Annotated in this window: 64 protein-coding genes and 1 tRNA gene (2 of these 65 running past the window's edge); 36 read left to right on the forward strand and 29 right to left on the reverse strand. The window is 38.8% G+C overall.

Annotated features, from left to right (window positions below; genetic code table 11):
* Positions 1–301 carry the 3' end of a hypothetical protein gene (locus AW165_RS02055; RefSeq protein ID WP_002118650.1) on the forward strand. 491 nt of this gene lie to the left of the window's left edge, so only the last 301 of its 792 coding nucleotides appear in the window; its start codon lies beyond the left edge, outside the window; its stop codon occupies positions 299–301.
* A gap of 175 nt (positions 302–476) precedes the next feature.
* Positions 477–1916 (forward strand): sensor domain-containing diguanylate cyclase, encoded by a 1440-nt coding sequence (locus AW165_RS02060; protein WP_039759574.1) that lies wholly within the window; start codon positions 477–479, stop codon positions 1914–1916.
* A 29-nt stretch (positions 1917–1945) separates the two neighbouring features.
* Here the strand turns inward: AW165_RS02060 and AW165_RS02065 are convergent, their stop codons facing one another.
* Positions 1946–2125 carry a hypothetical protein gene (locus AW165_RS02065; RefSeq protein WP_002118942.1) on the reverse strand — a complete coding sequence of 60 codons (180 nt, stop codon included), beginning with the start codon at positions 2123–2125 and terminating at the stop codon, positions 1946–1948.
* 208 nt (positions 2126–2333) lie between these two features.
* Here AW165_RS02065 and AW165_RS02070 point away from each other — a divergent pair, with 208 nt between their 5' ends.
* Complete coding sequence (locus tag AW165_RS02070) at positions 2334–3569, forward strand: pyridoxal phosphate-dependent aminotransferase (protein WP_060464837.1); 1236 nt, start codon at positions 2334–2336, stop codon at positions 3567–3569.
* A gap of 52 nt (positions 3570–3621) precedes the next feature.
* Here AW165_RS02070 and AW165_RS02075 read toward each other — a convergent pair whose 3' ends face one another.
* Positions 3622–4464, reverse strand: a complete 843-nt coding sequence (locus AW165_RS02075; RefSeq protein ID WP_060464838.1) for a DMT family transporter — start codon at positions 4462–4464, stop codon at positions 3622–3624.
* 239 nt (positions 4465–4703) lie between these two features.
* Between AW165_RS02075 and AW165_RS02080 the strand changes: the two genes are divergently transcribed.
* The gene (locus AW165_RS02080) at positions 4704–5141 is read left to right on the forward strand and encodes a PaaI family thioesterase (RefSeq protein ID WP_002119022.1); all 438 of its coding nucleotides are present in this window, start codon (positions 4704–4706) and stop codon (positions 5139–5141) included.
* 15 nt (positions 5142–5156) lie between these two features.
* Here the strand turns inward: AW165_RS02080 and AW165_RS02085 are convergent, their stop codons facing one another.
* Both AW165_RS02085 and AW165_RS18975 read right to left on the reverse strand, forming a co-directional pair.
* The gene (locus tag AW165_RS02085) at positions 5157–5588 is read right to left on the reverse strand and encodes a hypothetical protein (RefSeq protein ID WP_060464839.1); all 432 of its coding nucleotides are present in this window, start codon (positions 5586–5588) and stop codon (positions 5157–5159) included.
* 41 nt (positions 5589–5629) lie between these two features.
* Positions 5630–5776, reverse strand: a complete 147-nt coding sequence (locus tag AW165_RS18975; RefSeq protein WP_014207362.1) for a hypothetical protein — start codon at positions 5774–5776, stop codon at positions 5630–5632.
* A 46-nt stretch (positions 5777–5822) separates the two neighbouring features.
* On the opposite strand from AW165_RS18975, the gene AW165_RS02090 reads away from it, so the two are divergent.
* A tRNA-Asn gene (locus AW165_RS02090) sits at positions 5823–5898 on the forward strand.
* Between the two features lie 167 nt (positions 5899–6065).
* On the opposite strand, the gene AW165_RS02095 is transcribed toward AW165_RS02090, so the two are convergent.
* The 12 genes from AW165_RS02095 to AW165_RS02150 form a co-directional block, all read right to left on the reverse strand.
* Positions 6066–6824 (reverse strand): SDR family oxidoreductase, encoded by a 759-nt coding sequence (locus tag AW165_RS02095; protein WP_060464840.1) that lies wholly within the window; start codon positions 6822–6824, stop codon positions 6066–6068.
* A gap of 273 nt (positions 6825–7097) precedes the next feature.
* Positions 7098–7742: a tRNA-(ms[2]io[6]A)-hydroxylase gene (locus AW165_RS02100; RefSeq protein WP_032055220.1), complete on the reverse strand. Its 645-nt coding sequence runs from the start codon at positions 7740–7742 to the stop codon at positions 7098–7100.
* Between the two features lie 6 nt (positions 7743–7748).
* Entirely contained in the window at positions 7749–8474 is a 726-nt protein-coding gene (gene pdxJ, locus AW165_RS02105) for a pyridoxine 5'-phosphate synthase (protein WP_002118629.1), read from the reverse strand.
* A 13-nt stretch (positions 8475–8487) separates the two neighbouring features.
* Positions 8488–9201 carry a DNA repair protein RecO gene (gene recO, locus AW165_RS02110; protein ID WP_016140294.1) on the reverse strand — a complete coding sequence of 238 codons (714 nt, stop codon included), beginning with the start codon at positions 9199–9201 and terminating at the stop codon, positions 8488–8490.
* A gap of 9 nt (positions 9202–9210) precedes the next feature.
* Positions 9211–9414 carry an NF038104 family lipoprotein gene (locus tag AW165_RS02115; RefSeq protein WP_005067833.1) on the reverse strand — a complete coding sequence of 68 codons (204 nt, stop codon included), beginning with the start codon at positions 9412–9414 and terminating at the stop codon, positions 9211–9213.
* Positions 9415–9431: 17 nt separating this feature from the next.
* On the reverse strand, positions 9432–10454 hold the full coding sequence (gene era, locus AW165_RS02120) for a GTPase Era (protein ID WP_079381034.1): 1023 nt from the start codon (positions 10452–10454) through the stop codon (positions 9432–9434).
* 11 nt (positions 10455–10465) lie between these two features.
* Positions 10466–11158 carry a ribonuclease III gene (gene rnc, locus AW165_RS02125; protein ID WP_005067830.1) on the reverse strand — a complete coding sequence of 231 codons (693 nt, stop codon included), beginning with the start codon at positions 11156–11158 and terminating at the stop codon, positions 10466–10468.
* Entirely contained in the window at positions 11130–11504 is a 375-nt protein-coding gene (locus AW165_RS02130; RefSeq protein ID WP_060464841.1) for a DUF4845 domain-containing protein, read from the reverse strand. Before AW165_RS02130 ends, rnc begins: the two co-directional genes overlap by 29 nt.
* Positions 11505–11528: 24 nt before the next feature.
* Positions 11529–12356 carry a signal peptidase I gene (gene lepB, locus AW165_RS02135; RefSeq protein ID WP_014207370.1) on the reverse strand — a complete coding sequence of 276 codons (828 nt, stop codon included), beginning with the start codon at positions 12354–12356 and terminating at the stop codon, positions 11529–11531.
* 75 nt (positions 12357–12431) lie between these two features.
* Entirely contained in the window at positions 12432–14249 is a 1818-nt protein-coding gene (gene lepA, locus AW165_RS02140; protein ID WP_002118606.1) for a translation elongation factor 4, read from the reverse strand.
* A 175-nt stretch (positions 14250–14424) separates the two neighbouring features.
* The gene (locus AW165_RS02145; RefSeq protein ID WP_060464842.1) at positions 14425–14877 is read right to left on the reverse strand and encodes an acyl-CoA thioesterase; all 453 of its coding nucleotides are present in this window, start codon (positions 14875–14877) and stop codon (positions 14425–14427) included.
* 122 nt (positions 14878–14999) lie between these two features.
* The gene (locus AW165_RS02150; RefSeq protein ID WP_060464843.1) at positions 15000–16376 is read right to left on the reverse strand and encodes a Do family serine endopeptidase; all 1377 of its coding nucleotides are present in this window, start codon (positions 16374–16376) and stop codon (positions 15000–15002) included.
* Positions 16377–16606: 230 nt separating this feature from the next.
* Between AW165_RS02150 and nadB the strand changes: the two genes are divergently transcribed.
* The gene (gene nadB / locus AW165_RS02155; protein WP_060464844.1) at positions 16607–18250 is read left to right on the forward strand and encodes an L-aspartate oxidase; all 1644 of its coding nucleotides are present in this window, start codon (positions 16607–16609) and stop codon (positions 18248–18250) included.
* 57 nt (positions 18251–18307) lie between these two features.
* Here the strand turns inward: nadB and AW165_RS02160 are convergent, their stop codons facing one another.
* The 4 genes from AW165_RS02160 to pabC form a co-directional block, all read right to left on the reverse strand.
* Complete coding sequence (locus AW165_RS02160; protein WP_000842533.1) at positions 18308–18724, reverse strand: PaaI family thioesterase; 417 nt, start codon at positions 18722–18724, stop codon at positions 18308–18310.
* A gap of 138 nt (positions 18725–18862) precedes the next feature.
* Entirely contained in the window at positions 18863–19462 is a 600-nt protein-coding gene (tmk, locus tag AW165_RS02165; RefSeq protein WP_060464845.1) for a dTMP kinase, read from the reverse strand.
* Positions 19463–19471: 9 nt separating this feature from the next.
* Positions 19472–20542 (reverse strand): endolytic transglycosylase MltG, encoded by a 1071-nt coding sequence (mltG, locus tag AW165_RS02170; RefSeq protein WP_060464846.1) that lies wholly within the window; start codon positions 20540–20542, stop codon positions 19472–19474.
* Position 20543: 1 nt separating this feature from the next.
* Positions 20544–21356, reverse strand: coding sequence for an aminodeoxychorismate lyase (gene pabC, locus AW165_RS02175; RefSeq protein ID WP_060464847.1), 813 nt, complete (start codon positions 21354–21356; stop codon positions 20544–20546).
* Positions 21357–21619: 263 nt separating this feature from the next.
* Between pabC and AW165_RS02180 the strand changes: the two genes are divergently transcribed.
* The 6 genes from AW165_RS02180 (at position 21620) to AW165_RS02205 (ending at position 27129) form a co-directional block, all read left to right on the forward strand.
* Positions 21620–22627 carry a sulfate ABC transporter substrate-binding protein gene (locus AW165_RS02180; RefSeq protein ID WP_001212602.1) on the forward strand — a complete coding sequence of 336 codons (1008 nt, stop codon included), beginning with the start codon at positions 21620–21622 and terminating at the stop codon, positions 22625–22627.
* Positions 22628–22657: 30 nt separating this feature from the next.
* The gene (locus AW165_RS02185; RefSeq protein WP_005073133.1) at positions 22658–23266 is read left to right on the forward strand and encodes an RBBP9/YdeN family alpha/beta hydrolase; all 609 of its coding nucleotides are present in this window, start codon (positions 22658–22660) and stop codon (positions 23264–23266) included.
* 80 nt (positions 23267–23346) lie between these two features.
* Entirely contained in the window at positions 23347–24180 is an 834-nt protein-coding gene (gene cysT, locus AW165_RS02190; RefSeq protein ID WP_060464848.1) for a sulfate ABC transporter permease subunit CysT, read from the forward strand.
* The gene (gene cysW, locus AW165_RS02195; protein ID WP_017386322.1) at positions 24177–25061 is read left to right on the forward strand and encodes a sulfate ABC transporter permease subunit CysW; all 885 of its coding nucleotides are present in this window, start codon (positions 24177–24179) and stop codon (positions 25059–25061) included. The genes cysT and cysW overlap by 4 nt, the downstream gene beginning before the upstream one ends.
* An 11-nt stretch (positions 25062–25072) precedes the next feature.
* Complete coding sequence (locus tag AW165_RS02200; RefSeq protein ID WP_002118816.1) at positions 25073–26134, forward strand: sulfate/molybdate ABC transporter ATP-binding protein; 1062 nt, start codon at positions 25073–25075, stop codon at positions 26132–26134.
* 71 nt (positions 26135–26205) lie between these two features.
* Complete coding sequence (locus tag AW165_RS02205; protein WP_002118601.1) at positions 26206–27129, forward strand: CysB family HTH-type transcriptional regulator; 924 nt, start codon at positions 26206–26208, stop codon at positions 27127–27129.
* Between the two features lie 95 nt (positions 27130–27224).
* Here AW165_RS02205 and carO read toward each other — a convergent pair whose 3' ends face one another.
* Positions 27225–27965: an ornithine uptake porin CarO type 3 gene (gene carO, locus AW165_RS02210; protein ID WP_060464849.1), complete on the reverse strand. Its 741-nt coding sequence runs from the start codon at positions 27963–27965 to the stop codon at positions 27225–27227.
* Positions 27966–28258: 293 nt separating this feature from the next.
* Here carO and dapD point away from each other — a divergent pair, with 293 nt between their 5' ends.
* The 8 genes from dapD to AW165_RS02250 all read left to right on the forward strand — a co-directional run bounded on the left by dapD (position 28259) and on the right by AW165_RS02250 (position 33355).
* Entirely contained in the window at positions 28259–29080 is an 822-nt protein-coding gene (gene dapD / locus AW165_RS02215) for a 2,3,4,5-tetrahydropyridine-2,6-dicarboxylate N-succinyltransferase (RefSeq protein WP_002118664.1), read from the forward strand.
* Positions 29081–29178: 98 nt separating this feature from the next.
* A complete protein-coding gene (gene queE, locus AW165_RS02220; RefSeq protein ID WP_039759610.1) occupies positions 29179–29889 on the forward strand; it encodes a 7-carboxy-7-deazaguanine synthase QueE in 711 nt (236 codons plus the stop codon).
* Between the two features lie 40 nt (positions 29890–29929).
* Positions 29930–30598, forward strand: coding sequence for a 7-cyano-7-deazaguanine synthase QueC (queC, locus tag AW165_RS02225; RefSeq protein ID WP_002118843.1), 669 nt, complete (start codon positions 29930–29932; stop codon positions 30596–30598).
* A 16-nt stretch (positions 30599–30614) separates the two neighbouring features.
* Entirely contained in the window at positions 30615–31031 is a 417-nt protein-coding gene (locus tag AW165_RS02230) for a hypothetical protein (RefSeq protein WP_005073124.1), read from the forward strand.
* A 96-nt stretch (positions 31032–31127) separates the two neighbouring features.
* Positions 31128–31814, forward strand: a complete 687-nt coding sequence (locus AW165_RS02235) for a diphthine--ammonia ligase (protein WP_060464850.1) — start codon at positions 31128–31130, stop codon at positions 31812–31814.
* A gap of 17 nt (positions 31815–31831) precedes the next feature.
* Positions 31832–32293, forward strand: coding sequence for a peroxiredoxin (locus AW165_RS02240; protein WP_060464851.1), 462 nt, complete (start codon positions 31832–31834; stop codon positions 32291–32293).
* Positions 32294–32411: 118 nt separating this feature from the next.
* Positions 32412–32981, forward strand: coding sequence for a CAP domain-containing protein (locus tag AW165_RS02245; RefSeq protein WP_060464852.1), 570 nt, complete (start codon positions 32412–32414; stop codon positions 32979–32981).
* 11 nt (positions 32982–32992) lie between these two features.
* Positions 32993–33355 carry a glyoxalase superfamily protein gene (locus AW165_RS02250; RefSeq protein ID WP_002118499.1) on the forward strand — a complete coding sequence of 121 codons (363 nt, stop codon included), beginning with the start codon at positions 32993–32995 and terminating at the stop codon, positions 33353–33355.
* Positions 33356–33366: 11 nt separating this feature from the next.
* On the opposite strand, the gene AW165_RS02255 is transcribed toward AW165_RS02250, so the two are convergent.
* Positions 33367–33942 carry a nicotinate-nicotinamide nucleotide adenylyltransferase gene (locus AW165_RS02255; protein WP_081410517.1) on the reverse strand — a complete coding sequence of 192 codons (576 nt, stop codon included), beginning with the start codon at positions 33940–33942 and terminating at the stop codon, positions 33367–33369.
* 109 nt (positions 33943–34051) lie between these two features.
* Here AW165_RS02255 and AW165_RS02260 point away from each other — a divergent pair, with 109 nt between their 5' ends.
* Positions 34052–34852, forward strand: a complete 801-nt coding sequence (locus tag AW165_RS02260) for an enoyl-CoA hydratase-related protein (RefSeq protein ID WP_005073113.1) — start codon at positions 34052–34054, stop codon at positions 34850–34852.
* On the opposite strand, the gene AW165_RS02265 is transcribed toward AW165_RS02260, so the two are convergent.
* The 4 genes from AW165_RS02265 to purL all read right to left on the reverse strand — a co-directional run bounded on the left by AW165_RS02265 (position 34849) and on the right by purL (position 40677).
* Positions 34849–35166, reverse strand: a complete 318-nt coding sequence (locus tag AW165_RS02265; protein WP_060464854.1) for a hypothetical protein — start codon at positions 35164–35166, stop codon at positions 34849–34851. The genes AW165_RS02260 and AW165_RS02265 overlap by 4 nt on opposite strands.
* 68 nt (positions 35167–35234) lie before the next feature.
* A complete protein-coding gene (locus AW165_RS20220; RefSeq protein ID WP_002118600.1) occupies positions 35235–35360 on the reverse strand; it encodes a KGW motif small protein in 126 nt (41 codons plus the stop codon).
* Between the two features lie 200 nt (positions 35361–35560).
* Positions 35561–36766 carry a multidrug effflux MFS transporter gene (locus AW165_RS02270; RefSeq protein WP_060464855.1) on the reverse strand — a complete coding sequence of 402 codons (1206 nt, stop codon included), beginning with the start codon at positions 36764–36766 and terminating at the stop codon, positions 35561–35563.
* A gap of 77 nt (positions 36767–36843) precedes the next feature.
* Positions 36844–40677: a phosphoribosylformylglycinamidine synthase gene (gene purL / locus AW165_RS02275; RefSeq protein WP_060464856.1), complete on the reverse strand. Its 3834-nt coding sequence runs from the start codon at positions 40675–40677 to the stop codon at positions 36844–36846.
* A gap of 309 nt (positions 40678–40986) precedes the next feature.
* On the opposite strand from purL, the gene AW165_RS02280 reads away from it, so the two are divergent.
* From AW165_RS02280 to pal, 10 genes are all read left to right on the forward strand, one after another.
* Positions 40987–42327, forward strand: coding sequence for a deoxyguanosinetriphosphate triphosphohydrolase (locus tag AW165_RS02280; protein WP_060464857.1), 1341 nt, complete (start codon positions 40987–40989; stop codon positions 42325–42327).
* Between the two features lie 93 nt (positions 42328–42420).
* Positions 42421–43020 carry a Holliday junction branch migration protein RuvA gene (gene ruvA, locus AW165_RS02285; protein WP_002118762.1) on the forward strand — a complete coding sequence of 200 codons (600 nt, stop codon included), beginning with the start codon at positions 42421–42423 and terminating at the stop codon, positions 43018–43020.
* Between the two features lie 7 nt (positions 43021–43027).
* Positions 43028–44032, forward strand: a complete 1005-nt coding sequence (ruvB, locus tag AW165_RS02290; RefSeq protein ID WP_002052424.1) for a Holliday junction branch migration DNA helicase RuvB — start codon at positions 43028–43030, stop codon at positions 44030–44032.
* Between the two features lie 205 nt (positions 44033–44237).
* Positions 44238–45572, forward strand: a complete 1335-nt coding sequence (locus AW165_RS02295; RefSeq protein ID WP_060464858.1) for a M20 family metallopeptidase — start codon at positions 44238–44240, stop codon at positions 45570–45572.
* Between the two features lie 212 nt (positions 45573–45784).
* Entirely contained in the window at positions 45785–46192 is a 408-nt protein-coding gene (ybgC, locus tag AW165_RS02300; RefSeq protein ID WP_004699892.1) for a tol-pal system-associated acyl-CoA thioesterase, read from the forward strand.
* Positions 46193–46216: 24 nt separating this feature from the next.
* Entirely contained in the window at positions 46217–46915 is a 699-nt protein-coding gene (gene tolQ, locus AW165_RS02305; RefSeq protein WP_016140259.1) for a protein TolQ, read from the forward strand.
* The gene (gene tolR, locus AW165_RS02310; protein ID WP_005067772.1) at positions 46915–47367 is read left to right on the forward strand and encodes a protein TolR; all 453 of its coding nucleotides are present in this window, start codon (positions 46915–46917) and stop codon (positions 47365–47367) included. Before tolQ ends, tolR begins: the two co-directional genes overlap by 1 nt.
* A gap of 3 nt (positions 47368–47370) precedes the next feature.
* Positions 47371–48771, forward strand: a complete 1401-nt coding sequence (gene tolA / locus AW165_RS02315) for a cell envelope integrity protein TolA (protein ID WP_060464859.1) — start codon at positions 47371–47373, stop codon at positions 48769–48771.
* Between the two features lie 93 nt (positions 48772–48864).
* Positions 48865–50145: a Tol-Pal system beta propeller repeat protein TolB gene (tolB, locus tag AW165_RS02320; protein ID WP_005067768.1), complete on the forward strand. Its 1281-nt coding sequence runs from the start codon at positions 48865–48867 to the stop codon at positions 50143–50145.
* 27 nt (positions 50146–50172) lie between these two features.
* A complete protein-coding gene (pal, locus tag AW165_RS02325) occupies positions 50173–50733 on the forward strand; it encodes a peptidoglycan-associated lipoprotein Pal (RefSeq protein ID WP_002118513.1) in 561 nt (186 codons plus the stop codon).
* Between the two features lie 50 nt (positions 50734–50783).
* Here pal and AW165_RS02330 read toward each other — a convergent pair whose 3' ends face one another.
* Positions 50784–50969 (reverse strand): NF038105 family protein, encoded by a 186-nt coding sequence (locus AW165_RS02330; RefSeq protein WP_005067763.1) that lies wholly within the window; start codon positions 50967–50969, stop codon positions 50784–50786.
* 219 nt (positions 50970–51188) lie between these two features.
* Here AW165_RS02330 and AW165_RS02335 point away from each other — a divergent pair, with 219 nt between their 5' ends.
* The 5 genes from AW165_RS02335 (at position 51189) to AW165_RS02355 (ending at position 54459) form a co-directional block, all read left to right on the forward strand.
* Positions 51189–52160 (forward strand): class 1 fructose-bisphosphatase, encoded by a 972-nt coding sequence (locus tag AW165_RS02335; protein ID WP_017399238.1) that lies wholly within the window; start codon positions 51189–51191, stop codon positions 52158–52160.
* 59 nt (positions 52161–52219) lie between these two features.
* Positions 52220–52996 carry a TrmH family RNA methyltransferase gene (locus AW165_RS02340; protein WP_002118372.1) on the forward strand — a complete coding sequence of 259 codons (777 nt, stop codon included), beginning with the start codon at positions 52220–52222 and terminating at the stop codon, positions 52994–52996.
* Between the two features lie 159 nt (positions 52997–53155).
* Entirely contained in the window at positions 53156–53770 is a 615-nt protein-coding gene (locus AW165_RS02345; protein WP_060464860.1) for an RNA polymerase sigma factor, read from the forward strand.
* A complete protein-coding gene (locus AW165_RS02350; protein ID WP_002118556.1) occupies positions 53760–54080 on the forward strand; it encodes a hypothetical protein in 321 nt (106 codons plus the stop codon). The genes AW165_RS02345 and AW165_RS02350 overlap by 11 nt, the downstream gene beginning before the upstream one ends.
* Positions 54070–54459: a DUF3106 domain-containing protein gene (locus AW165_RS02355; protein ID WP_002118619.1), complete on the forward strand. Its 390-nt coding sequence runs from the start codon at positions 54070–54072 to the stop codon at positions 54457–54459. Before AW165_RS02350 ends, AW165_RS02355 begins: the two co-directional genes overlap by 11 nt.
* Before the next feature lie 102 nt (positions 54460–54561).
* On the opposite strand, the gene AW165_RS02360 is transcribed toward AW165_RS02355, so the two are convergent.
* Together AW165_RS02360 and rbtA are read right to left on the reverse strand one after the other, a co-directional pair.
* Positions 54562–57003 (reverse strand): CSLREA domain-containing protein, encoded by a 2442-nt coding sequence (locus tag AW165_RS02360; protein WP_060464861.1) that lies wholly within the window; start codon positions 57001–57003, stop codon positions 54562–54564.
* Positions 57004–57018: 15 nt separating this feature from the next.
* On the reverse strand, positions 57019–57671 hold the 3' portion of the coding sequence (gene rbtA / locus AW165_RS02365) for a rhombotarget A (protein WP_060464862.1). It continues 1201 nt past the right edge of the window; only the last 653 of its 1854 coding nucleotides appear in the window; its start codon lies off the right edge, out of view; the stop codon is at positions 57019–57021.

Below are 57671 nucleotides of genomic sequence, written 5' to 3' on the forward strand. Positions count from 1 at the left end.
ATCATTTGAAGAAGCTTTAGATAAAACTGATTTATCAGATGCTGAAAAAGCAATAGCTCTTATTGTCTTAAATGAAGAGTTGTATCCACGAGATCGTTATGGACGAGGCCGTGATCATGAGCTTAGTGATATTTTAGGGAAGTTAAACGGTAAAATTTTCAATCTTCATGGAAACTCTGAAGGTGCCATGATTTTTGTGAGTGCTGTTGTTGCACTGATGGAACTTTACGATTTTGATGAGCAAGATTTTATTAAGTTATGGCGTGGTGAAAAAAACATTGATCACCCGATTAATCGTTAAGTTTTCTTATGAATTTATGAGTTAAGCAGATAATCTCTGCTTTCTCATTATTTTATTTTTCCTTACATTTAATCCTTTTATTTTTAATTATTCTAATATATTTAAACTCTTTATCCTCCCAAATCTTAATTTTTCTCATTATACTTTAAGGCAAACTGAATACTTAAAGAAACATATGGAAACTTTAGATTCTTCGATTTTTGACCTTAGCCCAATTCCAATGTGGATTGAGGATTTCAGTGAAGTTAAACAACAATTTGATTTATGGAGAAAGCAAGGAATTGAAAACCTCCATGAATTTTTAAATCAAAATAAACACTTAGTTATTGAATGTGCTCATAAAATTAAAATTATTCGTGTTAACCAAAAAACTTTAGAACTTTTTGAAGCAACAACGCGCGAGGAACTATATTCAAATTTGAATCTTATTTTTAAAAAGGAAATGTTCGAATCACATATTTATGAACTTGAAGCGTTATGGAATGGCAAAACCCATTTTTCAAGCACTACAGTGAATTACACCTTATCAGGCAAACGTATTGATGTTCAGTTAAGAGGGTCTATTTTACCTGGTTCTGAATCTACTTTTGAGCGGGTATTAATTACTACCGAAGATATTACCCCTTATCAAAATGCACTCCGTCAGGAAGAAAAAAACCGTCGACTGGCTGAATCTATGTTTATCTACTCGCCTACTTCGCTGTGGGTCGAGGATTTCAGCCGTATAAAAAATAGAATTGATCAACTTAGGCTATTGGGAATTGAAGACTTCAGAACTTTTCTAGATGTTCATCCTGAGTTTGTCCGCCAGTGTGTAGAAGATATTTTAATTTTAGATGTTAATCAGGCCACGATAGATTTATTTAAAGCTCCTGATAAGTCGACACTTTTAAGGAATACACATAAGATTTTTGCTGAAGAAATGGTTGAAACCTTTCGAGAACAACTCATCGAGTTATGGCAAGGTAATATCCATCATAAACGTGAAGCCGTTAACTACGCTTTAGATGGCCAAATAAGAAATGTCTTGCTTCAATTTACCGTTTTTCCGGGATATGAAGAGACTTGGGGATTAGTGCAAGTTGCGCTGACAGATATTACTGCCCGGAAAAAAGCGGAAAACTATCTTGAATATTTAGGGCAACACGATGTTCTTACTAAACTATATAACCGTGCTTTTTTTACAGAGGAACTTAATCGCTTAAACCGAAGTATTATTCGACCAGTTTCTTCAATTTTTTTAGATATGAATGGATTAAAAGAAACCAATGACCAGTTTGGGCATGATATTGGAGATGGTTTATTACGCCGTGTTGGAAATATTTTAAGTCAGGCTATTTCAAATACAGCATATACTGCATCCAGAATCGGTGGTGATGAATTCGTGATCTTAATGCCAGGCGCAGATGAAGCGAACGTTCAAATTATGCTTCAAACGATTCAGGAGCTTTTTAATATCGACAATCAATACTATTCAAGCCATCCAGTAAGTATTGCAATTGGACATGCAACCACTCAAACAAATGAACAAATTGAGGACATGTTAAAACGAGCAGACCATCACATGTACCAAAAGAAAAAAAGTTATTATCAAGAAATTTTATTCAATCAATAAAAAACAGGCATATTGCCTGTTTTTCAAAATTAGCGTTTTCCCATAGAACGACGCGTACCACGTGGAGGCATCCATGTTCTATCCGCGTATTGCTCTGGTTTTGGACGCACTTGGTTGTGTACCGCATCATCTGCTTGATTGCTTTCATTCGGCATTGGGAATGGCAATTTCACCAAAGCCTTTTTCTGTTTTGGCTGTTGCTCAGTCATGATTCATTCTCGAAATTTCGATTGCGACCTATTATAAATGATTTTTATCATTTCTTTTCAAAAAAGCTTCAATTGAGTAAAACAGCAACAAGAACCTTCTTAAATTAAACTTTTTTACATCTAAAAATACCCGTATCCGCAAATTGCTTAATTTTTGCGATAAGATAGTATGCTTTTTATTTTTTAATCCCATAAGAGGAATATTGCCGTGGACGTACGTCTTTCTGATCGTGTCAATGCTATCAAACCGTCCCCTACACTTGCTGTAACAAACAAAGCTGCTGAACTTAAAGCTGCTGGCAAGAACGTGATTGGTTTAGGTGCTGGCGAGCCAGATTTTGATACCCCTCAACACATCAAAGATGCTGCAATCGAAGCGATTAATAATGGTTTCACCAAATATACGGCTGTAGATGGTACTCCTGGGTTAAAAAAAGCAATTATTGCTAAGTTCAAGCGTGATAATAATCTTGATTATCAAGCGAACCAGATTTTGGTTTCTTGTGGTGGTAAGCAAAGCTTCTTTAACTTGGCACTTGCTCTATTAAACAAAGGCGATGAAGTTATCATTCCAGCACCTTTCTGGGTAAGCTATCCAGATATGGTCATTATTGCTGAAGGTACTCCAGTCATTGTGAAATGTGGCGAAGACCAACGCTTCAAAATCACTCCTGAACAATTAGAAGCTGCTATTACACCTAAGACTCGTTTAGTTGTATTAAACAGCCCATCTAACCCAACAGGCATGATTTATAGCAAAGCTGAATTAGAAGCTTTAGCTGAAGTTTTACGTCGTCATCCACAAGTATTTGTTGCATCTGACGATATGTATGAACCGATTCGTTGGGAAGACGAGTTCTACAACATCGCAACTGTTGCTCCAGATTTATATGATCGCACAATCGTTTTAAACGGTGTTTCTAAAGCATATGCAATGACAGGTTGGCGTATTGGCTATGCAGCTGGTCCAGCAAAAATCATTGGTGCAATGAAAAAGATCCAATCACAGTCAACTTCTAACCCAACTTCTATTTCGCAAGTTGCTGCTGAAGCTGCATTGAATGGTCCACAAGACGTTTTACAACCTATGATTGAAGCGTTTAAACGCCGTCATGACTTAGTTGTAAATGGCTTAAATGATATTAAAGGTATCTCTTGCTTACCTGCTGATGGCGCTTTCTATGCCTATGCAAACATTCGTCCTCTTATTCGTGCAAAAGGCTTAAAATCTTGCACAGAGTTCTCTGAATGGTTACTAGAAGAAACTGGCGTAGCAGTTGTTCCTGGTGATGCATTTGGTTTAGGCGGTTTTATGCGTATTTCATATGCAACAGCTGACGAAGTACTCGTTGATGCGTTAGCACGTATCAAAAAAGCTGCTGACTCAATTGAAGGTGTAGACGCTGCTATCGCTTCAATTGAAGCTGAAAAAGCTGCGAAATAATCTGCATTTTGCATAAAAAGGGTTCTCTTGAGAGAACCCTTTTTTAATTCACTTATGCATTTTTGGCTTTTTGAGGTCTTATATAAATGACTAATAAAATTCCAAATAAAACCATAAAACTCGATAAAATCACTCGCCCTGTCACACTCTCATTTACAAATAGGCTTCCACCTATAATCGCCAAACATGGCACACTTAGCTGTACTGTACTCGCTGTCACTCGATCAATATGCTTCAAAATCGCATACCAGAGTACATAAGCCCCGCTTGAAGTGACACCACCCGACAAAATCGCTAAGACCCATCCTTGCATGTCAATGTAGCGATCTTGGGCAAGTAATACATTCGCCAACAAAACCATTGGCACAGCTAGGGTAAAATTTGCCAACGTACTACCAATCGGTTGTGTCATATTACGACCAGCAATGTTGTATCCTGCCCATGCCAACCCAGATATCACCATAATTAGAGCATATCCCCAATCAGGCGCATGAGTATCAGGTAATAACAAAACAATGATTCCAGCCAAAGCAATACATAAGCCTATACCACGGTATATGCCAATCTGTTCACCCTGCCAATAGCCATAAAGCACCATAGTCAGCTGTACAACCCCAAACAATAACAGAGCACCAATACCAGCGTCGATTTGAAGATAAGCATATGAAAATGCCAAAATATAAACCGCTAGAAAAAATGCGTTTTTTAAACTCCATTGGACTTTGGTTTGAGACGATTTTGAATATAAAAACAGTCCAAATAAAACAACCGCACCACTTGCTACTCGTATTAAACTAAAAGTCATTGGATCAATATGTTGGCCTGCCAAAGCCAAACGACACAATACAGAATTTGCTGCAAAAGCCGCCATTATGAGTGCAATTTTAAAAAGCATTGTCCTTATGCTCCTGTTATTTCTTATAGTGTAAAAGAAGTCTTTCTTATCTATCTAATTTGTTATGCAACTCATTTAATTCAATTTTTATAATAAAGGAGTTTTATATTAAATGGACAAGTTTTTAAGATTCAACTTATCAGTTCAATCTTTAACTCTAGAATTGACTTATCGATGACTTAATAATAGGTTAATATCAAGTTCCATTTTAGAACTTAAAGAATTAAAGGACCCGAAAAATGAAAAATCCGATGGAAATGACTGGCCTTGAATTTTTACAAGCAATGATTGAAGGCCATATTCCACCTGCCAGCATTAGTAAAACAATACCTATGCAACCTACTGAAATTTCAGAAGGATCTGTTACCTTTAAAGCCCAAGCAGATCATAACCATTTAAATCCACTCGGTGGCGTACATGGTGGTTTTGCTGCCACAGTTCTAGATTCAGTGACTGGCTGTGCAGTACATACGATGTTACCTGCGGGTGTAGGTTACGGCACAATCGACCTTAACGTAAAAATGTGCCGCCCTATTCCCCAAAATCAGGCTTTAATTGCCACAGGCAAAGTTATTAATTTAAGTAAAAATTTAGGTATTTCTGAAGGCAAGATTATTGATGAGGAAGGTAAGCTGTATGCCTATGCAACAGCAACCTGCATGATTATTCGTCCATAATCGTTAAAGGCAGCCTTAAACCGCTGCCTTTTTTATTAAGTCATCTGAATTATCTGGACGTTCACAAGTTTGTGCAATCACATACGGCGCCCAAATATTTTTAAGTTGGAGTTCTATAATTTCTTGATGCTCTACAGACCAAGCTAAAACTTTATTTTTACCCAACAATAACTCCCCTTCTAATTGAAAAATATATAAAGATTCAGAGGAGTTTAGTAGTTTCGAGCCTTTTAAAATCTTAAGTGAATTATGCACATTCCATTTAGAGCTAAACCAAAGCTGCAATAAATCACCTAAATATAAATCCTGCTTTTTGAAAGGATAAGCATTAATCCATGCACCTTCAACAAGTGTGTAATAAAATTCTGATTGATTTAAGATATTGAGATAATTGTGTTGATAGAAATCAAAATTAGAAAAAATAGAAGCGATCGTAAGCGTTTTCATACTTATCTCCGATTTAGCCATTTTAGTGCTGGCAAGTTGGTTTAAATCCACACTGTTTGGATTTCTCCAAACGCTTGTTCTTTTTTGAATCTAGCAATTGATTTTTTAAAGTGCAAGTAATTTCTTAACTCACCACTCAACTGATCAAATAAAAAGCATACGACACAAAAATGAAGTAAACATGACAATTTAGACTTGACCCTTCTCAAAATCTCCTTATAATCGCATGCAGATTCTCCCATAGCTCAGTCGGTAGAGCGACGGACTGTTAATCCGCAGGTCCCTGGTTCGAGCCCAGGTGGGAGAGCCAAATACTAAAAAGCCCGCAGCATTAAAGCGGGCTTTTTTTTGCCATAAATTTATCAATAACTATAAAAATCCTCTATCAGCAGATAGAGGATTTAATTTTTTATTAGAGTCTTTATTAGGTTTAACGCTCTAACCTAACTCGAAAGAATATATTTTCTTCTTAAATTATTATTCTACTTCAACCACTTTTAAAGGATTAAAAGATTGAGTGGTCGGCATCATTTCAATACGATTAATATTAATGTGTGGAGGTTGTGAAGCAATCCAAGCTACTGTATTTGCAATATCTTCAGGCAAGAGTGGATTCTTTTTATCATATAGACTGTTTACTTTATCCTCATCACCTTTAAAACGCACAAGAGAAAATTCAGTACCTCCACACAACCCTGGTTCAATGTTAGTTACGCGCACACCAGTACCAGCCAAATCAGCACGAAGATTTAGACTAAATTGCTCCACAAATGCTTTGGTTGCCCCATACACATTGCCCCCTGGATATGGGTATGTACCTGCAATAGAACCCATATTAATGATTAAACCTGACTTTTTCTCCACCATGCTCGGCAAAATTAATCGGGTAATCGTAACAAGCCCCTTAACATTGGTATCAATCATCGTATACCAATCATCTAATTCTGCTTTATCTGCGGGTTCCAATCCTAATGCCAATCCAGCATTATTCACCAATAAATCAATTTGACCGATTTGAAATTCGGCTGGTAAATCAACCAATACTTTATTTATATTTTCTGCCGTATCTGTCATGTCAAATACTAATGGGTAGAATTTTTCACCAAGCTCTTGTTTTAGTTCTTCTAGTTTTTCTGCTCGTCTTCCGCAACCAATAACGTTATATCCTAACTCAATCAGTTTTTTTGAAATGCTATAACCAAAGCCCGCTGAGGCACCTGTAACTAATGCTAACATTCTTATATCCTTAGAAATGATCAACTATTTCAGTTGAACTCATGATGAACATATCAGCCTTTATATTTACACAATATTTATTATTAGCCTAAAAAAATAAAAGTTTTTTAAAAAATTTTAAGAGAAATTAAAATCTATAAAAAATATATTTATTAAATAATTATATGCATTAAAAAACTAAAAGTAGAACATGCTTACTACCAAAGGGATAATGCTCACCTAATAAAAAAGTTTACCGTGAAAGGTAAACTTTTTTATTAGAGACGTCCAAGACTAAGCAGGAATACCACTATGAAAACGGAAAGTATTATCTGGGGTTAAAATCAGATTCTTTTCAACTTCACGGATATGATCAATTCGCTGCTGAATATCCTCTTTAGGATCTTTCATTTTTGCAGTTTTTGCCACATCAAGCGCAAGTGCGAGATAGTCTTCAAAATGACGAGACTCTGACTTAAGCAAGTATCGATAATAACGTCCTAACTCATCATCTACACGCGGAGCAAGTGCATAAAAACGCTCACATGAACGAGCCTCTACGAATGCCCCAATCACCAGCACATCAATTAAAGCTTCAGGCTCATACGTACGAATCTCTTTACGCAACCCACCTGCATAACGCCCAGCACTTAAACCAGTCCACTCTTGACCGCGCTTAGCCATAAGCTCAAGTACTTGTTCATAGTGAAGCATTTCTTCTCGTACAAGTTGAGCAAGTTTTACTTGTAAGTCAGGAAAGAAGCTATAGCGGAACATTAAGTTCATTGCTGTACTAGCAGCTTTCTTTTCACAATTAGCATGATCTTGCATCAAGATATCTAAATTATTGATTGCCTCATCCAACCATGCATTTGGTGTTTGACATCCTAAAAAGGCCACCACAGGTTGCATTAATTCATCGTAATTGATACTCGACATAACCAACTATCCTGCTGCCTGAATCGCTGTTTTCATATCTTTAACAGCTTGAACCAGACCTACAAAAACACTTTCAGCAATAATTGAATGACCAATGTTTAATTCATGAATTTGTGGAATAGCTGCAATTGGCGCAATATTTTTAAGGTTAAGGCCATGACCTGCATTTACAACCAAACCTTTTGAAGCTGCATATTCAACACCTTTGATAATACGCTCTAACTCGGCTTGTTGATCTTGCTCTGTTTCCGCATCTGCATATGCACCTGTATGCAACTCAATCGTAGGTGCGCCACACGCAACTGCTGCATCAATTTGGGCTAAATCAGCATCAATAAATAATGATACGTCGCAACCAATGGCCGCTAAAGTTTGAGTTGCAGCTTTAACTTTTTCAAAGTTACCCACTACATCCAAACCGCCTTCAGTTGTTACTTCTTGGCGTCTTTCTGGCACAAAACACACGTGCTGCGGCTGAATTTCTTTCGCAAACTCGACCATTTCATCAGTAACAGCCAACTCTAGATTCATACGTGTTTTTAATAATGGACGCATGCGACGTACATCGTCATCTTGAATATGGCGACGGTCTTCACGCAAATGCAAAGTAATCCCCTCTGCACCCGCTTCTTCACAAATAAGAGCAGCTTCTACAGGGTCTGGATAAGTAGTACCGCGCGCCTGTCTCAAAGTAGCAACATGGTCTATGTTTACACCAAGCAATGCAGCCATAAATAAATCCTAATTACGATTGAGTTTGAGTATTTTGAATCCACAATTGTCGACTTTTTAGGGGACGATCTCCTAAAAGCGATGTAATCATTTGACGGTATAGTTTACCTAATAATTGCAATTGTTCGTGAGAAAAATCCTGGCCTTGCTCATAATCCAGCATAGATAAAATTGCTTTACCTGACAATGAAGAACGACTTGCCTGAACAACAGGCGCAAAACCTTCGGTCACCTGAAATTGATAAAACTGGTGAGCCTGTATTGGCTGTTGTTGAGTATCAATTGAGAAATCAATCGCGTAACCCAGCTCAGGAAGTAAAACATGTTCGAACTGGCGCAAAATCTGTCTCAGAAAAAGATCAGGATTTTCGTGGGAAGATAATTGCTGTAATTGAAGCAAAGTTAACTGATATTGTTCAAAAGTTTGTGGCATTGCCTCTTCTAATGGGCAAAGTCTAAGAACAATTTCATTTAGATAAAAACCAGCAAAAAAAGCATCACCAAAAAAGAAAACAGGCTGATTTAATATTTCCAGCTTAGTAAAATTTTTGAGTTCACTTTTACCTGTGGCTTGCAGTCGAATAGGTTGATATTGAGGGGGCGGAGTCTGTCTTAAAATACCATCGACTCGCCCATATTCCTGAGTAAAAAGATGCACAATATGACTTTTTTCACGGTACTTACGGTGATGAATCATATATCCATGGAGGACTTCATTGCGCATCATAAAAAGAATCTATTCCTCAGATTCTTTTTCTTTTTTATCATCCTCATCATCACCGTCAGGAATAACAGCACCTACAACAGCTGCTGTACCTTTAACTACACCTTTAGTAGTTTTATAGGCGATACCTACTGGTACGGTTACAAGCTTATATACACAACCTTGTAACATCAATGTACATCCAACTATAGCGATTAATGATGTAATTGTTTTCATACCAGCATCCTTATCCTTTAGATATCACTGTATCCTAAGCTTTTGAGAGCACGCTCATCATCAGACCAGCCACCCTTCACTTTCACCCAAAGTGTGAGCATAATTTTTTGCTCAAACATTTTTTCCATGTCTTTACGAGCATCCATACCAATCGTTTTAAGCTTGGCACCTTTTTCACCAATCACAATGGCTTTTTGACCAGCACGGTCTACAAAAATCGTTGCATCGATATAGGTACAAGCGGGTTTTAAACGACCAGTTTTTTCATTAACAGTTGCTTCTTCTGTTTTGAAAGATTCAATTTGTACTGTTAAATCATAAGGAAGCTCTTCACCCAACTGACGCATGATTTTTTCGCGAATAATTTCACTTGCCAAGAAGCGTTCAGAGCGGTCAGTAATCTGATCAAATGAATACAATGGTGGTTGATAAGGAAGGTATTTCTCAATCGTTTCACTCAAGTGTTCTAAGTTTGCACCACGCAAAGCAGAAACAGGAACAATCTCAGCAAAATTCATAAGTTTGGCACGTTCTTGAATGAGAGGAAGAATCTCTCTTTTATCTTCAAAAGTGTCCGCCTTATTAATAACCAAAATAACCGGCATTTCAGCGTTCTTGAGTTTTTCAAGCACTAAATCGTCGTTTTGAGTCCACTTATAAGCATCGATAACGAATAAAACTAAGTTAACGTCACGTAATGCAGAATGAGCAGCACGGTTCATCATTTTATTAATAGCACGCACTTCTTTTTTATGCATACCTGGGGTATCTACATATACCGCCTGCATCTTTTCGCGCGAATCAATACCAATAATTTTATGACGTGTTGTTTGAGGTTTACGCGAAGTAATAGAGAGCTTTTGACCCAATAAATGGTTCATGAGGGTAGATTTACCCACATTTGGACGTCCCACAATCGCCACAAATCCGCTCTTAAAATCCGAAGGGATTGTTACGCCTTTGGAACTAAAAAATTGATCAATCAGATTATTAGGATCTTGGTTTTCATTTGAATCTGGATTGATTTGATCAGAATGCATCGACATGCAGGTTATTGCTCCAATAACTTTAAAATTTCCGCCGCTGCTGCCTGCTCGGCAAAACGACGACTTGAACCCTCACCATAAATCTTCGGTAAACCATCTACCACGCATTCCACTTTAAAGTGCTGATGAGGTGCATCACCCTGAATATCTACAACCTCGTAAACAGGGAGAGGTTTTTTACGTGCTTGTAGATACTCTTGTAAACGTGATTTCGGATCTTTGAGTTGATCCGTAGGTTCTATATGGTCTAAATAGGGTATGTACCATTTTAGCACAATATCTTTAAGTAAGTTGAGATCACCACTATCAAGATAGATTGCACCAATAATCGCTTCTACCGTATCTGCTAATATTGACTCACGATGATGACCACCAGATTTCAACTCGCCTGTACTTAATATTAAACACCGACTAAGTTGCAAATCGGTTGCAATCTTACCTAAGGCTTCTTGGCGAACTAAGGTCGCACGCATACGCGTGAGACGACCTTCATTTTCATTTGGATAAGCATGATATAGATAATTGGCGATTATCATGCCTAATAATGAATCACCGAGAAACTCTAAGCGCTCGTAATTGTATTTGTGACTCACCGAACGATGAGTCAAAGCTAACTGTAACAATTCAAGCTGCTTAAATTGATATCCGATTCGACTCAGTAAGCGAGGATCACTTAGTTTGAACTGATGTTTTATCAAAACTCTTCTCAAATGTTAAAACTAAATCAATATTGAATAAGAAAGGTTTTCTTACTTCATATTTCTTTTTGACCATTAGACCTGACTGATTAAACACTTGAGCGATCTCTTTAAAGTGGAGATCACGAATATTGTTCATTTCGAGTCGCTGATCCATTTGTGCTATAAACTTTTGTGGTGTGATCTCAGAAGAGCTTTCTTGTAAAAGCTCTTCTATCTGATTATTAATCAGCCGATCATCCCAATATGCTGGCCAAACTGCAAGTACAGCTTTTACTGCAACTGCAAATATAACCACCCCAAATAAAATTGCTAAATACGAAGTACCCTGTTGTGCCTTACGCATTTCTTTTTTTCCTAATGGTTGTTTTTAATCTATTTTTCCATTTCGGCTAAAGTTAGGAAGGTGTAAACCCGGTTCTTTATGCATCCACACGTAGAATGCTCGTCCTGTTAAGTTTTCTTCAGGAACGAACCCCCAGAAACGACTGTCTGCACTTTGATCTCGGTTATCCCCCATTGCAAAGTAATGTCCTTTTGGTACAGTCACTTCCCAATATAAACCGTCTTGGTTCGCATATTTACCATTTTCAACATAGTTGATAAACGGTGCTTGGCGCGCCACATTTACGCCTTCAAGCTCACGCATCGTAAAGGTATGCGCACCAATCGTCTCTTTATGATAAATAGACGTTGGCGTATCCATCACATCTTTTTCACGACTGAACTGTGTTAATACTTTCGGTACTTTTTGCCCGTTAATAATTAATTGCCCATGGTCATAAACAATATGATCACCAGGTAAACCGATTACACGTTTAATATAGCTAATAGTCGGTTGAGGTGGATAACGGAATACAATTACATCACCACGCTTCGGCTCACCTACATCAATAATTTTCTTATTAACAATAGGTAAACGTACACCATAATCAAATTTATTCACCAAAATAAAATCACCAGTTTCTAGAGTTGGCACCATAGAATCCGACGGAATATTAAATGGTTCATAAAGAAATGAACGAAGTACAAGTACTACAGCTAAAACTGGCCAAAAGTCATAGGCCCATGTAATGACAAAATTTTCGTTCCCGCGTCCTTTATTTGCACGCTGTTTTAATACAAGTTTATCTAACAACCACACTGCAAATAGAATCAGCGTAACTGGAACAAGAATTAAATTAAAATCAAAATCCACATGACCTCACTCGCAGCCTCGCTGCTTGTATTACAGTGGGGAAAGGAAATTATTCACTTTCCCCACCCTCATTTCTTATCTTTCTACTTTCAATACAGCCAAGAACGCTTCTTGTGGAATTTCAACACTTCCCACTTGTTTCATACGTTTCTTACCTTCTTTCTGTTTAGAAAGTAGTTTTTTCTTACGTGAAACGTCACCACCATAACATTTTGCCAATACGTTTTTACGCATCGCTTTTACAGTAGAACGGGCAATAATTTGCGCACCGATTGCTGCCTGAATAGCAACATCGAACATTTGGCGAGGAATTAAGTCTTTCATTTTCTCAACCAATGCAATACCACGATGGCGTGCATCATTACGGTGACAAATCATAGCCAAGGCATCAACCTTTTCGCTATTAATTAACACATCAACCTTAACTAAAGCTGAACTTTCAAAACGTACAAAGTTATAGTCTAAAGATGCAAAGCCACGAGAGCACGACTTTAATCTGTCAAAAAAATCCATAACGACTTCAGCCATCGGAATTTCAAAAGTAATAGAAACTTGGTTACCCAAGAATTTCATATCTTTTTGTACACCACGACGTTCGATACAGAGCGTCATTACGTTCCCTAAATATTCTTGAGGAACAAGAATATGACATTCAGCAATTGGTTCACGCAAATCTTCTACGGTCGATCCATCCGGCATTTTTGATGGACTATCGATGTAAATCGTTTCGCCTTTCTTGGTTAATGCTTCATAAATTACGGTAGGTGCAGAACTGATGAGGTCAAGATCGTACTCACGCTCTAAACGCTCTTGTACAATTTCCATGTGCAGCATACCTAAGAAGCCACAACGGAAACCAAAGCCTAAAGCATCTGAACTTTCTGGTTCAAAGAATAAAGCCGAGTCATTGATCTGTAATTTTTGTAATGCTTCACGGAATGGTTCAAAGTCACTGGCATCAATCGGGAAAAGACCAGCATATACTTGCGGTTTAACTTTTTTGAAACCCGGTAAAGTTGCAACGTCTGGTGTAGAAGCAAGAGTAATTGTGTCACCTACTGGCGCACCAAAAATATCTTTAATACCCGCAATAACAAAACCTACTTCACCAGCTTCGAGAATATCTGTTTCGGTATGCTTAGGATTAAATACACCCACAGAAGTGACCGGATGAGTTTGCCCTGTCGACTTAACCAACATTTTGTCGCCCTTGCGGATACGACCTTGTTTAATACGAACAAGAGAAACTACGCCTAAGTAGTTATCAAACCATGAGTCGATAATTAATGCTTGTAATGGTGCTTCACGATCACCTTCTGGTGCCGGAATAACATCGACTAAACGCTCGAGTACACCTTCAACACCTAAACCAGTTTTTGCTGAACAGGTTGGTGCATCTGTCGCTTCAATCCCGATAATTTCTTCAATTTCATGAATGACACGTTCAGGTTCAGCCTGTGGTAAATCAATTTTATTTAGAATAGGAAGAACTTCTAGGCCTTGTTCAATTGCTGTATAACAGTTTGCAACTGATTGAGCTTCAACACCTTGTGCAGCATCTACAACCAATAGTGCACCTTCACACGCAGCTAATGAACGAGAAACTTCATAGGAGAAGTCAACGTGCCCTGGCGTATCAATAAAGTTAAGTTGGTATTCCTGACCATTTGGATGGGTGTAATACAGCGTGACAGAAGCGGCTTTAATGGTAATCCCACGTTCACGCTCAAGCTCCATTGAGTCTAAGACCTGAGCTTGCATTTCACGATCTTGTAGACCGCCACACATCTGAATAAAACGGTCAGCCAATGTAGACTTACCATGGTCAATGTGGGCAATAATCGAGAAATTTCGTATATTTTTGATATCGACGGATTTTTTAGCTTGCGCCATGGGTTACCTTGAGAAAATATAGAGTGCTATGTAGCTTGTTTTAATACACAGCCAAAGCGGTTAAATAAATTGCGTGAGATTATAACAGATGCATATTTTAAAGTATCCAAAATAATCATGAGCTTTGTACTTATGTTTTAAAAAAGGACAGTCAAAGTAAGCGTATTACGTCCAACTATTGGGCATATGAAACGGTAAAATCATAAGGATTTATGCTTGAATCAAGCGGCGTATATGCATGAGTAAAAGTTGGCGACATTCGTTTTGGACGTCCTGTAGCAATTTCAATACATGCCCATTTGGTATTTCCAACAAATAATACGGCCTGATCTGATGGGCGAAAAAACACATACTGGCGGAATGAATAAAGTGCATTAATGTCATCTAACCATGTACGTAACACAATTTGTTCGCCTTCAAAAGCAGCTTTACGATATTGCACATGATGCTCAACCGCGACCATGGCGTGTTTTAACTCAAGATATTTAGTTACCCCTACTCCCAAAGTTTCAACATGGGCAGCCGCTACATCCTGCATCCACTGAACATACATTACGTTATTTACATGTCCCAACGCATCAATATGATGTGGCTGCACCTGAATATGTAAATCAAAAATACTACTCACAAATGAACACTCTTATTTATTAACCTTAAAACTGAAATAAGTGTAGGTAGATATCGCTAAACGCTCAAGATAAATAACAAAAACCACCCATTTTCAGGGTGGTTTATTGATTGGATTGAGGATTATTGAATACGTAAACCAAGCATTGCGCGCTGTCCCTGACGAATAATAGCAACACGTGCTACAGTATTTTTCGGCAAGTTAGAAACAACTTTTGCAAAATCCTGACTATTTAAAATTTGGCTATTATTGACTTGGGTAATCACATCACCCGGAATGATATTGGACAATGACGCTAAACCACCACGGCGAACATCTTGTACAAAAATACCACCTTTTACACTCAACGCATTTTTTTCCGGTTCAGCTAGATCACGAATACTCATGCCTAAAACTGGTCCCTTAGATGCAGCACCTTGTAAACCAGTAGCAGGTGTTTCATCTGGTGCAGTCGTTAAAGTCGCTGAAATATTACGTGTTTTATCATCACGTAATACTTCAAACTGAACAGTTTGATTTGGCTGTACTTTGTTTAATGCGTACAGTAAATCACTTGTACGAAGTACAGGCGCACCATTTAATTTTAAAATCACGTCGCCCGCTCTTAGCCCTGCTTTTTGTGCAGGTGAGTTCGGAGAAATTTGAGTAATTAAAGCACCTTCAGGTTTTGGTAATTTGTACGCATCAGCAAGGTTTCGGTCAATATCTTGCATCATCACCCCTAGATAAGAGCGTGTGACTTTACCTTTTGTTTTAAGCTGATCGGCAACATCCATTGCTACATCAATCGGAATAGAGAAAGACAAGCCCATATAGCCGCCAGTACCACTAAATATTCGAGAGTTTACCCCGACCACTTCACCATTTTGATTAAATAATGGACCACCTGAGTTACCCGGGTTTAAAGCCACATCTGTTTGAATAAATGGCACCGAAGTTTCACCGCTCATGTTTCGTGATTTTGCACTGACAATACCTGCCGAAGCGGAGTAGTCAAAACCAAACGGCGAACCAATTGCTAAAACTGGCTCTCCGACACGTAAACGGTCAACATTTCCTACTCGTAAAGCTGGATAGTTAGTTCCATTGACCTTTAACAATGCAACATCTGTGCGCTCATCACTACCGACCACGGTTGCATCAATTTCACGTCGGTCATTTAGAGTGATGCTGATACGAGAGGCATTTTCAATCACATGGTGGTTAGTAAGTAGGTAACCATCTTTACTAATAAAGAATGCACTACCATATGCTGTCTTTTCTTGTGGACCTTGTTGCTGTGGAATGATGACCTGATTGCCAAAGAAACGTTTTAAAATTTCAGGAACTTGCTGCTGCAACAGTTCATCCTGAGTCATTTTTTTTACGACATTTACACTCACGACTGCTGGACTAACTTGTTCAACAAGATTTGAAAAATCAACAGCAGCATTTGCTTGAACAGCAGCAACTGTAAATACCGCTGCATACATTCCTTGTTGTAAATAGCGAGATTTCATTCGGTGCTCACCCACAATTGGTCTACGAGAATAAGAATAAAACTGTTGTATCACAACGCTTTGAGGTTGTGCGTAACAATATGTTTATTTGTAATACGTCATCACAAGGATTATTTTACGCATTGCAACTTTTTAAGCCAATTGCAATTTTTCTCTGAGTTAGAGCGCTTAAGCTCTTGCCTTTTTAGGTAAAAAGGGGTGTCATTAGCGGACGTTTTAAATTGATGCGAATGGACATGCCTAATTTACAGACAATTCACCACTTTGACGTGATTATTGTGGGCAGCGGCGGCGCTGGTTTAAGTCTGGCTTTATCGTTACCAAATCATTTTAATATTGCAGTTTTAGCCAAAGCTGCTCTAACCGAAGCAAGTACCTTTTATGCTCAAGGTGGCGTTGCTGCTGTTCTCGATGAGACTGACTCTATTCAACAGCATATTAATGACACTATGATTGCAGGCGCTCATTTATGTGAAATGGACGCGGTACAACATACCGTAGAAGGCGGCCGCCCTTCTGTTGATTTTCTTTTAAAGCAAGGCGTGCAATTTACTCTCGATGAAGATGAACAGCTTCATTTGACTCGTGAGGGTGGTCACTCACAGCGCCGCATTATCCATTCTGCTGATGCAACAGGTAAAGCCATTTCAACCACTTTGGTTGAACGTGCTAAAGAACGTAAAAATATTACTATTTTTGAAAATTATATTGCGATTGATTTAATCACTTCGCATAAATTAGGCCATACTGACCAAGCGAATCGTGCTATTGGTTTATATGCATTAGATGAAAATACTGAAAAGGTTCATACCTTCCTTGCGCCATTCACTGCGCTGGCTTGCGGTGGTGCGATGAAGGCTTATCTGTATACATCTAATCCAGATATTGCTACGGGTGATGGTATTGCAATGGCTTATCGTGCAGGTTGTCGTGTAGCGAATATGGAATTTAATCAGTTCCATCCAACTTGCCTGTACCATCCGCAAGCCCGCTCTTTCTTAATTACTGAAGCTATGCGTGGTGAAGGCGCTTACTTACGTTTGCCGGATGGCGAACGTTTTATGCTACGTTTTGATGATCGTGCAGAACTGGCTCCTCGCGATATTGTGGCACGTACCATTGACCATGAAATCAAGCGTCTCGGTATTCGTCACGTGTGGTTAGACATTACCCATAAATCACCTGAGTTTATTAAAGAGCACTTCCCTACACTTTATGCAAGATTGCTTGAGTTAGGCATCGACATTACCAAAGACATGATTCCAGTGGTACCAGCAGCTCACTATACATGTGGTGGTGTTGTGGTTGACTCAAATAGCCAGACGGATATTGATGGTCTCTATGCGATTGGTGAAACGTCTTATACAGGCTTACATGGTGCAAACCGTATGGCAAGTAACTCATTACTTGAGTGCTTCGTTTACGGTATGAGTGCGGCAAAAGATATCGAAAATAAATTTGATGAAAACTTCAAATTACCAGAAGTACCAACTTGGGATGACTCACAAGTAACCAATCCTGATGAAGATGTTGTGATTTTACAAAACTGGGATGAGTTACGTTCGACCATGTGGAACTACGTTGGTATTGTAAGGACTACTAAACGTTTAGAACGTGCTTTACACCGTATTGAAATGTTAAAACGTGAAATCACCGAATATTATCAAGACTATCGCGTTAGCAAAAACCTGATTGAGCTGCGTAACCTTGTTTTAGTATCGGAAATGATTGTTCGCTGTGCTATGCAACGTAAAGAATCACGTGGTCTGCATTACACGCTTGATTATCCGGAAACTTCGAGTGAAATTCGTAAAACCGTTTTAACTCCTCCAAATTTTGCAGTAGAACAGCCATTGGTTAATACTGACATTTAAGTTGTTCTTCTATAAAAAAGCACAGCTTTGGCTGTGCTTTTTTATTTGGTTTGATATTTATGCTCTAGGTGGGATTGAATAAGTCGCGGTCACATGCGCAACAGGTTCATCCAAACCGACCGAATAAATCCAAACCTCACCCACCACTAAACTCTTTCCTACTTTCATGAGTTTACATTCACTACGTAAGTCTTGATCACCCGCAGGTTTTCTTAAAAAATTAATATTAAAGTTGGTGGTTACGGCTAAACCAACAATACCGATCTCACCTAATATCGCAATATATAAAGCAAAGTCTGCCAAAGTCATCATGGTTGGGCCAGATATGGTGCCACCAGGCCGTTGATGTCTTTGATCGACATGATAATAAACAACTGCAGCTTTGGGGGTGACTGATTCAATCGTGCAGTGTTCAAGACTTGGTGGAAATTCCTTTTCAAGAAATGCCACGATTTCTTCTTTTGAGCTTTTCATCCTTGTTATTCTTCAATCTATAAATCATATGTAAGATAGCATAAGAAAATAACAGATATTTTCTATGACGATTTAAATCAGAATTAACATCATTTTTCACCACTCCCATATTTTTATAAGAGTGGCTCATCCCATTGCCTATCCTAAATATTGCAAAGCCTGCTTAAACACCTGATCAGGACTTTGTGTTGCATCTATTCGCTTAATCCGTTCCGGTTCAGCTTTCCATAAGGTTTCATAACCTTCACGAACCTTAGTAAAGAAGCTTAACTTTTCTTGTTCAAAACGATCTAAAGCTCCGCGTTCACGTGCACGGTTCATACCAAGTTCAATCGGCGCATCTAACCAGAAAGTCACCTCTGGCATGCGTGAAACGAAGTTCCGATTTAAAAGCTGTAATTTATCTTGGCTTAAACCGCGACCAGAACATTGATAAGCAAAACTCGCATCGGTAAAGCGATCACTTAATACAATTTTGTTAGCTTCTAAAGCAGGCAAAATAACCTGTTGTAAGTGTTGAGCACGTGCTGCATAAATGAGTAATAACTCAGTATCATGACTCATATTTTCATCATGATTCACAGCCAAAAGCATCGAACGAATTTGTTCAGCTAACGGTGTACCCCCCGGCTCTCGAGTTAAAACAACTTGTTTGCCTTGCTCTTCAAAATGCTGATGAATTTTTCGAATGAGTGTAGTTTTACCTACCCCTTCCGTGCCTTCAAAGCTGATAAACATCTCTTTTCCTTATTTCTTCGATCTCAACACGGATAAATATTCTTGCACTGCTTGATTATGAGCTTGCAAGTCTGCCGTAAATTTATGTCCACCATTACCAGTCGCTACGAAATAGATATTATTTGAATCATCTGGATGTAATGCTGCTTCAATTGCTTTTTGGCTTGGCAAAGCAATTGGAGTTGGAGGCAAACCATTAATGGTATAAGTATTATATGGTGTTGGAGTACGGAGGTCTTCTCGGGTAAGGTTGCCTTTATAGTTATTACCCATTCCGTAAATAACAGTTGGATCCGTTTGTAAACGCATACCGAGTTTTAAACGGCGGACAAAAACTCCAGAAACTTGTGTAAGTTCACTGTCTAAACTCGTTTCTTTCTCAACAATAGAAGCCATAATTAATGCTTCATATTTATCTTTATACGGTAAATTCGGAGCGCGGTTTGCCCAAGCTGCATCTAGAGCTTTTACTTGACGATGATATAAATCGGTAAGAATTTTCTTGTCAGTCTCGCCTTTGGCAAAGAAATAAGTATTCGGCGCGAACAAGCCTTCTGGATGATCGTAAGGAATCCCAAGCGCTTTCATAAGCTGATCATTAGGTAAATCCAATATTGTATTTTTTACATTTTTATCATTTTTGAGTGCAGTAATAAGCTGCTTAAAAGTTGTACCTTCAATCACCAAAACACGGTTCATCTGAGCATTATCAGCATCAGACAACATCTCTAACACTTGTCTTACGCTCATCCCTTGTTCAATTTCATACACACCAGCTTTCATGCTGTCATGAATCATAAACTTTTGATAAAGTTTCAATACGATAGGAAAGCTAACTTTGTCTTCTTTTGCCAAACGATCAATAAAACCAGAATAGGTTTCCCCGGATGTAATAGATAACATCTGTTTTTTGCCTTCGATAGGATAAGCCTTAAACAAACTTGACCATAAAATGGCAAACGTAAAAATTAAAACAATAAAAAGGCCAATTAGAACCAATCGCTTAGAAAATTTTGGAGCTAGTTTTTTGTTATTTTTCTTGGCGTTTTTTGCTTTCGCATTCACAGGTGGCTTCGGCATATTAATGAATCTGATTTAAGTTAAGGATATGAAATAAATCTATGCATGCCTGTGTATCTAGCATTTTTTCGCCTAAATGAGTGACCACTCGCATAGGGTTTAAAGCATTACAAAAGAATAGACTTTGTATTTCAGATACTTCATCTAATTCAATCACACGTACTTCACAGGCAATACCATGGTGCTGCATACGTGCCAGAATTTCTGCCCGCATTACACCGTGGACGCCATTATAGCGAAGTTCAGGAGTAATCCATCTATCATTTAAACGAATAAAACAATTACTACTGACCCCTTCAACAATATAACCTTGTACATCAGTAACTAATGCTTCAGCCCACCCGAGTTGATCTGCTTCTTTTTTTAGCAATACTTGTTCAAGGCGGTTTAAAGATTTAAGCCCGACCAAGCTCGGCATGGTTAAACCTAGGGCCTGATTTAAAACACCGCACTGGATAGAGTCAGGCACAAACGGCTCTAAAGCTTTTGGATAAAACCAGATATAAATATCTGCTTCATGCTTTGGCAAACTATAACCGCGGTCGCCTTCCCCACGACTAATCACAATTTTTAAAGTGCCGTTGAGTACAAGGTTCTGCTTTTGCAGCTGCTGCAAACTCAGTTCAATTAATTCAAAATTTACAGTTAAAGACAGTTTTTGACATGCGAGTTTCAGACGTTGCCAGTGCCTTTCTTTAAGCTCAATCTGATTTTGAAAAACACGAATTGTGGTAAAGCATCCATCTCCATAATGAAAGGCTCGATCTAATAAAGGAATAGTCTCAACGGGTTGCCCATTTTTAAAACACCACATGTTTGTTCCATCCTTTGCTAAAAGCCGCACAACAATACAACACCTTTCATTTAAATAATAAATGATTGATTTTAAAAAATTATACCGATTTCGTATCTGCTTTTGAAACTTGTTATATATCAAGATTTAAGAATAGTTTATCTCTTTTTATTATTTCTATTTTTTTCATATTAAATTCGTTTTTTATTATTTTTTTAGAATAAAGACTAGCGCTATTCTGCGTTCATGTTTTGAACATTTCATATTTTTTGAGGACTTATCTCATGCGTTTTTCTCAATTAAAAGTCGGGGTTATCGCTGCACTTCTTTCTGTTTCGTCATTTGCAGCCCAAGAATTTTTAAACGTTTCTTACGATCCTACTCGTGAGCTATATACAGATTTCAACAAACAGTTCGGTACTTACTGGAAACAACGTACTGGTCAAGATATTGAGTTTAAGCAATCACACGGTGGCTCTGGTAAACAGGCTCGTGCGGTTATCGATGGCTTAAATGCAGATGTGGTGACATTAGCACTTGCAGCAGATATTGATGAAATTGCTGAAAAAGCAAAATTACTTCCAACCAACTGGCAGAAAAAACTGCCACAAAACTCAACGCCATATACATCAACCATTGTATTTTTGGTGCGTAAAGGCAACCCAAAGCAAATTAAAGACTGGGCTGATTTAATCAAACCAGGTGTAGAAATCATTACACCAAACCCGAAAACCTCTGGTGGTGCTCGTTGGAACTATCTCGCAGCTTGGGCTTGGGCAAAACATCAACCAGGCGGCAATGATGCAAAAGCACAAGAATACGTTCGCCAAATTTATAAACATACTAAAGTTTTAGATTCTGGTGCTCGCGGTGCGACGACTACTTTCGCTGAGCGTGGCATTGGTGATGTATTACTGGCTTGGGAAAATGAAGCTCATTTAGCTATTCGTGAACAGCCGGGCAAATTTGAAATTATTACTCCGTCTCTTTCGATCTTAGCTGAGCCTCCAGTTGCAATTGTGGAGAAGAATGCAGCTAAAAAAGGCAACTTAACGATTGCTAAAGGTTATCTCAACTATTTGTACTCACCTGCTGGTCAAGAAATTGCAGCACGTAATTTCTACCGTCCTCGTAACGCAGCTGTTCTTAAAAAATACAGCAATGTATTTAAGCCATTGAAGCTTGTAACAATCGACAAAGAGTTTGGTGGTTGGACAAAAGTACAAAAACAACACTTTGATAATGGTGGTGTTTTCGATCAAATCGTGAAAATCAATAGTGCAGAGAAGTAATTCTTTGCACTAAAGGTAAGGAGAACAGACATGATTCACACTGTAATTGTTCCGGGTGTAGGTGGCAGTGAACATCAGCATTGGCAATCTTGGTTGCAGCGTCAACTCGTGTCTAGTTCTCGTGTTGAGCAAAAAAACTGGGATAGACCTGTATTAAGCGAATGGGTTGAGCAATTCGTTAAAACAGTTCAAGCAGCTCAAGCTCCTGTTCAAATTGTTGCACATAGTTTTGGATGCTTAACGAGTGTAGCTGCTTTAGCTGAGCATCCCGAATTAAGAAGCCAAGTTAAGAAACTAATTTTAGTCGCTCCAGCGAATCCGGCACGCTTTGGGGAAGCAGGGTTTGCTCGCCATAGCTTGACCGACTACAAAGATTATTTTCATCAATTAAAAATTGATGTGCCTGCAACGCTACTCATTAGTGAAAATGATCCATGGCTCGGCTTTTTTGATGCGTTACAACTTGCGAAATCATGGAAATTAAATCCCGTTAATCTTGGTGAGGTGGGTCATATTAATGTTGCCTCAGGTTTTGGGCCATTCCCGGATTTGCTGAATTATTTGATTCCAGAAGATTCGATGTGTAGTCACTCATCTATCGACCCGGTAAAAACACATTTCTCTTTGAAATTTGCTTAATACCAATCTTTATACCGCACTGTTTATCTTTATTTATTCGCTTACTGGTTTCAGCAGGCTTTTCTCTTTGAGGAAATATCATGTCGCAGCGATCCCGAGTGCTGCCTGGGTTTGGTCTATCTTTGGGCTTCACCCTCGCCTACGTTTCTTTTATTGTGCTTATTCCATTAGCCGCAGTCTTTATCAAATCATTTGGAATCGGATGGGACGGATTATGGGAAATTTTAACGTCTGAGCGTATTTTGAAATCGCTTCAACTCAGCTTTAGTTCAGCTTTAATTGCAGCATTTATTAATATTGTGTTTGGTCTGCTTTTAGCTTGGTGTCTTGTCCGCTATAACTTTCCAGGAAAACGTCTAGTTGATGCATTGGTCGATTTACCTTTTGCTCTTCCGACCGCAGTTGCTGGTATTGCACTGACTTCACTCTATGCACCTACTGGTTGGTTAGGTCAATATCTGGAACCACTTGGTATTCAGGTTGCCTATACGCCTATCGGAATTACGCTGGCATTGGTCTTTATTGGTATTCCTTTTATTGTTCGGACCGTTCAACCGGTACTCAGCGATATTGAAACCGAACTTGAGGAAGCAGCTTCAGCACTTGGTGCAAATCGTTGGCAGACCATTACTAAAATTATTTTACCCATCTTACTACCTGCTCTATTTACAGGCTTTGCTTTAGCATTTGCTCGCGGCGTGGGTGAGTATGGTTCTGTTATTTTTATTGCAGGTAACCAGCCATTTAAAACAGAAATTGCACCGCTGATGATCATTTCTCGTCTTGAAGAATATGATTATGCAGGTGCAACGACCATTGCAGCGGTCATGTTAGTTCTCTCTTTTATCATTCTATTTGTCATTAACTTACTTCAAGCATGGGCAAACCGTCGTACAGGGAGAAACATCACATGAATTTACATACCGACAGCAACGCACTTGCTTTGAAGTTACAGTCTCGTGATGCGACACGTGAGCCAACTTGGGTACGTTATACCCTTATTACAATTGCACTGATTTTTTTCCTCAGTTGCCTCATGCTGCCACTTATTTTGGTTTTCGTAGAAGCATTTAAACAGGGACTAGAAGTCTATGTTCAGGCTTTGATTGATCCAGATACCTTATCAGCAGTGAAATTAACATTACTCACCGCAGCAATTGCAGTTCCAATTAATGTGATATTTGGTATTGCTGCAGCTTGGGCTGTCTCTAAGTTCCAGTTTAAAGGCAAGGCTATTTTAACCACTATCATTGATATGCCTTTTTCGGTTTCACCCGTTATTGCAGGTTTAATGATTGTTCTTATTTTTGGTGCCCAAGGCTGGTTCGGCGGCTGGTTAATGGATCATGACATCAAGATTTTATATGCCGTACCTGGAATTGTTTTAGCCACCATTTTTATTACAGTTCCATTTGTGGCGCGTGAGTTAATTCCACTCATGGAAGCTCAGGGAACAGAGGAAGAAGAAGCAGCAATTGTACTCGGTGCATCAGGTTGGCAAACTTTTTGGAAGGTCACCCTCCCTAACATTAAATGGGGTCTGATTTACGGCGTGATTTTGTGTAATGCCCGTGCAATGGGTGAGTTTGGCGCAGTATCAGTGGTTTCTGGTCATATCCGTGGTGAAACCAATACTCTGCCACTGCATGTTGAAATTTTATATAACGAGTACACCTTTAGCGCAGCCTTTGCCGTGTCCTCACTGCTTGCCTTCTTAGCTCTTTTAACACTGATTTTAAAAACCTGGTTAGAGCTACATCAAGATAAACCAGAACCGCATTCAACTGATTCGTAAGGAATGAAATCATGAGTATTCAAGTTAAAAATATTGAAAAACACTTTGGTGCATTCCATGCGCTTAAAAATATTTCCCTAGACTTTCCAGAGGGTGAACTGGTTGCGCTACTTGGACCATCTGGTTGTGGTAAGACGACTCTGCTTCGTATTATTGCAGGTCTAGAATCAGCCGATGGCGGTCAGGTTTTACTTGAAGGTGAAGATGCGACTAATGTACATGTGCGTGAGCGTCAGGTTGGCTTTGTATTTCAGCACTATGCTTTATTCCGTCATATGACTGTATTTGACAATATTGCCTTTGGTTTACGCGTTCGCCCTCGTGCAACCCGTCCTTCGGAAGCTGAAATTAAAAAACGTGTCACTCGTTTACTTGATCTAGTTCAACTAGGCTTTTTAGCAGACCGCTACCCTGCTCAGCTTTCTGGCGGACAACGTCAGCGTATTGCTTTAGCCCGTGCTTTGGCAGTAGAACCTCGCGTGTTATTACTCGATGAACCATTTGGCGCTCTAGATGCCAAAGTACGCAAAGAATTACGTCGCTGGTTACGCAACTTACATGATGAATTGCATATCACTTCAATTTTTGTGACCCACGATCAAGAAGAAGCACTTGAGGTTGCAGACCAGATTATTGTCATGAATAAAGGTAATGTTGAGCAAATCGGTTCACCTCGTGAAGTTTATGAAAAACCTGCAACGCCATTTGTGTTTGATTTCTTGGGTCAGGCAAATCGATTTGAAGGTGAACATACGGAAGGTATTATCCGTATCGGTAATGACCGTATTCAACTACCAACAGCAGTTGAGGCGCCTCAAGGAAAAGTGATTGCTTTTGCCCGTCCAGATGAGTTACATATTCACTCGCAACCGCAAGCGAATACCATTGAAGCGACTTTTGTACGTGAAATCTGGATTGCTGGAAAAGTAGTGGCCGAATTACAAGACCGTAATGGACGTTTAATTGAAATTGCTCTGAGCAGTGAAGCTGCAAAATTACATGCATTTAAACCTAATCAAACTGTTTGGGTGAGCGCATCTCAATTGCACTTATTTGCAGACCAAGTTGCTTAAGAAATATATTTGGTGAGGAAATATCTTGCGGATCTTTAGACGCTCCTCACCTCTTTTGAGGAAAAGTGTAAATGAACTTTCAACAATTAAGAATTATCCGAGAAACAGTACGCCAAAACTTTAACTTGACGGAAGCATCGGCTGCACTCTACACATCTCAATCGGGTGTAAGTAAACACATCAAAGATTTAGAAGATGAATTAGGTGTTCAACTTTTCGTTCGTAAAGGTAAACGCCTTTTAGGTTTAACTGAACCAGGACAGTCACTTCTTAGCATTGTTGAACGCATGTTAGTGGATGCTGAAAATATTAAACGACTTGCTGAAGATTTTAATAAGGTTGATGAAGGAACACTAACGATCGCAACTACGCATACTCAAGCGCGTTATGTATTGCCTCCAATCGTTAATCAATTTAAGAAATTATTTCCAAAAGTTCATTTGATTTTACAACAAGCTAGCCCTGTCGAAATTTCAGAAATGCTTTTACAAGGCGAAGCGGATATTGGAATTGCAACTGAGTCTTTAACGACTGAAGAAAATCTGGCTAGCATTCCTTACTATCAATGGCAGCACAGTATTATTACCCCGCAAAATCATCCTTTAGTGCAGGCGGATAAGATCACTCTAGAACTTTTAGCAGAATATCCACTCATTACTTATCATGGTGGTTTTACAGGTCGATCTAAAATTGATAAAGCGTTTGAAGAGGCTCATCTAGATGCAGATATCGTAATGTCAGCTCTTGATGCCGATGTTATCAAAACCTATGTGGAACTTGGCATGGGTGTGGGTATTGTCAATGACGTGGCTTATGATACAGAACGTGATTATCGTTTAAAGCAAACCAAAACTGATATTTTTGGTGTTAATACGACATGGATTGCGGTTCGCAAAGGCCACTTATTACGCGGTTATGGTTACGAATTTATTTCTTTATGCTCACCTGATGCGGATATTAAAGCGCTTAAGAAAATTGCTTACCCAGACGAATAAAAATTAAAAATAAATAAAAGAGCTTTTTAGCTCTTTTATTTATTTTATTAAAAGTACAAAAAAACGAGCCGTAGCTCGTTTTTTCTTTTGTGAGCTTACCAGTAGAAGTTCACACCAACTTTACCAACTGGTAACCATTGGTATTTATCATCGTTGGCAATTTTACGAGCTTCCGCATTTACTGCTTCTTCAAGTGATTGATCACCAGTTGTAACTGCTGAACCTGTCGAAGCAAGTTTAACTGTTGGATTACCAGTGTAGTAAGCACCTACTTCACCGAATACACCCCAGTTTTTGTTAATTTTAGGTGCAAAACCAAAACCTAAGTATGGAGCGATGTCATTTTTGTAAGACATTTGACCATTAATTTTCACACCGTCTGCACCCGCAATAAAGTCTTGATTATTTACGCGGAATGAACGAGTTGCATCAACGTTACGAGTTAAATCATAATCGTTATCAAGATATGCTGCACCAGCTGCTACATATAAGCCTTGAGCCCAACGGTTAGTACTTGCACCCCATGGACGAATCTCAGCATTTAAATAGACATTGTTGTTTTCCATATCAAGGTCATAAGTTGAACCGTTTACTTTTACGTCATCAGACCAAGAAATGTCACCACCATTATAACCTAAAGCCAAACCTACATATGGGTTTGCTTGCCATAATAAAGCACCACCATAACCAGTTGTACCTACCTCAGCACGTGCCCCCACAGGAATTAATTGGTTTTTGTCAAATGCGTAGCTGTCATGAACAACGGCTTCATCTGCCATAGCAGCGCCAGCAGCGAATAAAGCTGTTGTAGTGACTAATACACGTAATGCTTTCATAGTTTCTCCTCAAAAGGCTCTGTTTTTAATTTATTCATCTTGTGACTGAAATCATAATAATGACAGCTTAGATTCTTTTTTATACAAAAAATGCTAGATTTCTGTTATTTTTTGATACAAATTGAGTTAAATTTTTATTTTCAAATCATTTTTGTGTAAAAAACACTTGATTATCTAATAAGCTTATTTCGATTTACCTCATTTATATCATCAATTAAACGTAACACGTTTTTTGAAAGATTCTTGTCACAAATTAGTGTAAAATCTTTAAAATTTTTTATGGAAGGAAGATCATGTCTCAGCTTTCTACGATCATTGAGCAAGCATTTGAAGACCGCGCAAATTTTACTGCAGCAGATTGTTCAAGCGAAATTCGCCAAGCTGTTGAAGAAGCAATTGCTGGTTTAGATAACGGTACACTTCGAGTTGCTGAAAAAATCAATGGTGAATGGGTTGTTCATCAATGGTTAAAAAAAGCTGTTTTATTATCATTTAAACTGAATGACAATAAACCAATCGAGTCATGTGATCTTCGTTTCTATGACAAAGTTGAAACTAAATTCTCTGGTTGGACTGAAGAGCAATTTAAAGCTGCAGGTGTTCGTGTTGTTCCTCCTGCTGTAGCACGTCGTGGTAGCTTCCAAGCTAAAAACGTGGTGTTAATGCCATCTTATGTCAACATTGGCGCTTATGTAGATGAAGGCACAATGGTTGATACATGGGCAACTGTAGGCTCATGTGCTCAAATCGGTAAAAATGTTCACTTGTCTGGTGGTGTAGGTATTGGTGGTGTTTTAGAACCATTACAAGCTAACCCAACTATTATTGAAGACAACTGCTTTATCGGTGCACGTTCAGAAATCGTTGAAGGCGTTATCGTTGAAGAAGGCTCAGTCATTTCAATGGGCGTTTTCATTGGTCAATCAACTAAAATTTATGACCGTGAAACTGGCGAAATCCATTATGGTCGTGTACCAGCAGGTTCAGTTGTAGTTTCAGGCAGCTTGCCATCTAAATGTGGTACTTACAGCTTATATGCTGCAATTATCGTGAAAAAAGTTGATGCGCAAACACGCTCAAAAACAAGCTTGAACGATTTGTTACGCGCTGACTAATTTGTTATAACTCTCTTGCGGAGCTTTAATCGCTCCTCATCTCTACGATCAAACTGATCGTAGAGATTTTATTTTTTATATAGTGTGGTATTTCTAGAATGGCTTCCTTACGTTCCTCTGCAATTCCTGTCTCAGACCCTGCGTCCGGTTTACGCATTACCGAGATTTTTTACTCGTTGCAGGGTGAAGCAAATGCCTCTGGCCTACCGACTGTATTTATTCGTCTAACAGGCTGTCCATTACGTTGTAGCTATTGCGATACCACCTATTCTTTTGAGGGTGGCGAACGTTTTTCACTTGAACATATCATTGAAACAGCTACACAATTTCAAACACCTTATATTTGTGTGACAGGTGGTGAACCTCTTGCTCAGCCAAACTGTTTAATTTTATTACAACGTTTATGTGAAGCAGGTTTTGACGTCTCTTTAGAAACCAGTGGTGCTCTTGATGTATCAAGAGTAGATCCCCGTGTTTCAAAAGTCCTCGATTTAAAGACTCCAACTTCTGGTGAAGAACATCGTAATCTCATCAGTAATCTTGACCATTTAACACTACGTGACCAAATCAAATTTGTGATTTGTAATCGCGAAGACTATGAATGGTCAAAGCAACAAGTTGAAAAATATCAACTGCAAACTAAAGTCAGTACCGTTTGGTTCTCCCCTGCCTTTGCGGTTGAAAAAGGTGCTGTAGGCCTGCCACGTCTAGCACGTGATCTGGCACAGTGGATACTTGATGATAAATTACCTGTTCGTTTCCAGCTTCAGTTACATAAACTGCTTTGGAACGATGAATCAGGTCGTTAATCACTCAATAAAATAAATCATTCCGAATATGGAGAAAAATATGCGCTCTCGTGCCATTGTTTTACTTTCAGGCGGCTTAGACTCAACCACTTGCCTAGCTTGGGCACAAGCGCGCTATGAATGTATTGCTATTAGTTTTATGTATGGTCAACGCTCAACCACTGAACTTGATGCTGCAAAAGCATTAGCTCAGCGTTCAGGTGTTGAACATCGTGTAATTAATATTGATCTAGCAAATTTAGGTGGATCAGCACTTACAGATCACAACATTGCAGTACCAGAACAGTTACAAGAAGGTATTCCTGTAACTTATGTACCAGCGCGTAACACTATTTTCCTCTCGTATGCTCTAGCAGCAGCCGAAGTATTTAATGCTGAAGCTATTGTTATTGGTATCAATGCTGTTGATTATTCAGGATATCCTGATTGTCGTCCTGAATTTATTGATGCTTTTGCGAATATGGCCCGTTTAGCAACTAAAGCTGGCGTAGAAGGAAAACCTCTTAAATTTGAAACACCCCTGTTACATTTATCCAAAGCGAATATCATACGTTTAGGGATTGAACATGGCGTAGACTATAGTCAAACGGTATCTTGCTACCAAGCAGATGCTCAAGGACGTGCGTGTGGTAAATGTGACAGTTGCCGTTTGCGTAAAGAAGGCTTTATCGATGCTGGTGTTACCGATCCAACACGCTATATACCGTAATAAGTAGGTAAAATTTATGAAGTTGTTAAAATCAAATCTTATTCTTTCATCTTTATTCTCAGCAGCTGCACTTATGGCTGGTTCAGCTCAAGCAGCTGAAAACCCAGTGCAAGCGGCATATAAAAGCACTAACGTTAAAGGTGCATTAGTTAACGTTTGTAAAGAACAAACTGCTAAAGGCGGCAAGTTAAGTTCATCTGAAGTTAGCAAATTCTGTAGCTGTCAGGTTGAAGCACAAGGTAAAGTGACTGAAGCACAAAAATGGGAAATCCAAAGCGCAATCAATGCGAAGAAAAGCCCAAGTTCTCTAGGATTTGTACAACAACAAAACCGTGATCTTAAAGCATGTTTCGGTCCTCAGTTAACAACTAAGCTTGAAAAGTTAACTGAAGATGCAATGAAGGCAGCTCAACAACAAGCTCCTAAAAAATAAGATTTTAATGTTCCACATTAAGCCTGCATTTATGCAGGCTTTTTTATAGCTCTGTTAAAATAACAGCATTTTTGACCAATTCATTTGATGTAAGCCATGCAAGAACAATGGAAAACTAATGCTAACCATAAAAGGTCTATTGTCTCATTTAGTGGAGGCAAAGATAGTTCTCTAGCACTCTACCATGCAATGCAGACAGGCGAAGTGATTGGATTGATCGTCATGCTAGAAGAACAAGGCCAACGTTCTCGCTCACATGCTATGCCTCTTGATATTATTCAAGCACAAGCTAAAGCAATCGGCTTGCCCGTGTTTATGGCTTCATCAAGTTGGAATGACTATGAAGTAAAGTTTATTGAATTACTCAATCAAGCAAAGCAACAAGGAGCCGAGGTACTGGTTACAGGTGACCTTGATATGCCTGAACACGGCTGTTGGCATGATCGAGTAACGCAACAAGTAGGTCTTCAATTAGGAATGCCTCTTTGGCTACGTCCGCATCGGGAAGTTGTTGAAGAATTTATTCAACTTGGATTCAAAAGTGTCATTGTTACTGTGAATCTAAAACTCGGAATGAAGGTAGAAGATTTAGGTAAAACCTTAACTTTAGAATACATTCAAGAGCTTGAGAACCGTGGCATTGATCCATGTGGTGAAGGCGGTGAATTTCATACGACTGTGATTGATGGGCCAATTTTTAACAAAGCAATCCCTGTAAGAAAACTCAATATTGTTTATCATGAGGAATACGCTTTTTTACCACTTGAATTAGATCAAATTTAACTTTTAAAGGATAAGAAATGTCTGAGAATATTCAACTGCCAAATCAGGTGTTCCCTACTACACACGGCGAAGTGAATTTAACCGAAGTCGAAAATGAATGGCTAATTATTTACTTCTATCCTAAAGATTCAACACCAGGGTGTACAACACAAGCAGTGGGTTTTTCTTGTTTGAAAGATCAGTTTGATGCTTTAGGTGCCCGTATTTTTGGTATTTCACGTGACTCGATAAAAGCCCATCAAAATTTTACAGAGAATCAAGCACTTACTATTAATCTGATCAGTGATAAAGAAGAAATTCTTTGTCATCACTTTGATGTGATTAAAGAAAAGAATATGTATGGAAAGAAAGTCATGGGTATTGAACGTTCTACTTTTATTTTCCATAACAAAACTTTAGTTAAAAGCTATCGCAAAGTTAAAGCAGCTGGGCACGCAGAGCAAGTTCTAGAAGACTTAAAAGCCCTACAAACAGCTTAATAAACTTAAGAAACAAAAAGCGGGCATAATGCTCGTTTTTTGTATATGAACAAATTACTTACTCCTTTACTTTGGCGTATGATAAAGACATTAGAATAATTCACGCTAAGGTATTTACATGAGTCTGCTCAAAGTTTGTAATTTACTGTCTAGTGGTCTTGTTATTTCTGCTTGCTCCGTTAGTTCATCCAGTATGCCGCCCTCAATTACATCATCTACATCACAAGTTGAAACTCCACCTATAAAAATAAGTTGCCAAGATTTACAAAACCCTGCCTATCAACAAACCGTACTTAAAATAATTAATCAGATTCGCCAGCAATCACGCCAATGTGGACAACAATATTTCGCTGCAACCAGACCATTAAGTTGGAGTAATAATTTATATAAAGGTGCACTTTCTCATAGTGAAGATATGGCAACACACAACTTTCTCGGACATGTTGGCTCCACGGGACTAGATTTAAAATCACGTTTGAAAATTTATAATACACTCGGTAAAGCCAATGGTGAAAATGTCGCGAGTGGACAGAAAACATTAGATGAAGTGATGTCTAGATGGCTGTCGAGTCCCCTACATTGTAGTAACCTAATGAACCCTAAATTTACAACCTATGCAATTGCTTGTGCTTCTGATCAATCTGTAAAACAAAAGAGCTATTGGACTCAACAATTTGGTACACGTTAAAAGGAAAAAAGATGCAATCAGGTTCGATCACCCCTATTTTAAGAATTTTTGATGTCGAGTTAGCTCAATCATTTTATCTTGAGTTCTTAGGTTTTCAGCTTGATTGGCAACACCAATTTGAAGACAACTTTCCGTTATATTTACAAATTTCTAAAGATGATTGCGTTATTCATTTATCCGAGCATTTTGGAGATGCGAGTCCTCATAGTGCGATCCGTATTTATTGGGAACATATTTATGAGTTGCATAGTGAACTAAGCAAAAAAGATTATAAATTTTCTAAGCCTCAGGTTGAAAAAACAGATTGGGAGACACTTGAACTCAGTATCACCGATCCTTTTTCCAACCGAATTATCTTTTGGGCAGATGCTTAATCGATATACATTTACTCAAAATCATCTAAATTAGAGCGATCATCTTCTTCAAAGCGTTGTTGCAACTGTTGATAAGTGCGTGTTTTTTTAAATTCATCCAAAAATTGAATAGTACCCACAGGGAAAAATTCCGTTTGGATTTCACCACGATAATAAGCTTCACGCATTGGCGTTGCCGAAATTGAATCTTTTAAACTATCTAGTTCAACCATAATCCACTCAGGAAATAGTCGTAAATAATATGAAGACTCATCCTTAAAGTGTCCAATCAAACCAACTTTTGAGTTCGGTTCAATTATGCCATTCACTAAAGATTTGACTTGTTTTACCCATTTTTCGTCATTATAAACATCTACTACATGTACAAAACGAATGCGTTTTTGCTCTTCTAACGAGAAATTTGACAATATCATTTGCTCGCGCTCTACTGCTAAGAACGGATTTTTAATATTACGTTCCATTTGAGCTGAACCTAATGCCAAAACGACATAGTGGCTTTGTTGTAAGGCAATTTCAATTGTCTGCATATGAGCTAAATGAAATGGTTGAAAACGCCCTATAAAAACGAGATAGTCAAATTTATACATAATTAGATTTTCACTTTTTATGAACTCACCAGTTAACCGCATTACAAAAAATATGCGCCATAATGAGAACCTAAAAATTAACAACGTGGTTTAAAGCAAGGATAGTACGATGACACTTAGCTGTATTCAACAACCTCATCAACATTTACACGCAAATTTAGAAGGTGGCGTACTCACCTTAGCCATAAATCGTCCAGAAGCAAAAAATGCACTGTATGGCGAACTTTACTTATGGATTGCCAAAGCACTTGATGAAGCTGACCAAGACAAAGATGTACGAGTAATCGTTCTACGTGGTGTAGAGCAAGATTTTACCGCTGGTAATGACATGAAAGATTTTATGGGTTTTGTACAAAATCCTAATCTAGGCCCAGCAGGTCAAGTTCCTCCGTTTGTACTCCTTAAATCTGCTGCTAGATTATCGAAGCCACTTATTATTGCAGTAAAAGGTGTGGCTATTGGTATTGGTGTTACGATTTTATTACATGCAGATTTAGTTTTTGCTGACAATACCGCCCTTTTCCAAATTCCATTTGTAAGTCTTGGCCTTTCTCCAGAAGGCGGTGCAAGCCAATTATTGGTTAAACAAGCGGGTTATCACAAAGCAGCTGAACTTCTATTTACTGCGAAAAAATTTAATGCAGAAACCGCAGTACAAGCAAGCTTAGTTAATGAAGTTGTTGAAGATGCTTATGCATCTGCTCAGGCAACCGCTCAACATTTAGCAGCTTTACCACTTGCCTCATTAAAACAAACCAAAGCATTGATGAAACATGATTTAGATCAAATTATTGAATGTATTGACCATGAAGCTGAAATCTTTATGCAACGCGTTCAATCTCCAGAAATGCTAGAAGCTGTACAAGCGTTTATGCAGAAACGTAAACCAGATTTCTCGCAGTTTAATTAAAAATCAACTTCTATGATTTGAATAAACTCAAAGGCAGGCTCTTCATAAGGATGGCTTGCCTTTAATGCTTTTGCTATAGCCTTTGCATTTTCTTCAATTACAATTGTTTCAACCCGCCACTCATCCACTTGTTCAAGTTCACCCAGCTCTCCAATATAAGGATCTGCACCTTTGACTGGTTTAAATTGCCCTATTCCTTTCACTTGCCATGCGCAGTGTTCGTAATTACCGATACCCCCCGCACCAGCAGAAAAAATAGCTTGTTTAGTCGACTCAAGATGTGAATCTGGCACGTAATAAATCAGCTTTAACATAAGTAGAATGACTCAAAACTATTGAACTTGCTTTAAATCATACCGTTAAAAAAGCTTCTAAATCAAAGTCAGCTCATCATTACCAAATAATTTGCTCCAATAAAGAGGATTTGAATGGCAAGCGCCAAGCCAAACAAGCGCCAGCCCTTATCTTTGGTATACATTGTTCTTATGTGATACTTATTTTTCATCATTTTGATCTCCGATTTTTATCGTTGTTACAGAGAAAGCAAAAATTGATCCAATTTTAAACAAACTATAAAGTGTTAAATAGCCGAATGTCTATAGGCTTATAATTTTTCTAAAATGCTTAAAAGAGCTACACTCATTTTTATGTAGCTCTTATTCTGAACAAAATTTTAAATTTCAGTGTGCTAGCTGCATCTTTATAATTTTAAGCATTCGATTTCTTTAAATATCTGTTCTCATATATTGTCACCATAAATGCTAAACCACATAAAATGACGAAGCCGCCAGTCATTGGTATTAATGTACCGTCATATAATTGCCCAATAATAGATGCAAGAATAAGTGACAAAACAGAAGAAGCTGCACCAATAATGGCCGATGCCATACCAGCAACATGTCCCATCGGTTCCATTGCAATTGCGTTTAAATTTCCAAATAAAGTTCCAAATAATAAAAATAAAATGCAGGCATAAAGCATAAACATCCAGAATGAAACAGCCACACCTAAAAGTTGAATTCCTAAGAAAACTAAAGAAATTAGGCACAAACCTAGAAAGCCGTAAATACAGATTGGACGCATACCAAACTTCATAACAATTTTAGAATTTGTAAATGAAGCGACTCCCATTACACCTGCAAGCACAGCAAAATAAGCACTAAACTCTTGCCCTGTTTTCCCAAACTGCTGCATAAAAATTTGCTGAGAAGTACCTAAGTAACCAATGAATCCACCAAAGCAAAAACCTGCACATAGCAAATAGCTCATGGTGGTTTTATTACTTACAACTTCTTTAAAACCTTCCCGAAATGCTTGTAGACGCATAGGTAAACGATTTTCTGGAAGCAACGTCTCTTCCAAACGTAAAGCAACCCATACCCCGACAACTGTGGCATAGGCCATATATAAAACAAAGATCTCACGCCAACCAAAGAAATGGATAATGAGCTGTCCCAAACTTGGTGCAATTGCTGGGGCAACCATAAACACCATCATAATTAAAGACATGATGCGGGCCATTTGAGCCCCACTGTATTTATCTCTAACAATTGAAATAGAAGCCACGTAAGGACCTGATACGCCAACCCCTTGAATGAAACGTCCAACTAAAAACCATTCAAAACTTTGTGTGGTAAAGCACAATAAACTTCCCAGAAAGTAAATAACAATTCCTGTGAATAAAATGCGTTTACGGCCAATTGCATCGGATAGAGGCCCAGCAATCAATTGACCAATCGTCATACCAGAAAAAATACCAATAATGACCCACTGTGTCTGATTATTATTTTTTAAGTCAAAAACTCGTCCGATTTCGCCCAAAGCAGGTAGGACTGCATCTATTGAAAAAGAAACAATAGACATGAGCAATGCCATTAGTAATGCAAATTCATGGAAATGGATTTTTGATTTCATTTTTCTTCTCTGCTATTTATTAATATCGTACTACATACAAATAAGCCACCTTACGGTGGCTTATTTCAACTTTTATATTACCCGATAAACTTACGTGCATTACGGAACATACGTAACCATGCACCATCTTCAGTCCATTCTTCTGGACTCCAAGAGTGTTGAATTGCACGGAAAGTACGCTCTGGGTGTGGCATCATAATTGTTGCACGACCATCTTTAGACGTTACACCAGTAATCGCTTCAGGTGAACCATTCGGGTTCAATGGATAATGTTGAGTCGGGTTACCATGGCTGTCAACATAACGCAAAGCAACTTGGTTAGCTGCATTCAAGCCTGCAATATCAGCTTCACTCGCAACTGCACGACCTTCACCGTGTGCTACAGCAATCGGTAAAATCGAACCTTCCATTCCATTAAGCAATACAGAAACAGATTTTTCAACACGAACGTTTACACTACGAGCTTCAAAAACTTCTGACATATTGCGGTGGAAACGTGGCCAGTGTTCAGCACCTGGAATAAGTGGCGCTAATTGTGACAACATTTGGCAACCATTACAGATACCTAAGCTGAACGTATCTTCACGATGGAAGAATTGTTCAAACTGATCACGTAATTTCGCATTGAACAATACAGATTTTGCCCAGCCACCACCAGCACCCATTACGTCACCGTAAGAGAAACCACCACAAGTCACTAAACCTTCAAAATCACTTAGGCTAACGCGACCAGCAAGTAAATCACTCATGTGTACGTCAACAGTATTGAAACCAACCTTATCAAAGGCTGCCGCCATCTCAATATGACCGTTTACACCTTGCTCACGCAAGATCGCCATATTTGGGCGACGTGTGTTAATGAACGGTGCTTCAATAGGTTCGTTCAAGTCAAATGTTGGTTTAGCAATTAAGCCTTGATGTGATTTATCTGCAATCAAAGCAAATTCTTGGTCAGCAGTTTCAACGTTATCACGTAAACGTTGGATCTGATGAGATACTTCCGACCAAGCTTGTTGCAATTCTGCACGCTCTAGAGTCAAACCGTTTACAGATAATTGATCTGTGTTGTTTACACGACCAACTACAGCAATTGCATCTTTCAAGCTAGATGCAGCAACTTCTGCTTGTAAAGAGTCCCAATCAGTTGCCTTAATTTGAAGAACTGCACCAATTTCTTCAGCAAATAAACTTGCTGGAGTTTGGTCTTCTAATGCAACACCCAAACGTGCAGCGAACATCATTTCAGCAACAGTTGCGAGTAAACCACCATCACCGATGTCATGGTAAGCTTGAATCAAGCCACGGTTGTTCCAATCTTGAATTAAAGCAAAGAACGCTTTGAAATCATCAAAACTGTCAACGTCTGGAGTGATTGAACCGATTGCTTTATATACTTGCGCAAGAATCGAACCACCTAAACGGAACTGACCTTTAGATAAATCAATACGTACAAGTACTGAATCTTCTAAATTCTTAAGTTCAGGTGTTAAAGTTTTACGAACATCTGTTACTGGAGCAAATGCAGTAATTACACCAGTCATTGGAGATGTTACAGCTTTGTCTTCGCCGTTTTCGTTCCAAGTAGTACGCATTGAAAGTGAGTCTTTACCTACAGGAATCGCAATTCCTAAAGCAGGACACATTTCCATACCAATCGCTTTCACGCCTTCAAACAATGCTTGGTCTTCACCTTTTTGACCAGCAGCAGCCATCCAGTTTGCAGAAAGTTTGATATCGCTAATCTGTTCAATGTTTGCACATGCAATATTAGTAATTGCTTCAGCAACTGCCAAACGAGCAGACGCTGCTGGATTTAACAATGCAACTGGTGGACGTTCACCCATCGCCATTGCTTCACCAGTGAAGCCTTGTAAGCTTGTCGTCGTTACTGCTGCATCCGCAACAGGAATCTGCCAACGACCAACCATTTGATCACGCGCAACCATACCTGTAATTGAGCGGTCACCAATGGTGATTAAGAATGATTTAGAAGCAACTGTAGGATTTTTCAATACACGGAAAATCGCGTCTTTCAAATCAACTTTTGAAGCGTCAAATTCGTTACCTTTACGCTCAATTGTTTCATAAGAACGTTGCATACGCGGTGTACCACCAAGCATTACTTGCATTGGGATATCAACTGCATTGTTTTGGAACAATGGATCTTCAACAGTTAAATGACGTGCTTCTGTTGCTTCACCCAAAACGGCAAATGGACAACGTTCACGAGCACAGATTGCTTCGAACTGTTCTAAAGACTCTGGACGAATTGCAAGAACATAACGCTCTTGTGCTTCGTTTGACCAGATTTCCATTGGGCTCATGCCCGGTTCTAATGAAGGAATCTTACGAAGGTTAAGAACTGCACCCAACTCATGGTCATTCACAAGTTCAGGCATAGCATTTGATAGACCCCCCGCACCAACGTCATGTACAGAAACGATTGGGTTGAAGTCTTCTAAGCGCCAGCATGTATCGATTACTTCTTGGCAACGGCGTTCCATTTCTGGATTTTCACGTTGTACAGAAGCGAAATCAAGGCTTTCACCCATTGTACCGCTATCTACAGAAGATGCTGCACCACCGCCAAGACCGATTAACATTGCAGGGCCACCCAATACAATGAGCAAGTCACCTGGTTGAATCGCATCTTTTTCTACATGGTCAGGACGAATGTTACCGTAACCACCAGCGATCATGATTGGCTTATGGAAGCCCTTCACTTCACCATTTACATTTTGTTCGAAAGTACGGAAATAACCATTTAATGCAGGGCGACCGAATTCGTTGTTAAATGCCGCGCCACCTAATGGACCTTCAATCATGATTTGTAATGGCGATGCCATACGTGAAGGTTTACCGTAGTTTTCTTCCCACGGTTGTTCAAAACCAGGAATATTTAAGTTAGAAACTGTAAAGCCCGTTAAACCAGCTTTTGGTTTACCACCACGACCGGTTGCACCTTCATCACGGATTTCACCGCCTGAACCAGTTGCAGCACCAGCAAATGGAGAAATTGCTGTTGGGTGGTTATGAGTTTCAACCTTCATTAAAATATGAGCTGCTTGGCTCTTATATTTATAAACAAAGTGACCATTTTCATCCGCTTTTGGATAAAAACGCATCGTGTCATAACCCACAATTACAGAAGCATTATCTTTGTATGCAGATAAAACGTCAGTTGGTGATTCTTTGTAAGTGTTTTTAATCATCTGGAACAATGATAATGGTTGTTTTTCACCATCAATTGTCCATTCAGAACCGAAGATTTTATGACGACAGTGTTCAGAGTTCGCCTGTGCAAACATCATTAACTCGATGTCATTTGGATTACGACCAAGCTTACCGAATGCTTCTGTTAAATAATCAATTTCTTGTTCAGATAACGCAAAACCGAACTCATTGTTCGCTTTAACCAAAGCTTCTTTGCCTTGGCCCAAGATATCAATTGAATTTAATGGTTTTGGAGCTGTTTCTGAAAATAATGCTTTTGCATCTTCAATTTGAGCAAAAACTGTTTCTGTCATACGGTCATGAAGTACTTGTTTAACTTCATGAGTAATTTCAGTAACACCCTTTAACGTGAATAAAAGACCACGTTCTAAACGGTGTACTGGTGTATTACAGTTTTTGAAAATATCAGTTGCTTTAGAAGACCAAGGTGAAATAGTACCCACACGTGGTGTAACTAAAATCTGAATCTCATCACTTGCAGATTGACGAAGTTCAAAAGACTCACCGTCATTCAATAATTGCAAAGCAGATTGATGTTGCTGCTCGTTGAGCGCTTGATCAAACAAATAGACCCATTGGCTGTCAAAAGATTGAACAGAACTAATTGACGATAAACGTGTTAATAGTTGAGCTTTCTTAAAAGAAGAATGTGCTGCTGCACCGGCCACGATAAACATGTTGATTTTGGCTCCACGGGCAGGTCTTGTGAACCTTACCGCAATGTGACTTTAGAGAGAGCGCATATTCTACTGCTTCTTGCTAAAATCAGCTAGATGTAGAATCAGTATTCTGTAACCTAATTCTGCAAGAAGTGATTTGTTTTTTGTTCAAAATCATTTTTTTAGTCATTCTTGCTAAAAATAAATTGTTGCATGTTTATTCAATAACATAATAAAACCCGAACTAAGACAAACTATGTCGCACCAAGCTAGTGCTTTTAAGTTTTTTTTGGCATGATCAGGTTTTATAGTTTTGAATAATGATAAATGGAACAAATGCGTTGGTTAGAGCTGCTTTCCGCAGTTCGTTTAGGTAGTAAAAAAAGCAGTACAGAACTGGCTCGTAGCCCATTCCATAAAGATTATGACCGCATTATATTTTCTCAAAGTTTTCGTCAGCTAAACCGTAAGACGCAAGTTCACCCACTCGCACAGCATGATGGCATTCATACCCGCTTAACACACTCTCTTGAAGTTTCCTGTATTGGCCGCTCAATGGGTATGCTTGCCGCAGAAAAAATAAAAAATGAATTACCTGTCTGGATTTCCCCTGCCGATGTCGGTGCAATTATTCAAGCAGCTTGTCTGGCCCACGATATTGGTAATCCCCCTTTCGGGCATGCGGGTGAATACGCAATTCGCGAATGGTTCGATGATGCCTCACATGATGATTTTTTGAAAAAACTCAGTCCTGAAGAAGAAGCTGATGTTCGTCAGTTTGAAGGTAATGCTCAAGGATTACGTCTATTAAGTCGCATTGACTATCATCCAAATGATGGCGGTATGCGCTTAACTTATGCAACTTTAGGTGCTTATCTAAAGTATCCATGGCTCTCAAAAACAATTGCTTCGCAAGGTGACCGCCCTTCTCATCAAAGAGCAAAGTTTGGTTGTTATCAATCTGAAAAAGAAATTTTAAAACAGATTGCGGAACAGCTCGGGCTGATTCAACTCGGGGAATATCATTATTGCCGTCATCCACTCACTTACCTGCTAGAAGCTGCTGATGACATTTGCTATGCCCTCATTGATTTAGAAGATGGCATTGTCTTAAATATGCTGAGTTACCAAGAAGTTGAACCAATATTCTTAAATCTGATTGCTGACTATGGTCAACCTGAAGAGTTGTCTCATCCAAACAGTACATGGCAACAAAAGATCTCAGCATTACGCGGTCGAGTCATGAAACGTCTTGTTGATGAAGTCACTACGGCTTTTGCCAAAAATCACTATGAAATCATTACAGGTCAGCTTAAAGGCAATCTTTTGCAATATTGTTCGCCAGATATTGCAATTGGTATCGAAACTGCCAAGAATCTGGCACGTGATAAAATTTTTGAGCACCCACAAAAGTCTGGTTTAGAAATTATTGCGCATCAAAGTTTGCAAACGATTTTGGATGCATTTGTTCCACTTACAACACCACATAAGTCTTTAAGCTTTAAAGAACAACGTTTAATGTCTATTCTTAATCTATATGGTGCTAGCTTTAGCAATAATCACTACAGCAATATCATGCAAGTCCTCGATATTATTAGTAAGTTCTCAGATCATCAGGCTTATAGCTTGGCGCAAGAGTTGCAAGGTAATAAAATTGGCTTGTTTTAAGCTGGCTTGATATAGAAAGAAATAAAACTAGTGTCGTTTTCAATTCATTTTAGAACGACCAGATTTACAGTTATGAATAAGTGAAATTACGCTATGATCGGATGTTTAATTGGCGAAGTGTTTGCCTTAGAAGCCCCTACCGTCTTACTGAATGTAAATGGTGTGGGCTATGAAATTGATACGCCACTTTCAACATTTTGCCAATTACAAAAGGGCCAGAAAGTTACGCTATGGACGCATTTAGTTGTTCGTGAAGATGCTCAACAACTCTACGGTTTTAGCGATGCTCAAGAAAAAACAATTTTCCGTACCTTATTAAAAGTAAACGGTGTTGGTCCGAAAATGGCATTGGGTATTTTATCGACACTAAGCGTTGAATTATTGGTTCACACCATTGAACATGATGATATTAATACGCTGGTCAAAGTCCCGGGTGTTGGCAAAAAAACAGCTGAACGTTTAATGATCGAACTCCGTGACCGTTTCAAAACATTGGCTCAAGGCACTTCAACTGTGGCGACCATGCCTCAAATTCAATTTGCTGCAAACTCTCCTGTTGCAGAAGCAGAAGCTGCTTTGCAATCTTTAGGTTATAAGCCACTTGAAGCACAAAAAGCTGTTGCAGCGGTTAAAGCCGATTACACAGAATCAGCCGATATTATTCGCGCTGCTCTCAAATCCATGATGAAGTAAAACACTTATGCAAGACCGTCTAATCAGTGGAACAGAAAAACCTGAAGATCATTTTGATCGGGCTATTCGACCAACTTCTCTTGCCGACTATATTGGGCAACCAGTCGTACGCGAGCAAATGGAAATTTTCATTGGTGCTGCTCGTGGCCGTGGCGAAGCACTCGACCATACGCTGATTTTTGGTCCGCCGGGTTTAGGTAAAACCACACTTGCTAATATTATTGCCCGAGAAATGGGTGGCAATCTTAAATCGACTTCAGGGCCAGTCTTGGAACGTGCAGGCGATTTAGCGGCAATGCTCACCAATCTTGAAGAAGGCGATGTTTTATTTATTGATGAAATTCATCGTCTTTCACCAGTGATTGAAGAAATCCTCTATCCAGCAATGGAAGATTACCAACTCGATATCATGATTGGTGAAGGCCCTGCTGCTCGTTCAATTAAACTCGATTTACCGCCTTTTACACTTGTCGCTGCCACCACACGTGCAGGCTTGTTGACCTCACCACTACGTGATCGCTTCGGTATTGTACAACGTCTTGAGTTTTACTCTGTAGAAGACTTGACTCACATCGTGTCACGCTCTGCAAACCTAATGGATGTACCCATTACAGTTGAAGGCGCAGAAGAAGTAGCACGCCGATCACGCGGAACACCTCGTATCGCCAACCGTTTATTACGACGTGTTCGTGACTATGCCCAAGTGAAAGGCACAGGCGAAGTGACCCATGAAATGGCACAGCGTGCGCTTGATATGCTCAATGTTGATAAAGCTGGCCTAGATACCCTAGACCGACGTTACTTGAGCATGCTACTCGAGCGTTTTGATGGCGGTCCTGCTGGAGTTGAAGCGCTTGCAGCAGCGATGGCTGAAGACAGCGGTACGCTTGAAGATGTGATTGAACCTTATTTAATTCAACAAGGTTATGTCATGCGTACTGCACGAGGTCGGATTGCAACCAACCAATCTTATTTACAGTTTGGAATGACACCGCCTGAGCCTAAAAACTAATCAAAGGAAGAGAATTTTTCTCTTCCTTTTTTAATTTAATCTCTCTATCCAATTAAAATAATAATTGTCTTATCAATAAATTAGTCACTCTATACCTTTTAAGTCTTTCTTTATACCTTATTGATTTTTTAATATTTTTAAAAACTGAATTATAAGAAATCTAGATAGCAAATCTTATGAACAATAATATTTTTAGGATAAGGATATGTACAAAAAAGCCGCTTTGATTTTTCCACTCGCTTTAATGAGCCAGCTGAGCCTAGCAGATTGGGTAAAAGATGCTGCACAACAAAATGAAAATCAGGTGATTCAATTAAGACAACATATTCACGAGCATCCTGAACTTGGCAATATGGAATTTAAAACATCTGCACTAGTTCAAAAAGAATTAAAGTCTTATGGCATTCAAGTTAAAACAGGTTATGCGAAAACAGGCGTTATTGGTATTTTAAAAGGGAATAAACCCGGCCCTATTATTGCGCTTAGAGCCGACATGGATGCGCTACCTATGGAAGAAAAAAGTGGTGTTTCCTTTGCCAGTAAACAAAAAGCAATCTATCAAGGAAAAGAAACTTACGTAATGCATGCATGTGGACATGATGCACACACTGCAATGTTATTAGGCGCAGCAAAAATTTTAGCTGCGAATAAAGATAAAATATCAGGCACAGTTATTTTTGTTTTCCAACCTGCTGAAGAAGGTGGTGCAGATATAGATAACTTCACGCAGGGTGATCAAATAGGTTCAAGAAAAATGATCGCAGACGGCGCATTTAGAGATTATAAACCCGAGGCTATTTTTGGAATGCATGTCATATCTGGTATGCAAAGTGGACACCTTTATTATAAAGATGGTGCCATTTTAAATAGTGCAGACCATTTACGTATTCAGGTCAACGGCAAGCAGGTTCACGGCTCAACCCCTTGGTTAGGTAGAGATCCGATTTATGCATCGGCACAAATGATTAATAATTTACAGAGTCTTATTAGCCGAAGAACTGATCTCACTCAAGGCATGGGCGTCGTCAGTATCGGTAACATTCAAGGTGGTACAGCAGGAAATGTGATTCCAGAACAAGTCAATATGATTGGGACTATTCGCTCTAACAACGAACAGATACGAGCAAATATCTTAAAAAGTTTACCAACCCTGATAGAGCATAACGCTCAAGCCAATGACGTCACCGCCAAAGTTGAAATTGCTCCTTACGCTCCAGTGACCATGAATGATAAAGCGCTCACTCAGTTTATTCAGCCAACCCTAGCCAAAGTTGTTGGAGATTCAAAACTCCATGTTTTAGATCATAATGCAAGCGCAAGTGAAGATTTTGCCTATTATGGCAAGTTAATGCCGTCATTCTTTGTTTTCTTGGGTGCAACACCAGAAAATCAAGACTTAACTCAGGCGGCACCAAATCATAGCCCTTATTTTATTGTAGATAACAAGGCTTTAAAAACTGGGACCGAGCTACATGTAAGATTCGTATTAGATTATCCGAATATATCAAAACAAGTTCAAACTTCATGGAAGCCCTCTTAACTTAAAAAGCTTGCTAGCCATAAGATATAGCGTTTTTAGATTAGAAATACAGCAACCGCAATTGAAAGGTTGTGCCATAGGACTTAGTATGCAATCTGCTAAACTGCCCCGTATTTAAAAGCAGATGTATGGCTGTTGAATAGAGCTGATGTTTTATTCAAAGCCATATTTTAAATATAAAGCTCTATAGTGAACTAAAACGGAATACTCTCATGGCGAATCATTTTGAATTCAACATTCGTGTTTATATTGAAGATACGGACGCAGGTGGTATTGTTTACCATGCCAACCATATTCGCTATATGGAACGTACCCGTACTGAATGGCTCCGTGCTTCTGGCGTTGATCATTACTGGCATCAAAAAGACTACAACTTTGTCGTACACAAAATTGACGTAAAATACATGCGTCCTATTTTAATGGATGATTTAATTACTGTTACAGCACGTGTAGTTTCATGTAAAGCTGCGTCATTTGTGTTGCAACAAAATATTTATCGTGGTGAAATCTTGCTTGCTTCTGGCGAGGTTGAGTTGGCATGTTTAAGTAAAGAACTTGTAGCTCGTCGTCTTCCAGAAGAAATACGTGATCTTATTCGTAAAGAATTGGAACAAGACTAAAAAAACAACCGGCATATGTAACCTATGGCAACAAACATTGAATCAACCCTGCATATTTCTGACCTTATTTTACAAGCAAGTCCAGTCGTTCAGTTGGTCATGCTAATTTTATTGTTAGCATCAATCTTTAGTTGGTATCTGATTGCCAAGTTACATATGAGTTATAAAAAAGCACATCAAGACGATGAACATTTCCAAAAAATGTTCTGGTCTGGTGCTGAACTCAATACACTTTATAACAATGCCCAACTCAACTCAAAGCGCTCTGGGCTTGAAGATATTTTTTATCAAGGGTTGAGCGAATTTTTTAAACTCAAAAAGCGTCAGGCTCCTGTTTCACAAACAATTGAAGGCACTGAACGTATTTTGCGTGTAGGTTTGAGTCGTGATCAGAGCCATTTAGAATACGGCTTAGGTACTTTAGCAAGTATCGGTTCTGTAGCACCGTACATCGGTCTATTCGGTACTGTTTGGGGTATTATGAATGCCTTTATCGGTTTAGCTGCGGTCGATCAGGTAACTCTAGCAACTGTTGCACCGGGTATTGCCGAAGCACTTATTGCAACTGCAATTGGTTTATTTGCCGCAATTCCTGCTGTATTAGCTTTTAACCACTTCACTGCTAAAAGTGAAAGTGTTTATTCTGATCGCGCTTTATTTGCTGAAGAGATGATTGCTTTATTGCAACGTCAATCTGTGGGTTCATCACAGGAAGATGCATAATGGCAATTCAGCGTTCAGGGCGCTTTGAGCGCATAAAAAAACCATTAAAAAGTGATATGAACGTCGTACCTTATATTGACGTTATGCTCGTGCTTTTGGTTATTTTTATGGTAACCGCCCCTATGATTACCAGTGGTATCAAGGTCGATTTACCTCAAGCAAATAACCATCCAATCGAATCAAAAGATATGCCAGCCATGGTAACAATTGGCAAAGATGGCAATATTTATCTCCAGTATGAAGATTACAAAGATAATGAACCATTATCTCGTGAAAAGCTTGAAGAAGTTTTAAGCGATGCTCAAAAACAAGCTGAACAAGAAAACAAACAACTCACAGTTTTAGTCAATGGTGATAAGTCTCGTCCTTATGGAGAAGTCGTATCATTGATGGCGAGTTTACAAGAAGCAGGTTTAACTCAAGTTGGCCTTCTGACAGAGCCTTTAAAATAAGCTATGAACAAAAATCAAAAGCCACCCTTTAAACAAAATGCGATTGCATTGAGCTTTACACTCGGAGTTCATGCAATTGCCATTGTTGGCTTGCTTTTTTTAGGCTTGAGTAAACCACCTGAACAGCCAAAAAAGCTAACAACTATTTTAGTTAAGCCAGAAGATTTGCCTCCTCCTTTAGCAAAAGAAGTTGAACAAGAGACTACAGCTACCAATGAAGCAAAAGAGGTATTAGCCCCTATTGTGGATGAAACGCTTCCTCAAAATCTTCCGACTACGCCTCCTCCTCCAACAGCTCAACAACTTGCTGCCCAACAGCAAAAAGCCGAACAGGCACAACAAGCTAAGTTAGCTGAGCAAAAACGTAAAGCTGAAGAAGCTGCAAAAATGAAACAAGCAGCGGAACAGCAACGTAAAGAGGAAATACAAAAACAGCAGGCTGAAGCTAAAACAAAATCAGAAGCCGAACAAAAGCGTAAGGCCGAACAAACGGCAAAAGCTCAAGCAGATGCCAAAGCTAAGCAAGAGCAAAGTGAAGCTCGTAAAGCTGCTGAAGACGCTAAACGTAAAGCTGAGGCTGATGCAAAATTAAAACGTGAAGCTCAAAAGGCCGAGAATGCTAAGCTTCAGGCACAACAAGAAGCTAAGCGAAAAGCTGAAGCAGATGCTAAAGCTAAACAGCAAAAAGCTAATGACGATGCTAAACGTAAAGCTGAAGCTGATGCAAAAGCCAAGCAGCAAAAAGCTGCCGATGACGCTAAACGCAAAGCTGAAGCTGCTGCTAAAGCTAAGCAGCAAAAGTCTGCTGATGATGCTAAACGTAAAGCGGAAGCCGATGCGAAAGCTAAACAGCAAAAAGCTGATGATGCTAAACGCAAAGCTGAAGCAGATGCAAAAGCTAAACAACAAAAAGCTACTGACGATGCTAAACGTAAAGCAGAGGCCGATGCGAAAGCCAAACAGCAAAAGGCTGCTGACGATGCTAAACGTAAAGCTGAAGCTGATGCTAAAGCCAAGCAAAAAGCTGCTGACGATGCTAAGCGTAAAGCTGAAGCAGAGGCCGAAGCCAAAGCTGCATCTGCTCAAAAAGCACAAGAAGAAGCAGCTCAAAAGAAAGCTGAAGCTAAAAAAGTTGCTTCTTCAGCTAGACGCGATTTTGAACAAAAAATTCGACGCTCTTGGGACGTTCCAACTGGCAGTAGTGGTAAAACAGTTGGTGTTCGCTTCACTCTCTCCGATTCGGGAAGCGTTAACTCTATTGTGATCACGCGTTCAAGTGGTGATGATGCCTTAGACGCAAGTATTAAAGCTGCAATTCAAGCCGCAGCGCCCTATCCTATGCCATCAGATCCAGATGCAAGACGTGAAGCAAGAAGTGTTAGCTCTACATTTAGAGCGCAATAATTTTGAAAGAGTTACATGCTTTAAATAGTTTAAGGCATGTAACTATGCTACAAAATCAACAGTCACAAAAATACCTGCTATGACTTTAAACTTATGAATACGAGCCGCAAACACCTGCTATCTTTAGCACTGATCACAGCCTTAAGCCCTATTGCTTCTACCACTGCTTTTGCCCAGTTATATCTGGAAATTGCTAAAGCTCCAGATCAGGCACCCAAAATTGCTATTGTCCCGTTTACCAACGATAATGGGCTCTATCCTATTGTTGAAACAGACTTAAACCGTTCTGGGCGCTTTACAAGCTCATCTAAAAACTTACCTGCCAATGCTGCAATCAATCAGATTCAAGCTTCTGACTGGCAAACTGCTGGTATTCCATATGTAGTTACTGGACAAATTAAACAAACAGCGACAGGTTTTGAAGTTCACTACCAACTTTATGATGTACAAAAGCAACAATACATTTTAAATGAACTTTTAAATGTACCAGCTGCACGCATACGCCAGGCTGGCCATATGGTAAGTGATGCTATTTATCAAGCGCTTACTGGTATTCCAGGTGACTTTAGTGGCCGTATTGCATATGTACTAAGAAACCCTGCAACACCTGCCGAGCGTTATACACTACAAATTGCAGATACGGATGGTGAACAACCAAAGACCGTTTTATCATCTCGTGATCCAATTCTTTCTCCGGCATGGACACCAGATGCCAAAAAAATTGCTTATGTTTCTTTTGAAACTAAACGTCCAGCAATTTATTTACAGGATTTATCAACTGGAACACGTGAAGTTCTTACCAGTTTCCGAGGTCTAAACGGCGCACCAAGTTTCTCACCAGATGGCCAATCAATGCTGTTTACAGCATCTATGAATGGCAACCCTGAAATCTATCAAATGGATTTATCAACTCGCCAAGTCAAACGCATGACAAATGACTCGGCAATTGATACCGAAGCACGTTATACACCAGATGGAAAATCCTTTATTTTCACTTCTGACCGTGGTGGCTCTGCCCAAATTTATCGTTATACCTTTGCTGATGGTTCAGTAAAGCGTTTAACATTTAAAGGGTCATTTAATGCACGTGGAACTCTGAGTGCAGATGGCAAAAAGATTGCACTTGTTCATCGCCCAAGTGGCAGCAGTTATAAAGTTGCAATTCAAGACATTAATACTGGCATCACCAATATTCTTACCCCAACTAGTTTAGATGAATCACCAAGTTTCTCACCAAATGGGCAAATGGTGGTCTACGCAACTCGTGAAGGCAACCGTGGCTTGTTGTCTATTATGTCTACTGATGGACGTTTCCGTATGAATTTACCAAGCGAACAAGGTGAAGTACGTGAACCAGCCTGGGCACCAAAATAACTTTTAATTCCATTGACGGAGATGATCATGAAATCAATCAAGTATTTAGCTCTACCCTTTCTTAGCGTAGCACTCGTAATGACAGGCTGTGCTAGCCGTAAACCTGCAGCGACTACCACGACTGGTACAAATCCAAGCACGGTAAACACTTCTGGTTTAAGTGAAGATGCTGCATTAAATGCTCAAAATTTGGCAGGTGCTTCATCTAAAGGTGTAACTGAAGCAAATAAAGCGGCTTTGGCTAAACGCGTTGTTCACTTTGATTATGACAGCAGCGATTTATCTACTGAAGACTACCAAACACTTCAAGCTCATGCTCAGTTCCTTATCGCAAATGCAAATTCAAAAGTTGCATTAACAGGCCATACAGATGAACGTGGTACACGTGAATACAACATGGCTTTAGGTGAGCGTCGTGCTAAAGCTGTACAAAGCTATTTAATTACCAATGGTGTAAACCCGCAGCAACTTGAAGCTGTAAGTTATGGTAAAGAAGCTCCTGTTAATGCGGGACATGATGAATCAGCGTGGAAAGAAAATCGCCGCGTTGAGATTAATTACGAAGCAGTCCCTCCTTTATTAAAATAAGGGATATGCATAAAAAAACGCTCATAATAATATGAGCGTTTTTTTATTACTTAAGAAGATTTCTTGTCTTCTTCAGGATGTTGCATGGACTCAATCAAATCATGCTTATTAAAATCTTTATATTCAGGTTTTGCCTCATAATCTTTCCAAGCTTCCTGAACATTTTCTTTCGAAATTTCATCTAGATTGATTGGTTCACCTGCCGTGGGGGTCGCATCAAACTTCTTTGTTGTCATTTCGATTCTCCTAAAAATATACAATCCTTTGTAATGCAATCAACATACCATTTTAATTGGGGCTGTAATGCAATCAACATACCATTTTAATTGGGGCTTGTAAGCATAAATCCAACACAAATAAAGTAAGATAATTTTTATTTTGTGACATTCTCATCTAGAATATGCCACGTATTTATCTGACTCATTTTGATGCTTGAAGCACAGGAGCGTTTTTTTATGTCCAACCTCACTTTGTCCCAATTTTTACAACAACAAAAAGGGAATCTAACACCTGAGTTGGCTCAAGTCATCGATACTATTGCCACGACCTGTAAAACAATCGACCAAGCATTACAAAAAGGTGCTCTGGCTGGTATTTTAGGTAGTGCTGGCAATGAAAATGTTCAGGGTGAAACACAGAAAAAACTTGATGTGATTTCGAATGACTATTTAATTGATGCTTTAAAAGTACACCCGCACGTAGGCGGTCTCGCTTCTGAAGAGCTTGATGAGTTCACACCTGCACAAGAAAATGGTAAATACCTCGTTTTATTTGATCCATTAGATGGCTCAAGCAATATCGATATCAATATGTGTGTAGGTACGATTTTCTCTATTTTGCCTGCAAAAAATGCAGTAACACAAGCAAACGATTTCATGCAAGCTGGCACACAGCAAGTTGCTGCTGGTTATGTACTTTATGGCCCATCAACTATGATGGCTTTAACTGTAGGAAATGGCGTAGCATTCTTTACTTTAGATCCAGAAACTCAAACCTTCTTGCTTACTAATGAGAATGTACAGGTTGCAGCAGATACTCAAGAATTCGCTATTAATGCATCTAACCAGCGTCATTGGGAACAACCAGTAAAACAATATATTGATGAATTACTCGCAGGCAAGACATCTGTTCGTGAAAAAGATTTCAATATGCGCTGGGTAGCATGTATGGTGGGTGATATTCACCGTATTTTATGTCGTAGTGGTATTTTCCTTTACCCATATGACTTGAAAGATCCGAAAAAAGCAGGTCGTTTACGTTTAATGTATGAAGCGAATCCAATGAGTATGCTCATTGAACAAGCAGGCGGTGCATCAACTACTGGCCGTGTACGCATTCTAGAGATTGAACCTACAGAACTTCACCAACGTGTACCTGTAATCATTGGTTCTAAAAATGAAGTTGAACGCGTAACAAGCTACCACTAATAATTTTAATTACTTAGGGCATCATAGTATGATGGTGCCCTTTTGTTGGATATTTTCTTATGGCGGTTATTTTTTTAGAATCAAAAGACAATGCAAAAATTAAACATTTGCGTGGATTAATCGAACTCAGTAACGCCCGAAAAAAGCACCAACAAACCGTTCTTGAAGGCACACATCTTTGTTTAGCTTGGTTACAACAGCAAAAGAAGATTTTTTCTTTATTTACGACAGAACAAGCATTAGAACATGAAGATTTAAAGAAAATAACAGAGCTACATCAAGGCCATATCTTTGTTATTAGTGAAGTTTTATATAGAGATTTAAGCACATTAGGTACAAGCTTACCTTGCTTAGCGATTATTGATTTACCTAAAACTGCATCAACTATCGACTACAATGTAGACACCTTAATTCTAGAAAATATTCAAGATCCGGGTAATGTAGGTACTTTGCTACGTTCAGCAGCAGCAGCAAATATTAAACAAATCATTTGCACACAAGGCTCTGCATCACTTTGGTCACCGCGAGTTTTAAGAGCAGGTATGGGCGCTCATTTTAGCTTACATTGTTTTGAAAACTTCCAGCTGACAGATATCCTTCCAAAATTTCAAATCCCGGTTTTTGTTACTAGCTCTCATCGCTCAACTAGTCTTTACTCAAAAGACCTTTCTAAACCGTGTGTGTGGATTTTAGGAAATGAAGGACAAGGTGCTAGTGATTATGCATTAGATCACGCACAATCAGTAACTATTCCCCAACCAGGCGGACAAGAGTCATTAAACGTGGCAATTGCAGGATCTATTTGTTTTTTTGAGATGGTTCGCCAACGCCAATAAAACGTTAATTTATTTTACATCGCACATATTTGTGAAAAAAATCAATTACACTAGTAAAAAATAACCGATTGTTGTCAACCTCCCACCTCTTTTCAACGTTATATAAGAGATATATTGAAGATAAGGTGGGTATGTCCAATGACAGGATTTTCCATCTCCATGGATTTAGCACCGAAAAAGTCTCGATCGGAAACATCTAGTGCTCATGCCAGCACGGCTGAGCAACGCCTGAAAGTTTTTATGCAAGATGTTACTGGTCGTGCTTTGGTGATGATGGAGAGTGCTACCCAAGGTCAACAAGGTATTGCAATGGATTTGGTGCAAGAGGCATTTATTGCTTTACACAAATCTTATGCCGATAAAAGTACTGAAGAATGGTATCCCCTGTTTTACACTATTTTGAATAACAAACTTCAGGATTGGCGCCGCAAAGAAGCTCGTAGAGCAAACCCATTTTCATTCTTCAAAAAAGTTAGTCTAGATAATGACGACGACGAAATTATCGATGTAGTTGATGAAAAAGCCATTAATCCTGCAGATTTTCTCGATCAAGCGGTAACGATAGAGGAAATTCGGGAAGCAATTGAAAAACTACCTGTTCGTCAACAACAGGCATTTATGTTACGTGCGTGGGAAGGGTTTGACACCCATACAACAGCTCAGATCATGAACTGTACCGAAGGTAGTGTGAAAACCCATTATCACCGAGCAATTCAGGGACTTAGAGAATACTTGGCACATTTAAATCCCTTGGGAGGTTCTGATGAATCATGATGATTTCACTAAAAAGGTGACATCCAAACTTGATAGTTTGGCAGATCACCATAAAAATAAAACAGTGGTCATGAATCATGTGCTTGACCATATTCAACAAAAACCAGCCTCTTATTATAGTGTCTGGAAAATGACTGGTTTCGCACTTGCCGCAGCAATTACAGGTTTTGTGATTCTGCCTAACTCAGTCGAGATTGTGGATAAGCCACAAAATCAAGTGATCGTAAACCCTAAATTATCTCCACAAATGGTGGAAGATTTAGAGATGTTAATGGTGTTGGGTGAGGATAAAGTACAACATGGCAGCTAAAAAATTAGCGCTTATCCTGTGTTCATTAAGTTTCTTGCAGACAAGTTTTGCAGGTTTTGAACGCTTTTGGATTTTTTCTAAAGATGCCAATGCACAAGTCGATGACACATGGGATGCTCTTTCTGAAGAAGAGCAACGTGCAGTCATTAAACGTTACCAGAGTTTAAAAGAGCTACCAGCGAATCAAAGCACCAACTTACAGCAACGTATGGACTGGTTTACTCAACTTCCTGAAGCTGAAAAACAAAAAATGCGTGAAGCATGGCAAAAAATGAGTACGCAAGAGCGAAAAGACTTACGTGAGCGGATGCTTAAAGCGAATGGTGAAGAAAGAACAGCAATTCGTGAAGAATACATGAACAAGTATTTAGAACACTAAGTTCTTATTTAGCTATCAAAGATAAGGCATCTAATCACTTAATTATTTTGATTTTATTTCTTATAAAAAGCCTCCAATTGGAGGCTTTTTTATTCTTTAAGTTTATTTACGGTAGCGTCTATAAACTGCTAAACTCAGTAAAGATGCTAAAGACAAAATTCCGAAGCTACCACCACCTCCGCTACGTGTATCATCTATAGTAGTAGCAGTACTTACCAAATTAATAGTACCCTCATTTGATTTTTCACCATCAGCATCATATACGTAGTAAGTTAATCTATCGTTAAAAGTATTAAAAACATTTTTTGCTTGGATATAAACGTTACCACCATAGCATGTATTCTTACTATCATTTCCAGGGCATGGACCTTCACGATCTGCTTTCACTACTGTGAAAATACCATCTTCTGATACTTTGCTTGGTAAATAAATAGGTAAGTCTGCAAATTGAGGTTTAGTAGGCTTTGTAATAAGTGTATTAGTAGGCCCATCTCCATCATCATTCGCATATTTAAGTAAATTTAAAGGAATTATTTCATTCGCCAAATACTTAAATGTTATTGTGCCGTTCCCTGAAACAGGGGCTATATTAATGAGTGATGCTTTAATTATACCTGTTGCAGTAATACTTCTATTTGCTTTTAGAGTGAGTGTATATTGACAAAACTCGAAATCATCTCCGGAAGGAGCATCATCTGTACGATATAAAAGAATTTGCTGAAGAGATGAATTCCACTCACATTTTAAGCTTTTAATATTATCTTCTTTCGCTGTCTCAGGTGTTTGGCCCTTACCGATAACTTTAACATCAATATCATAATCATCAGGTTTAAACGGAACAAATACATGATTACTATTTTCATAAGGGATGATATTAATCTCTCTAGGATTACCATTTTTAAACGTAGAATAATAGTTTTTAAGATTTATATAAATTCCTCTGTACTTTAAATTAGCTTTAGTCTGATTAACTAAGTTTTCAAAATTTGCTAAATTCATCTTTAAAGCAGGTTCTTGAAGTGAAAAAGCAGGGTTAGCTAAATTTGCTTTTGTTTGGTCCACACCAGATTGATAAGTATTTAATAAATCAGTAAGTGAACTATTAATATAACCCGTGTCAACTGCTGTAGTTTTTACTGCTAATCTAGCTTGCTCAACAGAACCAATATCACATTTATTATCAGAATTAAGAACCGTTTGTTCACCAGTACTTGTACTAGTAAGTCTTTCTAATCCTCTTTGATCTAATGAAAGACAGCCTCCTTCATTTTTTAAATCTACGTCAACTAAATCATCAGATTGCTGATTATTTTTTGGATAATAAATGGGTAAGAAATCTGTAGTTTCATCACTAGGTTCTTTGGACGGCTCTAATAACTGGCTTAATATTTTTGAGGACACATCTATATTAGTATGACCAGCTGGTAAAGTTTCAGTTGGCATGTCACATTTTTCATTACTACCACTTAACTTTAACGCATTAAATTTTAATAAAATTCTAGCATCTTTTTGATCAGTAGCAGAACCTAATAAATAGCGACATGCAAAAGAACCTGAATTAAAAGCCAGTACATTAAAACTTAAATCTTTTTTTCCTAACTTGTCATATAAAAAAATGGTATGAGCAGAGTTCTCCACAATTGTATTATTTATTAATGACAGGCTACTTGTCGAACTGAGGTTTGTTGTTTGATTTTGAGTTGGAACTGCATCGCCAGAAAATTTAAGAACGGTACCATTAGTAGGGCTAGCAATATTTTGAGTAACTGTGTTATTACCAAATTTGATTGTTGGTGTACCACAAAACTCAAAGGTACTTAAAGAAGCAGTAGATCCATTTTTAATGATAGTATTTGAGTCAAATGAAATAGTACGTATTGCATATGAACCATTAAACATACAGCTCATTGCAACCACACTTCCTCTACTAGCGTTTGTTCCATTACCTTGAATCAATGAGTGAAATATTGATAAGCCAGCAACTCCCCCCCCTAAATAAATTGCACCGCCCTGAGCTGCTTGTGAGTTTAAAATCTGTGTATTTTGTAAAGTTACATCTGCACCAGCGTAAATTGCTCCTCCCACATCAGAAGCTTTACCATTCTCTAAAATAATATTATTTAATGCCAAAGGCTGTTTACTAACAGCTGTATTAAAAATACGAGATTTTCCTCCAGCATTTATACGAGTTTGTATAGCTGTGGGTGCTGGATAACTACCACTTAATAAACCTTTCTTGCTCCAATCAACCGGCTCAGGCCCTTGAATAGTCAGATTATTTTTAGGTACCAACTCTTCATCTAAATTATAAGTCCCCTTTTCAAGCTGAATCACATATTTCGTATTAATTGCAGGTAAGATACAACCATGATATGAAGTACTTCTTTCAGCGGCAATAATAGCTTCTTTTAATGAACACAAATTATTATCTAGGTCTTCATCTACAAATGTATTAACTTTAATAATTGTATCGTTTTCTGCTGCCATTAAAGGAATCGCAGCAATAATAGTAATTATGCCTAATGCTTTTTGATATTTTTTCATAGTCGTCATCCTTGATTATGACTTGAAACGGCGTAATGCAATTAATCCTAATAAACCCAACAAAATCCCACCTCCCACACTACCTCCACCACCTGCACTGACAGATTTATCTTCAATACCTGATAAAGGAGCTTGGGAAATTGTCGTTGGAATAGAGATATATTGAAAATCTACGCCTTCATTAAAACGAGTTACACTCGTCACAACCTGAATACTAAAAATATCTGACCCATGCCAATTTCCATTGGGCGTGTAAATCACATTACCATTCTGATCCAGAGTTAAAGTACCTTTTGAAACTGGGGTATCTTTATTTTGCACAATTTTCAAGCACCCGGGTTGCCACTCTTTTCCATCTGGACGCTCACCAAACAAACGCTTACACGTAGCTGGAGTCACTAAATCGGCTTCACTGAGAGAACCCAAAATACTGAATTTTGCAACTTGACCATATCTAATATCCTGACCAACAGGTGCAATTTCACTATCTAAGATGTATTCAATTGCACCTAGATCACACAGCTCATCATAACCAGTACGTCTTTTTCCTCTTTGATCTAATCTTTCACAACTTGCTAAACCAATTGAGGAAGCATCACTGTATAAGCGGCCTTTATTAATAATCAGGGAATCTGCTAAAGTGGTGTAGCTCTCAAGCAATCGAGGCT

This window comes from Acinetobacter sp. LMB-5 (assembly GCF_001541635.1).
Classification (GTDB): Bacteria; Pseudomonadota; Gammaproteobacteria; order Pseudomonadales; family Moraxellaceae; genus Acinetobacter; species Acinetobacter pittii.

Coding starts and splice junctions, on each gene's coding strand:
- AW165_RS02205 (WP_002118601.1), top strand. CDS start 26,206: ATGAACTTTCAACAATTAAGAATTATCCGAGAAACAGTACGCCAAAAC.
- AW165_RS02340 (WP_002118372.1), top strand. CDS start 52,220: ATGGCGGTTATTTTTTTAGAATCAAAAGACAATGCAAAAATTAAACAT.
- pabC (WP_060464847.1), bottom strand. CDS start 21,356: ATGTGGTGTTTTAAAAATGGGCAACCCGTTGAGACTATTCCTTTATTA.
- pal (WP_002118513.1), top strand. CDS start 50,173: ATGAAATCAATCAAGTATTTAGCTCTACCCTTTCTTAGCGTAGCACTC.
- AW165_RS02230 (WP_005073124.1), top strand. CDS start 30,615: ATGAAGTTGTTAAAATCAAATCTTATTCTTTCATCTTTATTCTCAGCA.
- tmk (WP_060464845.1), bottom strand. CDS start 19,462: ATGTTTATCAGCTTTGAAGGCACGGAAGGGGTAGGTAAAACTACACTC.
- AW165_RS02150 (WP_060464843.1), bottom strand. CDS start 16,376: ATGAAATCTCGCTATTTACAACAAGGAATGTATGCAGCGGTATTTACA.
- AW165_RS02265 (WP_060464854.1), bottom strand. CDS start 35,166: ATGTTAAAGCTGATTTATTACGTGCCAGATTCACATCTTGAGTCGACT.
- pdxJ (WP_002118629.1), bottom strand. CDS start 8,474: ATGGCTGCATTGCTTGGTGTAAACATAGACCATGTTGCTACTTTGAGA.
- ruvA (WP_002118762.1), top strand. CDS start 42,421: ATGATCGGATGTTTAATTGGCGAAGTGTTTGCCTTAGAAGCCCCTACC.
- AW165_RS02335 (WP_017399238.1), top strand. CDS start 51,189: ATGTCCAACCTCACTTTGTCCCAATTTTTACAACAACAAAAAGGGAAT.
- AW165_RS02260 (WP_005073113.1), top strand. CDS start 34,052: ATGACACTTAGCTGTATTCAACAACCTCATCAACATTTACACGCAAAT.
- tolA (WP_060464859.1), top strand. CDS start 47,371: ATGAACAAAAATCAAAAGCCACCCTTTAAACAAAATGCGATTGCATTG.
- AW165_RS02255 (WP_081410517.1), bottom strand. CDS start 33,942: ATGTATAAATTTGACTATCTCGTTTTTATAGGGCGTTTTCAACCATTT.
- tolQ (WP_016140259.1), top strand. CDS start 46,217: ATGGCAACAAACATTGAATCAACCCTGCATATTTCTGACCTTATTTTA.
- ybgC (WP_004699892.1), top strand. CDS start 45,785: ATGGCGAATCATTTTGAATTCAACATTCGTGTTTATATTGAAGATACG.
- tolB (WP_005067768.1), top strand. CDS start 48,865: ATGAATACGAGCCGCAAACACCTGCTATCTTTAGCACTGATCACAGCC.
- AW165_RS02245 (WP_060464852.1), top strand. CDS start 32,412: ATGAGTCTGCTCAAAGTTTGTAATTTACTGTCTAGTGGTCTTGTTATT.
- AW165_RS02235 (WP_060464850.1), top strand. CDS start 31,128: ATGCAAGAACAATGGAAAACTAATGCTAACCATAAAAGGTCTATTGTC.
- AW165_RS02160 (WP_000842533.1), bottom strand. CDS start 18,724: ATGAAAAGCTCAAAAGAAGAAATCGTGGCATTTCTTGAAAAGGAATTT.
- AW165_RS02180 (WP_001212602.1), top strand. CDS start 21,620: ATGCGTTTTTCTCAATTAAAAGTCGGGGTTATCGCTGCACTTCTTTCT.
- mltG (WP_060464846.1), bottom strand. CDS start 20,542: ATGCCGAAGCCACCTGTGAATGCGAAAGCAAAAAACGCCAAGAAAAAT.
- AW165_RS02065 (WP_002118942.1), bottom strand. CDS start 2,125: ATGACTGAGCAACAGCCAAAACAGAAAAAGGCTTTGGTGAAATTGCCA.
- AW165_RS02280 (WP_060464857.1), top strand. CDS start 40,987: ATGGAACAAATGCGTTGGTTAGAGCTGCTTTCCGCAGTTCGTTTAGGT.
- era (WP_079381034.1), bottom strand. CDS start 10,454: ATGCATTCTGATCAAATCAATCCAGATTCAAATGAAAACCAAGATCCT.
- carO (WP_060464849.1), bottom strand. CDS start 27,965: ATGAAAGCATTACGTGTATTAGTCACTACAACAGCTTTATTCGCTGCT.
- AW165_RS02360 (WP_060464861.1), bottom strand. CDS start 57,003: ATGAAAAAATATCAAAAAGCATTAGGCATAATTACTATTATTGCTGCG.
- queE (WP_039759610.1), top strand. CDS start 29,179: ATGGCTTCCTTACGTTCCTCTGCAATTCCTGTCTCAGACCCTGCGTCC.
- lepA (WP_002118606.1), bottom strand. CDS start 14,249: ATGGCGCAAGCTAAAAAATCCGTCGATATCAAAAATATACGAAATTTC.
- queC (WP_002118843.1), top strand. CDS start 29,930: ATGCGCTCTCGTGCCATTGTTTTACTTTCAGGCGGCTTAGACTCAACC.
- cysW (WP_017386322.1), top strand. CDS start 24,177: ATGAATTTACATACCGACAGCAACGCACTTGCTTTGAAGTTACAGTCT.
- AW165_RS02345 (WP_060464860.1), top strand. CDS start 53,156: ATGGATTTAGCACCGAAAAAGTCTCGATCGGAAACATCTAGTGCTCAT.
- tolR (WP_005067772.1), top strand. CDS start 46,915: ATGGCAATTCAGCGTTCAGGGCGCTTTGAGCGCATAAAAAAACCATTA.
- AW165_RS02240 (WP_060464851.1), top strand. CDS start 31,832: ATGTCTGAGAATATTCAACTGCCAAATCAGGTGTTCCCTACTACACAC.
- recO (WP_016140294.1), bottom strand. CDS start 9,201: ATGATGCGCAATGAAGTCCTCCATGGATATATGATTCATCACCGTAAG.
- nadB (WP_060464844.1), top strand. CDS start 16,607: ATGGACATGCCTAATTTACAGACAATTCACCACTTTGACGTGATTATT.
- AW165_RS02270 (WP_060464855.1), bottom strand. CDS start 36,766: ATGAAATCAAAAATCCATTTCCATGAATTTGCATTACTAATGGCATTG.
- AW165_RS20220 (WP_002118600.1), bottom strand. CDS start 35,360: ATGATGAAAAATAAGTATCACATAAGAACAATGTATACCAAAGATAAG.
- AW165_RS02115 (WP_005067833.1), bottom strand. CDS start 9,414: ATGAAAACAATTACATCATTAATCGCTATAGTTGGATGTACATTGATG.
- cysT (WP_060464848.1), top strand. CDS start 23,347: ATGTCGCAGCGATCCCGAGTGCTGCCTGGGTTTGGTCTATCTTTGGGC.
- AW165_RS02350 (WP_002118556.1), top strand. CDS start 53,760: ATGAATCATGATGATTTCACTAAAAAGGTGACATCCAAACTTGATAGT.
- AW165_RS02095 (WP_060464840.1), bottom strand. CDS start 6,824: ATGTTAGCATTAGTTACAGGTGCCTCAGCGGGCTTTGGTTATAGCATT.
- AW165_RS02250 (WP_002118499.1), top strand. CDS start 32,993: ATGCAATCAGGTTCGATCACCCCTATTTTAAGAATTTTTGATGTCGAG.
- AW165_RS02060 (WP_039759574.1), top strand. CDS start 477: ATGGAAACTTTAGATTCTTCGATTTTTGACCTTAGCCCAATTCCAATG.
- AW165_RS02100 (WP_032055220.1), bottom strand. CDS start 7,742: ATGTCGAGTATCAATTACGATGAATTAATGCAACCTGTGGTGGCCTTT.
- ruvB (WP_002052424.1), top strand. CDS start 43,028: ATGCAAGACCGTCTAATCAGTGGAACAGAAAAACCTGAAGATCATTTT.
- purL (WP_060464856.1), bottom strand. CDS start 40,677: ATGTTTATCGTGGCCGGTGCAGCAGCACATTCTTCTTTTAAGAAAGCT.
- AW165_RS02075 (WP_060464838.1), bottom strand. CDS start 4,464: ATGCTTTTTAAAATTGCACTCATAATGGCGGCTTTTGCAGCAAATTCT.
- AW165_RS02130 (WP_060464841.1), bottom strand. CDS start 11,504: ATGCGTAAGGCACAACAGGGTACTTCGTATTTAGCAATTTTATTTGGG.
- AW165_RS02200 (WP_002118816.1), top strand. CDS start 25,073: ATGAGTATTCAAGTTAAAAATATTGAAAAACACTTTGGTGCATTCCAT.
- AW165_RS02085 (WP_060464839.1), bottom strand. CDS start 5,588: ATGAAAACGCTTACGATCGCTTCTATTTTTTCTAATTTTGATTTCTAT.
- AW165_RS02330 (WP_005067763.1), bottom strand. CDS start 50,969: ATGACAACAAAGAAGTTTGATGCGACCCCCACGGCAGGTGAACCAATC.
- AW165_RS02080 (WP_002119022.1), top strand. CDS start 4,704: ATGAAAAATCCGATGGAAATGACTGGCCTTGAATTTTTACAAGCAATG.
- dapD (WP_002118664.1), top strand. CDS start 28,259: ATGTCTCAGCTTTCTACGATCATTGAGCAAGCATTTGAAGACCGCGCA.
- AW165_RS02295 (WP_060464858.1), top strand. CDS start 44,238: ATGTACAAAAAAGCCGCTTTGATTTTTCCACTCGCTTTAATGAGCCAG.
- AW165_RS02185 (WP_005073133.1), top strand. CDS start 22,658: ATGATTCACACTGTAATTGTTCCGGGTGTAGGTGGCAGTGAACATCAG.
- AW165_RS02355 (WP_002118619.1), top strand. CDS start 54,070: ATGGCAGCTAAAAAATTAGCGCTTATCCTGTGTTCATTAAGTTTCTTG.